51 protein-coding genes (2 of these 51 only partly in view) are annotated in these 57671 nt (G+C 62.4%); 37 read left to right on the top strand and 14 right to left on the bottom strand.

The features are described from left to right. Positions 1–874: the 5' portion of a chromosome segregation protein SMC gene (gene smc, locus NUW13_08575; GenBank protein ID MCR4439081.1), read on the bottom strand. It extends 2705 nt beyond the left edge of the window; only the first 874 of its 3579 coding nucleotides appear in the window; its start codon is at positions 872–874; the stop codon falls past the left edge of the window. Positions 875–1127: 253 nt separating this feature from the next. Here smc and NUW13_08570 point away from each other — a divergent pair, with 253 nt between their 5' ends. The 9 genes from NUW13_08570 to NUW13_08530 all read left to right on the top strand — a co-directional run bounded on the left by NUW13_08570 (position 1128) and on the right by NUW13_08530 (position 9870). Beyond that, positions 1128–3095 carry a protein kinase gene (locus NUW13_08570; GenBank protein ID MCR4439080.1) on the top strand — a complete coding sequence of 656 codons (1968 nt, stop codon included), beginning with the start codon at positions 1128–1130 and terminating at the stop codon, positions 3093–3095. A gap of 13 nt (positions 3096–3108) precedes the next feature. Further along, positions 3109–3789, top strand: a complete 681-nt coding sequence (locus tag NUW13_08565; GenBank protein ID MCR4439079.1) for a PEGA domain-containing protein — start codon at positions 3109–3111, stop codon at positions 3787–3789. Next, positions 3786–4475 (top strand): ribonuclease HII, encoded by a 690-nt coding sequence (locus NUW13_08560; protein MCR4439078.1) that lies wholly within the window; start codon positions 3786–3788, stop codon positions 4473–4475. The genes NUW13_08565 and NUW13_08560 overlap by 4 nt, the downstream gene beginning before the upstream one ends. Continuing rightward, positions 4468–4848 (top strand): YraN family protein, encoded by a 381-nt coding sequence (locus NUW13_08555; protein MCR4439077.1) that lies wholly within the window; start codon positions 4468–4470, stop codon positions 4846–4848. Before NUW13_08560 ends, NUW13_08555 begins: the two co-directional genes overlap by 8 nt. Before the next feature lie 22 nt (positions 4849–4870). Next, complete coding sequence (locus NUW13_08550; protein MCR4439076.1) at positions 4871–5185, top strand: hypothetical protein; 315 nt, start codon at positions 4871–4873, stop codon at positions 5183–5185. Positions 5186–5264: 79 nt separating this feature from the next. Next, entirely contained in the window at positions 5265–6926 is a 1662-nt protein-coding gene (locus NUW13_08545) for a M14 family metallopeptidase (GenBank protein ID MCR4439075.1), read from the top strand. Positions 6927–6942: 16 nt separating this feature from the next. After that, positions 6943–7353, top strand: coding sequence for an amino acid-binding protein (locus NUW13_08540; protein ID MCR4439074.1), 411 nt, complete (start codon positions 6943–6945; stop codon positions 7351–7353). 73 nt (positions 7354–7426) lie between these two features. Then, positions 7427–9010: a glycosyltransferase gene (locus NUW13_08535; protein ID MCR4439073.1), complete on the top strand. Its 1584-nt coding sequence runs from the start codon at positions 7427–7429 to the stop codon at positions 9008–9010. After that, positions 9007–9870, top strand: coding sequence for a polysaccharide deacetylase family protein (locus NUW13_08530; protein ID MCR4439072.1), 864 nt, complete (start codon positions 9007–9009; stop codon positions 9868–9870). Before NUW13_08535 ends, NUW13_08530 begins: the two co-directional genes overlap by 4 nt. Positions 9871–9956: 86 nt before the next feature. Here NUW13_08530 and NUW13_08525 read toward each other — a convergent pair whose 3' ends face one another. Beyond that, positions 9957–10847: a DUF1460 domain-containing protein gene (locus tag NUW13_08525; protein MCR4439071.1), complete on the bottom strand. Its 891-nt coding sequence runs from the start codon at positions 10845–10847 to the stop codon at positions 9957–9959. Positions 10848–10956: 109 nt separating this feature from the next. Then, the gene (locus tag NUW13_08520) at positions 10957–11991 is read right to left on the bottom strand and encodes a DJ-1/PfpI/YhbO family deglycase/protease (GenBank protein MCR4439070.1); all 1035 of its coding nucleotides are present in this window, start codon (positions 11989–11991) and stop codon (positions 10957–10959) included. A gap of 286 nt (positions 11992–12277) precedes the next feature. On the opposite strand from NUW13_08520, the gene NUW13_08515 reads away from it, so the two are divergent. The 6 genes from NUW13_08515 (at position 12278) to NUW13_08490 (ending at position 24474) form a co-directional block, all read left to right on the top strand. Then, positions 12278–13591: a hypothetical protein gene (locus tag NUW13_08515; protein ID MCR4439069.1), complete on the top strand. Its 1314-nt coding sequence runs from the start codon at positions 12278–12280 to the stop codon at positions 13589–13591. A 278-nt stretch (positions 13592–13869) separates the two neighbouring features. Beyond that, positions 13870–16815 carry a TonB-dependent receptor gene (locus tag NUW13_08510; protein MCR4439068.1) on the top strand — a complete coding sequence of 982 codons (2946 nt, stop codon included), beginning with the start codon at positions 13870–13872 and terminating at the stop codon, positions 16813–16815. A gap of 120 nt (positions 16816–16935) precedes the next feature. After that, on the top strand, positions 16936–20016 hold the full coding sequence (locus NUW13_08505; GenBank protein ID MCR4439067.1) for a T9SS type A sorting domain-containing protein: 3081 nt from the start codon (positions 16936–16938) through the stop codon (positions 20014–20016). A gap of 94 nt (positions 20017–20110) precedes the next feature. Next, complete coding sequence (locus tag NUW13_08500; GenBank protein ID MCR4439066.1) at positions 20111–21136, top strand: PorV/PorQ family protein; 1026 nt, start codon at positions 20111–20113, stop codon at positions 21134–21136. Positions 21137–21357: 221 nt separating this feature from the next. Continuing rightward, on the top strand, positions 21358–23514 hold the full coding sequence (locus tag NUW13_08495; protein MCR4439065.1) for a T9SS type A sorting domain-containing protein: 2157 nt from the start codon (positions 21358–21360) through the stop codon (positions 23512–23514). Positions 23515–23676: 162 nt separating this feature from the next. Next, positions 23677–24474 carry a hypothetical protein gene (locus NUW13_08490; protein MCR4439064.1) on the top strand — a complete coding sequence of 266 codons (798 nt, stop codon included), beginning with the start codon at positions 23677–23679 and terminating at the stop codon, positions 24472–24474. A gap of 7 nt (positions 24475–24481) precedes the next feature. Here the strand turns inward: NUW13_08490 and NUW13_08485 are convergent, their stop codons facing one another. The 5 genes from NUW13_08485 to NUW13_08465 all read right to left on the bottom strand — a co-directional run bounded on the left by NUW13_08485 (position 24482) and on the right by NUW13_08465 (position 31598). Next, positions 24482–26863: a glucosamine-6-phosphate deaminase gene (locus tag NUW13_08485; GenBank protein MCR4439063.1), complete on the bottom strand. Its 2382-nt coding sequence runs from the start codon at positions 26861–26863 to the stop codon at positions 24482–24484. A 45-nt stretch (positions 26864–26908) separates the two neighbouring features. Further along, complete coding sequence (locus tag NUW13_08480; protein ID MCR4439062.1) at positions 26909–27913, bottom strand: zinc-dependent alcohol dehydrogenase family protein; 1005 nt, start codon at positions 27911–27913, stop codon at positions 26909–26911. 34 nt (positions 27914–27947) lie between these two features. After that, positions 27948–29498 (bottom strand): L-glutamate gamma-semialdehyde dehydrogenase, encoded by a 1551-nt coding sequence (pruA, locus tag NUW13_08475; GenBank protein MCR4439061.1) that lies wholly within the window; start codon positions 29496–29498, stop codon positions 27948–27950. A 14-nt stretch (positions 29499–29512) separates the two neighbouring features. Further along, the gene (locus tag NUW13_08470; protein ID MCR4439060.1) at positions 29513–30334 is read right to left on the bottom strand and encodes a class A beta-lactamase-related serine hydrolase; all 822 of its coding nucleotides are present in this window, start codon (positions 30332–30334) and stop codon (positions 29513–29515) included. A gap of 145 nt (positions 30335–30479) precedes the next feature. Further along, positions 30480–31598 (bottom strand): aminopeptidase, encoded by a 1119-nt coding sequence (locus NUW13_08465; GenBank protein ID MCR4439059.1) that lies wholly within the window; start codon positions 31596–31598, stop codon positions 30480–30482. 159 nt (positions 31599–31757) lie between these two features. Between NUW13_08465 and NUW13_08460 the strand changes: the two genes are divergently transcribed. The 9 genes from NUW13_08460 to NUW13_08420 all read left to right on the top strand — a co-directional run bounded on the left by NUW13_08460 (position 31758) and on the right by NUW13_08420 (position 37551). Further along, a complete protein-coding gene (locus NUW13_08460; protein MCR4439058.1) occupies positions 31758–32369 on the top strand; it encodes a sigma-70 family RNA polymerase sigma factor in 612 nt (203 codons plus the stop codon). Continuing rightward, entirely contained in the window at positions 32359–32802 is a 444-nt protein-coding gene (locus NUW13_08455) for a zf-HC2 domain-containing protein (protein ID MCR4439057.1), read from the top strand. Before NUW13_08460 ends, NUW13_08455 begins: the two co-directional genes overlap by 11 nt. Before the next feature lie 18 nt (positions 32803–32820). Further along, on the top strand, positions 32821–33135 hold the full coding sequence (locus NUW13_08450) for a YbjQ family protein (protein MCR4439056.1): 315 nt from the start codon (positions 32821–32823) through the stop codon (positions 33133–33135). A 163-nt stretch (positions 33136–33298) separates the two neighbouring features. Next, positions 33299–34735 carry an aldehyde dehydrogenase family protein gene (locus NUW13_08445; protein MCR4439055.1) on the top strand — a complete coding sequence of 479 codons (1437 nt, stop codon included), beginning with the start codon at positions 33299–33301 and terminating at the stop codon, positions 34733–34735. A gap of 80 nt (positions 34736–34815) precedes the next feature. Beyond that, positions 34816–35139, top strand: a complete 324-nt coding sequence (locus tag NUW13_08440) for a thioredoxin family protein (GenBank protein ID MCR4439054.1) — start codon at positions 34816–34818, stop codon at positions 35137–35139. A 241-nt stretch (positions 35140–35380) separates the two neighbouring features. Beyond that, positions 35381–36454 (top strand): mannose-1-phosphate guanylyltransferase, encoded by a 1074-nt coding sequence (locus NUW13_08435; protein ID MCR4439053.1) that lies wholly within the window; start codon positions 35381–35383, stop codon positions 36452–36454. Between the two features lie 4 nt (positions 36455–36458). Then, positions 36459–36755, top strand: coding sequence for a hypothetical protein (locus tag NUW13_08430; protein ID MCR4439052.1), 297 nt, complete (start codon positions 36459–36461; stop codon positions 36753–36755). After that, entirely contained in the window at positions 36752–37216 is a 465-nt protein-coding gene (locus NUW13_08425; GenBank protein ID MCR4439051.1) for a PTS sugar transporter subunit IIA, read from the top strand. Before NUW13_08430 ends, NUW13_08425 begins: the two co-directional genes overlap by 4 nt. Next, positions 37216–37551, top strand: coding sequence for a C4-type zinc ribbon domain-containing protein (locus NUW13_08420; GenBank protein MCR4439050.1), 336 nt, complete (start codon positions 37216–37218; stop codon positions 37549–37551). Before NUW13_08425 ends, NUW13_08420 begins: the two co-directional genes overlap by 1 nt. Before the next feature lie 9 nt (positions 37552–37560). Here NUW13_08420 and NUW13_08415 read toward each other — a convergent pair whose 3' ends face one another. Next, the gene (locus NUW13_08415; protein ID MCR4439049.1) at positions 37561–38688 is read right to left on the bottom strand and encodes an N-acetyltransferase; all 1128 of its coding nucleotides are present in this window, start codon (positions 38686–38688) and stop codon (positions 37561–37563) included. A gap of 12 nt (positions 38689–38700) precedes the next feature. After that, the gene (locus NUW13_08410) at positions 38701–39885 is read right to left on the bottom strand and encodes an aminotransferase class I/II-fold pyridoxal phosphate-dependent enzyme (protein MCR4439048.1); all 1185 of its coding nucleotides are present in this window, start codon (positions 39883–39885) and stop codon (positions 38701–38703) included. A 397-nt stretch (positions 39886–40282) separates the two neighbouring features. On the opposite strand from NUW13_08410, the gene NUW13_08405 reads away from it, so the two are divergent. After that, the gene (locus NUW13_08405; GenBank protein ID MCR4439047.1) at positions 40283–41257 is read left to right on the top strand and encodes an NAD-dependent epimerase/dehydratase family protein; all 975 of its coding nucleotides are present in this window, start codon (positions 40283–40285) and stop codon (positions 41255–41257) included. Between the two features lie 7 nt (positions 41258–41264). Here the strand turns inward: NUW13_08405 and NUW13_08400 are convergent, their stop codons facing one another. After that, on the bottom strand, positions 41265–42239 hold the full coding sequence (locus NUW13_08400) for a hypothetical protein (GenBank protein MCR4439046.1): 975 nt from the start codon (positions 42237–42239) through the stop codon (positions 41265–41267). A gap of 191 nt (positions 42240–42430) precedes the next feature. Here NUW13_08400 and NUW13_08395 point away from each other — a divergent pair, with 191 nt between their 5' ends. The 11 genes from NUW13_08395 (at position 42431) to NUW13_08345 (ending at position 50469) form a co-directional block, all read left to right on the top strand. Continuing rightward, positions 42431–42913: a Mut7-C RNAse domain-containing protein gene (locus NUW13_08395; GenBank protein ID MCR4439045.1), complete on the top strand. Its 483-nt coding sequence runs from the start codon at positions 42431–42433 to the stop codon at positions 42911–42913. Further along, positions 42888–43127 (top strand): hypothetical protein, encoded by a 240-nt coding sequence (locus NUW13_08390; GenBank protein ID MCR4439044.1) that lies wholly within the window; start codon positions 42888–42890, stop codon positions 43125–43127. Before NUW13_08395 ends, NUW13_08390 begins: the two co-directional genes overlap by 26 nt. A 90-nt stretch (positions 43128–43217) precedes the next feature. Next, the gene (locus NUW13_08385; protein ID MCR4439043.1) at positions 43218–43631 is read left to right on the top strand and encodes an SCP2 sterol-binding domain-containing protein; all 414 of its coding nucleotides are present in this window, start codon (positions 43218–43220) and stop codon (positions 43629–43631) included. A gap of 43 nt (positions 43632–43674) precedes the next feature. Beyond that, the gene (locus NUW13_08380; GenBank protein ID MCR4439042.1) at positions 43675–44061 is read left to right on the top strand and encodes a divalent-cation tolerance protein CutA; all 387 of its coding nucleotides are present in this window, start codon (positions 43675–43677) and stop codon (positions 44059–44061) included. Between the two features lie 4 nt (positions 44062–44065). After that, positions 44066–44818: an MBL fold metallo-hydrolase gene (locus NUW13_08375; protein MCR4439041.1), complete on the top strand. Its 753-nt coding sequence runs from the start codon at positions 44066–44068 to the stop codon at positions 44816–44818. Positions 44819–44822: 4 nt separating this feature from the next. After that, positions 44823–45755: an energy transducer TonB gene (locus tag NUW13_08370; protein ID MCR4439040.1), complete on the top strand. Its 933-nt coding sequence runs from the start codon at positions 44823–44825 to the stop codon at positions 45753–45755. Between the two features lie 22 nt (positions 45756–45777). After that, the gene (locus tag NUW13_08365) at positions 45778–46425 is read left to right on the top strand and encodes a MotA/TolQ/ExbB proton channel family protein (GenBank protein ID MCR4439039.1); all 648 of its coding nucleotides are present in this window, start codon (positions 45778–45780) and stop codon (positions 46423–46425) included. Further along, complete coding sequence (locus NUW13_08360; protein MCR4439038.1) at positions 46412–46837, top strand: biopolymer transporter ExbD; 426 nt, start codon at positions 46412–46414, stop codon at positions 46835–46837. The genes NUW13_08365 and NUW13_08360 overlap by 14 nt, the downstream gene beginning before the upstream one ends. Positions 46838–46853: 16 nt before the next feature. Then, positions 46854–47972, top strand: a complete 1119-nt coding sequence (locus NUW13_08355) for a pyridoxal phosphate-dependent aminotransferase (protein ID MCR4439037.1) — start codon at positions 46854–46856, stop codon at positions 47970–47972. Positions 47973–48310: 338 nt separating this feature from the next. Further along, positions 48311–48550 carry a hypothetical protein gene (locus tag NUW13_08350; GenBank protein MCR4439036.1) on the top strand — a complete coding sequence of 80 codons (240 nt, stop codon included), beginning with the start codon at positions 48311–48313 and terminating at the stop codon, positions 48548–48550. A gap of 146 nt (positions 48551–48696) precedes the next feature. Continuing rightward, entirely contained in the window at positions 48697–50469 is a 1773-nt protein-coding gene (locus NUW13_08345) for a DNA topoisomerase I (GenBank protein ID MCR4439035.1), read from the top strand. A gap of 297 nt (positions 50470–50766) precedes the next feature. Here the strand turns inward: NUW13_08345 and NUW13_08340 are convergent, their stop codons facing one another. The 3 genes from NUW13_08340 to NUW13_08330 all read right to left on the bottom strand — a co-directional run bounded on the left by NUW13_08340 (position 50767) and on the right by NUW13_08330 (position 56008). Further along, positions 50767–52062, bottom strand: coding sequence for a hypothetical protein (locus NUW13_08340; protein ID MCR4439034.1), 1296 nt, complete (start codon positions 52060–52062; stop codon positions 50767–50769). Further along, positions 52035–55118, bottom strand: a complete 3084-nt coding sequence (locus tag NUW13_08335; protein MCR4439033.1) for an acyl-CoA dehydratase activase — start codon at positions 55116–55118, stop codon at positions 52035–52037. Before NUW13_08335 ends, NUW13_08340 begins: the two co-directional genes overlap by 28 nt. A gap of 116 nt (positions 55119–55234) precedes the next feature. Further along, a complete protein-coding gene (locus tag NUW13_08330) occupies positions 55235–56008 on the bottom strand; it encodes a sulfide-dependent adenosine diphosphate thiazole synthase (GenBank protein ID MCR4439032.1) in 774 nt (257 codons plus the stop codon). 597 nt (positions 56009–56605) lie between these two features. On the opposite strand from NUW13_08330, the gene NUW13_08325 reads away from it, so the two are divergent. Beyond that, positions 56606–57671 carry the beginning of a tetratricopeptide repeat protein gene (locus tag NUW13_08325; GenBank protein MCR4439031.1) on the top strand. 1970 nt of this gene lie beyond the right edge of the window, so the window shows 1066 of its 3036 coding nt (coding positions 1–1066); the start codon lies at positions 56606–56608; its stop codon lies beyond the right edge, outside the window.

Below are 57671 nucleotides of genomic sequence, written 5' to 3'. Positions count from 1 at the left end.
GGTTGAAGTGCTGCTGCACCTGGCGTAGCTCTTGCTCCTGGGCAATGAGCTGGGTCTTGGCCTCCTCCAAGGCCGCTTCGAGTCGGCCAAGTTGGGCCGAAACGGCCTCGCGTTCTTGCCGCCGGGCGGTCAGTTCCTCCAGCAGGGGGGTCAGCTGCCGGCCATAGTCGGTGAAGCGCTTGGTGGCGAGCTTGATCTCTAATTCGCGCAGATTTTCGGCAATGCGCTCGTAGCGTTGCGCGCGGTGCACCTGCCGCTGTAGAGAGCGGACCGTCTTTTCCACCTCGGAGATGATGTCCTCGAGGCGCTGCAGGTCCTTCTCCGTGGCCTCCAACTTGCGATAGGTGGCCTTGCGCCGCTGCTTGTACTTGGTGATGCCGGCCGCCTCGTCAAAGACCCGGCGCCGCTCCTCCGCCTTGCCGTTGAGCAGAGATTCCACCATGCTCAGCTCGATGACCGAATAGGCGTCTGGCCCCATGCCGGTGTCCATGAACAGGTCATTGATGTCCTTCAAGCGGCAGACCGTGCCGTTGAGCAGGTATTGGCTTTCGCCGGAGCGGAAGAGTCGCCGGGTGACCACGACTTCGCTGTATTCGATGGGCAGGACGTTGCGCGTGTTCTGGATGGTGAGCGACACCTCGGCCATGCCCAGGGGCTTTGCCGCCTTGCTGCCAGCGAAGATAACGTTCTCCATCTTGTCGCTGCGCAGCACGCCGGCCTTCTGCTCACCGAGCACCCAACGGATGGCGTCGACAATGTTGCTCTTGCCCGCGCCGTTGGGTCCGACGATAGCGGTGATGCCCGGGTTGAAGACCAGCGTTGCCTTCTTGGCAAACGACTTGAAGCCTAAGATGTCTACCTGCGAAAGGTACATGCAGTGTTTCCTACTCAGAGTCCTATGGCAGTTGCGGCGCACAGAGTCCAGACCCACGCCCAGGACGGCGATTTTGCGGCGTGTTAATGTACGATGAAAACCAATACAAAATCAAGCGGTTTTTTGTCAGCGCGGCGCGGCCGGGCAGGTCGCTTCTTGCGGTCGTGCAGAAAAAACTGTTGATATTGGCATAGATTCTGATAAATTTGCTGCAAGGCCGAGGCCGAGCTGGAAAAGCAGAGACTTGCGATCGATGAGTTCCAAGCACAGCCAACCAAGAGGCACGCCGGGGGATTGGCGCACGGAGGCGCCGCCGGGCTACCGTATCCTGGACCGTGTGGAGGAAGAGCCCCTCTGGACGTTGGTCACGGCAAAGGACGGAGCCGGGCGGCCTGTTCTCCTCAAACTCTTCAGCCCGCTGGTGCGCAACCAGGAGGAGCTGCGTAGCGAGGTTATCGCTTCGCTGCAGCTGAGTGAGAGACTTGGCCACCCGCAGATCCTCCGTCCCAGTGCCATACTCGCGCAGGGGCAGTCACTGGTTGCCCTGTACCACTGCCGCGCTGGCGAGACGCTGCGGCAGCGGCTGCGCAAAGGCAAGGGGTTGGAGGTGGCTGAGGCCTGTCGCATAGTGTTGCAGGTGGCCCTGGCCATCCAGCAGCTGCACCAGGAAGGACATGTGCAGGGGCTGCTCACGCCCGCCAGCATCTGCGTGGACCAAGAAGGCAACCCCTTGCTGCACGAAGTTGCCTTGGCCCGCCTGGCTGCGCTCATTCAGGAGCGGGGGGCGCCAAACATCCGCTGCCGCTATGCACCCTACCTGTCACCGGAGCAGCTGGCCGAGAGCCCGCAAGCCACTTTCCTCAGCGACGTGCATGGGCTGGGTGTGCTCTTGTACGAGCTGCTGACGGGGCAAGCGCCGTTTACCGGGTCCTCGGTAGCCGAGATCGCCACCCAGCAGGCGGCAACGCCGGCGCCTTCGGCCAAAAGGCTGAACTGGAAAGTCCCGGAGAGCCTGGACGCTCTGGTGGGGCGTTGCCTGGCGAGCGAGCCCCAGCAACGCTTCCCCTCCTGTGCAGCCTTGATGGACGCCCTGGAAGCTGAGCTGCTCCGTCTTCCGGGGAGGAAAGTGCCTCGGGCAACAAAGCGCAAGGGCCAGGTGCAGTTCTACCCGGCCGAAGCTGAGGCGCCGTCGCCGCCGGCGAGAGCGGGTGGAAGAGGAAGGTTGTGGCGGCCAGCTCTGGTGGGCCTGGCCCTAGTAGGCCTTCTTGGCGCTGGGGGACTCTTGCTGCTGAACAGGAAGCACCCCAAGCCACATCCGCCAGTGACTGAGGTGGGGCAAAGGGAAGAGACGGCCGCGGTTACGTCAGGCCAAGCTGCAGAGGGTACGCCTGCTGGGAAAAGGGAGGAGCAAGAGGAGGTGTCGGTGCGCGCGGCTCCAGGGAGCGAGCCGCAGCCTGCGCCCGCCTGGTCTGGCTCCACCACGACGCCGGCCATGGCCCCGGCGGCGGCGCGACCACTTCCTGCGGCGGTGAGCGTAGAAGTGCATGTGGGCGGGTTGCCTGTGGCGGCGGAAGTGTCCGTGGACGGCACGGGCAGAGGCGTGGTCGACGAGCGTGGTGCCTTGATGCTCCAGGTCTCCCCGGAGGAGACGCACACCGTGCGCATCGCCAGGCCAGGGTTCACAGCATGGGACACTACCTTCGCGCTGCGCGCAGGCGAAAGCAGGTCAGTGCGGGTTGAACTCCGGCCGCAGCCAGGCGCGACCGTGGAGGTGACGCTGGCCAAAGTGGACTTTGCCGACTATGTGCGCATTGACGACGCTGGCGAGGCGCGTCAGCTGCCTGCTACGCTCCGCCTGCCGGTGGGTCGCCACGTCGTCGAGTACCTGGACCGGGAGGGGAATCGCATGTGGCGCGGAGAGCAGATCTTCGATCTCCAGGCCCCGCAGCAGTATCTGCCCAAAGCCCTCGTGGAGTTTGCCGAGTTAGCCGTGGTAGTGGAGAACGCTGCCGAGGTCGGGTACGGCTACGTGCTCATCGATGGGCAGGAGTGGAAGAGTGGGGGCACCAGCGCCACGCCCATGCGCACCTTGACCCCGGCCGGGCAGCATCGCATCAGGCTGGTGCGCGACGGGTTCCGCGCGGTGCCCCAGGACACGACCGTCAGCCTGCAGCCAGGTCAAGAGATGCGCGTGAGCTTCAGGCTTTACCCAGCACGATAGCCAGGGGGAGGGCATGCGGATCCGGAAGCTGATGCCGTGCGTCCTCCTGGTGGCACTTTGTGGGCCGGTAGGTGCGCAGGAACGGCCCCTTGCAGTGCAGAAGGGCATTGACCTCTTCTACGAAGCGCGTTTTGCAGAGGCAAGCGACGCGTTGCAGGAGGCCATCGCCAGCGGAAAGCTGGCCAGAGAGGCGCGTTTTGATGCCTATCTCTACTTGGCATTTGCCATCTTGCGCGGCGGCGGTCCTGCAGAGGCCGCGGACGTCGCCTTTGAGGCCTGCGTGCGCACTGATCCGGCGCGCACCCTGGATCCCTCCAAGATTCCGCCTGACCTGGTGGAGCGGTTCGACAGAGTGCGCACAAGCATGGTGGGCAGGCTCTACGTGGTGACCAATCCTCGTGAGGCCGGCGTTTTCGGTATCCAGGCGGAGACCGGACGGCAGATCGTGGGACGTACGCCGGTCCTTTTCGAGAACCTGCTGGCCGGCTCGTATCAGTTGCGCATCACCAAGGAGGGGTACGGCCAGGAGGTGTTGGTGATTGAAGTGGATCCTTCGGCAAGCGACACGCTCTACGTGGACCTGCGCGAAAGCAGCTCCAAGGCCTCAACCAGACGGTGGATCGTGGGAACCGCGGTTGCCGCCTCGCTTTTGGCGGTGGTGATCGTTGTGGCCCAGCGAGCGGCGGCGCCATGAACAGCAGGCACATCCGCCACGCCGCCAGGAGTGCTTCGGCCAAAGGGGTGGTCGGGGACGAAGAGCGGACGCGGGTCTGGCAGCTCTTGGCCCACGAGCGCCGTCTCTGGGCACAGGGTGTCTCAGCAGTGGCCGGAATTGACGAAGCCGGTCGAGGACCGTTAGCGGGCCCGGTGGTGGCGGCTGCCGTGGTGTTTGCCCCCGATGTTTTCATCGCCGGCATCGACGACTCGAAACGGCTTTCGCCTGGCAGGCGGGAGCGCCTGTACCGGGAGATCTTCCGCAACGTCAGTGGTCTGGGCATAGGCGTGGTGCAGCCGGCGGACATCGATCGCCTGAACATCCGCAACGCCACCCACTTGGCCATGTGCAAGGCGCTGTCCAGGCTTCCGGTGGTCTGCCAACACGTGCTGGTGGACGGCAACGAGGTGCCAGAAATCGAGCTGCCGCAAACGGCGCTGGTGGGTGGTGACCGCTCCTGCTTCTCCATAGCTGCGGCGAGCATTGTGGCAAAAGTGGTGCGGGACCGCATCATGATTGCCTACGACCGAATCTTGCCAGAGTACGGGTTCGCCGAGCACAAAGGGTATGGCACTGCCCAGCACTTAGCGGCCATAAAGGTGCACGGGCTGTGTCCCATCCATCGCCGCTCATTCAAGGTGAAGGGGTTACAGGTCGATGAATGAGACCCACCGGCGCAAAGCCGCCACGAAGGCGACGGGCAGCAGGGGCGAGGAGGTGGCTGTAGCCTATCTCGAGCGCAAGGGCTACGGCATTGTCGCTCGCAACTACCGCTGCGCGCACGGCGAGATTGACATCGTCGCCCGCGATGGCGCGACGCTGGTGTTCGTGGAGGTCAAGGCAGGACGTTCGGGTTCGTTCGGGCCGCCAGAGGGGTGGGTGGACAGCCGCAAGCAGGAGCACCTGGGCAAGGCAGCGGCCCTGTACATGGAGGAACACGCAATCGAAGACGTCGACTGCCGCTTTGACGTGATTGCTATTGTGTGGGAGCAGAATGGCGTGCGAGTCCACCACATCGAAGACGCCTTCTGGCTCTGAGAAGGCGGCAAGGCGCTCAGGTGTGTGGCGGGCCATCGTTGGCGTGGCGCAATGGGCCATCGTCCTGTACCTGCTCTGGCCGCTCCGTGGTCGCGTGCAAGGGATGGGCCACTTTGCGCGGGTGGCGCTGGGCATCTTTCTCTTCGTCGTGTTCTCCGGGAAGCTGCTCTACGACCAGGTGATAGCGCGCCGGCAAAGCGCGGACCCCCGGGAGCAGGCAGTGCATCTGGCAGGGATGGCCCTCGGCCTGGTGCTCATTGTCGGCGTGGTGGTGCTGCTCATCGGCATTTTGCTGGCCAACCTTTTGACCAGCAGTCTGCAGCCGCCCGAGCAATAGCGCAGAACGGTGCCCTGGCGGAACCCGCACGCTCGCTTGCCTAGCAGAAAGGAGAGATTCACGAAAAGGGAGGAGATGATTGACCAGTGACCGCTTGGCCGTGTTGGCCCTGGTGCTGGTGAATACGGCTGCCTCTGCCAGCCCACCGGCCGCCTCGTTTCCCCTGACACGGGCGGAGCGCTCTGGCTTCCGCGAGACATCGCGCTACCAGGAGGTGGCCGCCTTTCTCGACACGTTGCAGCAGCTCTCCGGCGACCTGCGCGTGGAGACGATGGCCGTCAGCGCTGAAGGACGACCTGTGCCGCTGGCAGTGTTAGGTCGGCCTGTGCCCTTGTCGCCAGCCCAGGCGAGGCTGCAGGACCTACCAGTGGTTCTCATCATCGCCAATCTTCACGCCGGTGAGGTGGAAGGCAAAGAGGCCACGCTGATGCTGATGCGCGACATGCTCCTTGGTGACTTGGCGGCACTCTTTGAGAATCAGGTGGTGCTCATCGCCCCCATCTACAATCCGGACGGTAACGAGCGCATCAGCCCAAGCAACCGGCGCGGCCAGCATGGGCCGGAGGGCGGCGTAGGCGTGCGCCACAACGGCCAGAACCTCGACCTGAACCGTGATTTCGTCAAGCTGGAGACTGCGGAAAATCAGGGTCTGGTGGCCAACGTCCTGCTGCGCTGGGACCCGGTGCTCATGGTGGACTGCCACACGACCAACGGCTCCCCACACCGGCATCCGGTCACCTACGCGGTGCCGCACAACCCAAACACGCACCCTGAGATCGTCCGCTATCTCCGCGAGGAGATGTTGCCGCAGGTGACCGGGCGGCTCAAGCAGGCGTATGGCTACGACTCCGTGCCGTACGGCAACTTTGTGGACATGGCGGCGCCAGAAAAAGGCTGGGCGAGCTTCGGCAGCGAGGCGCGCTACAGCACCAACTACATCGGCCTGCGCAACCGCTTTGCCATTCTCGACGAGAACTACGCCTACGCGGACTTTGCCACGCGTGTGCGTGCCTGCCGCGCCTTTTTGGAGTGCATCCTCTGGTACACGGCGCAGCGGGGTCGTCAGATGAGTGCCATTGTCCGTGCCGTGGACCGCGCCACCGTCGGACGCGGTGCTGCGGCTGATTCTACCTGGTGTTTGGCGCTGCGCTCAAAGGTGCAGGCGCTGCCCGAGCCCATGGAGGTGCTGAGCTACGAGTTCGCGATGGTCACCGACGAGGGGGGCAGGACGCGCCTCAGGCCTACCGAACGGCCGCGCACCTATCGCGTGCCCTACCTTGGCCGATACGTCCCCACCAGCGCGGTGCCGCTCCCTGCTGCCTATCTTTTCCCGAGCCAGTTGCAGGAGGTGGCAGCAAAGCTGGTGCAGCACGGCGTGGTGGTGGAAAGGTTGGCGCAGAGCTGCACGCTGGCGGTGCAAAGCTTCCATGTGGAAAAGGTGGAGGCGACGCAGCGCTCCTACCAGGGTCACTATCTGGTCACATTGGCCGGCTCGTGGGAGCGCGAGAACAAGGTCTTCGCGGCCGGCGACTTGCTTGTGGATACCGCCCAACCGCTGGCGCCTCTGCTTGCCTATCTGCTGGAGCCGGAGAGCGAGGATGGCTTGGCTACGTGGAACTTCTTTGACCGCCACCTCTATGCCAGCCAATGGAGCGATCGGCCAGCGGACTTTGCGGTGAGCAGAGCCCTGCAGCGACCAAGAGTAGCCCGGCGCGTCTGGCAACCTACTGCCGGCAGGTAGCGCCCAGCGGAGACAAATGAACCAACGAAGAGGTGAAACCATGGCAGAGATGGTCAAACAGCTTTCCGTGTTCGTGCAAAACAAAGTGGGAACCCTCCAGGAGCTGTGCACGCAACTGGGACGCGCGGGCGTCAACGTGCTGGGCACCCTGTTGGTCGACGAGCGCGACTGGGGAGTGGTCAGATTGGTGGTCGACGACGTGGCCAAGGCAAAGACTGCGCTGCAGAACACCGGCTACGTGTTTGGCGAAAGCGAGGTCCTGGCAGTGGAGCTCGACAACACGCCGGGAACTTTGGCGGATATGGCCAGTAGATTGGCCAAAGAGAACATCAGCGTGGAGTTCATCTATGGCTCAGGGGCTGGACCAAGAGCGCTGATGATTCTGTCCACTTCCAACAACAAGAAAGCAGGCAAACTGCTGCGTTGAATGGCAACGGAACGGGAAAGACTGGACTGGCCGAAAGCATCAACCACTGTTCGCAAAGGAGAGGAGTGCGCGGATGAAGAAGGTAAGCGTGATCATGCAGTATCGGGAGGGGCTGAGCTACAGCGATGCCGAGCTCAATGAAAGCATTCAGACGCTCGTCAGCCAGAACTATCCCTACTGGGAGCTGATTCTGGTCGACTACCGGGGGGCGAAGGCGGCGCGGCCGCCGCTGGTGGAGGACGAGCGTATCGTCCACCTACCGGGGACATTCAAGAACCGAGCCCAAGGCCTCAATGCCGCGCTTGCACGCGCCAGCGGTGACGCAGTGCTGCTGGTGGACAACGTCCGCGCACACGTCTCGTTTCGCACCAGCACCCTGGAACTCCTGCTCATGGCCGCGAGCAGGCACAAGGACACCGGCCTGGTGTACGCCGACTATCGCCTGATTGCCGCCGACGGCACCGAGCGCGAAATCCACCTGCTCGGCCACCACGAAGGGCGCCTGCGCGACAATCAGGACTACGGGCCGGTGTGGCTTTTGCCTCGAGCAGTGGTCAAGAAAGTGGGTGGGCTCAACGAGAAATACGCGGCGGCTGACCTCTATGACTTGCGACTGAAGATTGCAACGCGCTACCGCCTGGTCCATGTGGCTGCGGCGCGCAACGGCCACGCCTACGTGGTTAAGGCTCCTGCCGCCAAACACAACGTCTTCGACTACCTCCTCGCCAACAAGGAAGTGCAACTGGAGATGGAGCAGGCCCTCACCGAACACCTGAAGCGCATTGGTGCCTATCTGGCGCCAGGAGCCCACTACCAGAAGGTGACCTACACCCGCGCCGAAGAGCGACAGTTCTCCGACTGCATTGCCAGCGTGGTGATTCCGGTCTTTAACCGCAAGGAGTTCATCGGCACCGCCATCGAAAGCGTGCAGGCGCAGACCGTGCAAAACGTCGAGGTCATCGTCGTCGTCAACGGCGGCAAGGACGACCCCACCATCGAGGGGGTGAAACGGTACTTGCCGGGTGGCCAGAAGTACGACCCGAAGAAGCCCAAGGTCACCTTGCTGGTGGAGGACATCAATAACATCGGCTACTGTCTGAACAAGGGGCTGCAGGTGGCGCGCGGCAAGTACTACGTGCAATTGGATTCCGATGACCGCCTGAAGCCCAACGCGGTGGCCAAGATCTTGGAGGTGTTCAATTCCGACCGGTGCATTGGCATGGTCATCGGTTCCTACGAAGTCTGGCAGAAGGACGAGCACACGGGCGAGCTGTCGCGCATGGAGTCCATCCCGGTGGTGACCCATGACGAGTGGACGGAAAAGAACGGTCGGAACAACCTACTGCGCATCAACGGAGCCGGGGCGCCGCGCGCCGCGCATATCAAGGTGATCAGGGAACTCGGCGGCTTTGGCACCAACGACTCCCCCTATGCGCGCAATTACGGCGAGGACTATGACTTGGTGTTGCGCCTGTCGGAGCGTTACCGCATTGGGCGGGTGTGGGAGCCCATCTACGAGGTCGTGCGCCACGCCGGAGGGACCGACCACGCCATCGACCAGGCGACCATCGACCGCAACGATGAAGCCAAGGACTTTATGCGCCTGGAGGCGGTGCGGCGCCGCAAGGCCGTGAATCGCAAAGCCAAGGCGGCGTGAAGCAATTTCCGGCATTGACAGCCATGCGCGCCCCGATGAGTACCACCCACGGCGGCTGCTTGGCGTTGTGGGCGGTGCTGGTGGCATCCATGTGCATGGCTGGCCTCGGCTGCCGCGATGGCGGCCGGAGCGCCTCTCTCATTCAACATGACCCCCGGTGGCGCCACGACCACGCCGGCATCGTGCGCGGCGACACTTCTGCGCGCGCTCTCGCCCTCATCTTTACCGGAGGAGACTATGGCCAGGGGTGTGAGCACATCCTTTCCACCCTCGAGAGCCACGGCATCAAAGCCTCGTTCTTCCTCACCGGAGCATTCCTTTCCCACCCGGAGCACCGCGCCTGTGTCAGGCGCATGGTTGCGCAAGGGCACTACGTCGGGCCGCACTCGCACGCCCATCTGCTGTACTCCCCCTGGGAGGACAGGTCCAAGACTCTGGTAGGCAGAAGGCTCTTTCGCCAGGACCTCAAGAAGAACATGCGGGAGCTGCGCGCTCTAGGTGCCCTCCGGCACGACAAGGTGGTCTTCTTCATTCCGCCCTATGAGTGGTACAACCAAGATCACGTGCGCTGGGCCAATGAGATGGGCGTGGTGCTGTGCAACTTTACGCCGGGCAGCGGTTCGCAGCGTGACTGGATTCCGGAGGGGGAGAAAGGCTTTGTGCCCGGCACTGCGATTGTTCAGGAGATCCTTGTCCATGAGCAGCAGGACCGAAATGGCCTAAACGGCTTCCTCTTGCTCCTCCATCTCGGCGCGCAGCGCCAGGACAAGGTCTTCTTGCAGCTGGGACCGCTGGTGGAAGAGCTGCTGCGGCGCGGCTACCGGTTCGTCCGGATCGACGAGCTGCTGGCCCTGCCCTGAAGGGAAGGCACCGAATGGAGTCGTTTCGATCTTGCCGCAGCGATTGTCCCCGTCCTGCGCATGAGCGGAGCGGCCTTGGCAACGGCTCATTGGGTGTTCAGCATGAACCTCCCGTGGGTGTACGGCCCGTCGTGCCACCTGACCTCTTCGCGCACGCGCATAAAGCTCATCCCTAAGTAGCGGGGGTTGCGCATGAGGCTGGCCAGATAGTCGACAAAGGGGGTGTCCACTACTTTGCCGGCGCTCATGCTGGCGTGGCGGAAGAAAAGCCCGCGCTCGTTTCTGATGACCAGCAGCATGTGCGCCGAGAAGATGCCCGGCCGGTCCTGGATCAGGGCCACGATGTCACCGCTGCGCAGGCTGTCCTTGTGCGCCGCTAAGCGCGCCAGGGGGATGTATGAGATCGTCACTTCGCGCTCGGGAATGACCACGGGCAAATCCACAAACCCTTTGCCGGCGAAGAAGCGCTGATGGCTGATGGTGCGGGTGAGAGGCACAGCGTCGCTGCCGCCAACACGCTGGGTCACATCCTCCAGACACCAGCTGTTCGCCGGCAGCCAGTCGGCCATGGTGTAGTGGTTGCGACTGGCCATGCCCATGATCCCCTGCCGATAGCGAATGTGCTGCAGGATGTTGAAAAAGTCCTCGTAGTAATCAGCTAATGTGAGGGCCAGAACGATTTCGCAGTAGGTCATGCAATTGAGCTTCTTGAGGTTGAGGAGCGGCCTGGTGTCGTAGCGCGCGTAGGGCCCGTCGCCCTCGCAATAGAGCTCATAGGGGGCGCCCATGAATCGCTCGGAGTAGTAGACCATCTTCTGCTGGTTGCTCCAGCCGGAGCTGGCGACGCGGCGAATTTCACAGTCAAGCGCTTCGGTGGACAGGCGCGGATAGTAGGGGCGCACCAGCGGCCGTGCGCAGCCGACCAAAAGCACCGCCAGCAGCAGGAGAACGGCCTCTCGCCATTTCATCGTCCACATGCCATTGACCTCCAATGTCGCAGAGTGCGCTCCTCGCCACACGCCGATGAGGCACCATGGCGCCGCGCAGCGGGTGGATAGATGCAGTCGCTGATGGCGCAGGGGAGAGCTACCACAGGTCTTCCATCCCCGGCGGGATGTCCCAGAACGTGGCCCACTGGAAGTGGCCTGTGCCGCCGCGGTGGGCGGCCAGGTCCACCGACAGCAAGCGATAGTGCTCCTGTTCCTGTTCGGCCAAGAAGCGAAACATGTCGCGCGCCTTTGCTGACCTGGCACGCCCGGCTGCCGCCAAGTAAAAGTCGTAGGCTGCCCGTTCCGCGTCCATGGCTACGGAGATGGCCTGTTCCACGGTCATGTCCTTGGTGAGCGTGCGCTTGGTCACCTCGACGCGCTTCTTGCCTGGGTCCGGCGGTGGGCCTCCGGTCAGCGTGCGGTACAGCTCGGAGAGCTGTTGGAAGTGCTCCTGTTCCACGGCTGCCAAGTACAGGAACTTGTTGCGAATGGCCGGCTGCGTGAAGCGTTCGCCCGCGGCCTGATAGAACTCTTGCGCGCCTTGCTCGCGGGCCACCGCTAAGGCTAAGGCCTGCAGCGCCTCGGAGGGTGTGGCCTCTGCCGTTGGGCGGCGAGCGGCCAACGCCTCGGCTAAGGCGCGATTGAACTCGGGCAAGTCCTCGGAACGGCGCGAGGTGATGAGCTGTCCGTCGATTAGCACAGGGCTGTCCTCGTAGAGGCCGCCCGCCAAGACCACATCGTCCCGGATGCCAGGGTAGCAGGTAAGCTTTTTCCCCGCCAGGAGCTGTGCCGAAATGAGCACCTGCGGCCCGTGGCAAATTGCGCCGACGATGCCCCCCTGGCTCCAGAACTGCCGCACAAAACTGAGGACTTCTGGCGACAGACGCAGGATCTGCGGTGCCTCACCCCCGGGTATGACGATGCCATCGTACGCGGAGGGGTCCGCCTCCTCGAAGGTGCGCGTCACCTCCACCGTGTGCCGGCCATTCTTGCCGGCCAATCTACTCTTGTAAGTGCCTAGATACTCGACCTTGGCTCCCTTGCGCGCGAGGAAGTCACGGGGCGAGGTGGTTTGTTCGTCATGAAACCTGGGAGCCACCAGGATGGCGACTCTTTTCCCTTTCAGTGGCATAGTGCCCCTCTCATCTTCATTTTGGCCAGAAACTGGGCGGCGTGCCGCCATCTATATGCTGGGGGATACTTCGCCCTTTGCTCAACCAATCGACGCTACAAATTTACAACAACCAGCCTCAAAAACAAAGGGAAAAGTAGCATTGCACCAGTCCCCGGAGCTCTGAATTCTCGTCTTTCCCTTGGCGATTCTTCTTGAAGGTCACGGGCAAATCGTGTATATTTGAACACGAGGCTTTGCTGGCTGTGGTGGACACTGCTGAGGGCCGATGCGGAGTTGGTGGCAAATGCCCGTCGCTGTAACGGCGGTTCTGCTCCTGTGGGATGCTCTGGTGCATGGCCAGAGCGAGCAGTGGACAGTCTACACGCGCGAGAACTCTGGCCTGCCTGACAACAACGTCCTCTCGTTGCTGGCCACTCCAGAAGAGCGCCTTTGGGTGGGCACCAGATTCGAGGGGCTGGCGTTGCTGGACGGCGGCTCCTGGAGCTACTACAAGCCGCCTGCACCGCCTGGGCCACGGGCCACAGGTTCCCATGCCCCGCGAGGACCGCAGGCACAGGCCATCTACGACATTGCCCTGGATAGCACAGGGGCGCTCTGGGTGGGAACGAAAGTGCACGGTCTACTGCGCTTCGACGGCGCGACCTGGACGCGCTACGACACGGTCAACTCGGCCCTGCCCGACAACTACACCTGGTCGGTGGTGATCGATGCCGAGAACCGGGTCTGGGTGGGCACCCGCTACGGCGGTGTGGCGGTATTCGATGGCGGCGCGTGGACCATCTATAACACGCACAATTCCCCTCTCCCCTCTGATGATGTGGGATGCCTTGGTCTTGACCCCAAGCAGCGCCTGTGGATCGGCACGCGGCACGGCTTGGCTATCCTTGAGCGGAGCGAATGGAGGCTTTTCACCTCTGCAAACAGCGGCTTGCCCTATGACCACATCGAGGCGATAGCTTTCGACCCTGTGGGGACTGCCTGGCTTGGTACCTTCGGCGGCGGCTTGGCACGGTTTGATGATCAGCAATGGCAAGTGTACACCCGCGCCAACTCTGGCCTTCCCTGCGACAGCATCTACTCGCTGTGCGTTGACCGCGACGGGACTGTGTGGGTGGGCACCTTCTCGGCCGGCTTGGCTGCCTTCGACGGCTCAAGCTGGCGGGTGTTCGACTCGCACAACTCGCCGCTGCCTCATGACTTTGTCTATGAGACGACCGTGGATCGGCGTGGGGCGCTCTGGGTGGCAACCACGCTGGGACTTGCCTGCTATCGCAAAGGCCCTCTTGCCGTGGGAGGCTCACGCCACCAAGGACCTCCTGGCGCCTTTGTCGTTGCTGCCAACTGGCCCAATCCCTTCGCCGGTGGCACAAGGCTTCTGGTCACGCTGCATGCGCCCAGCGAGGTGGAGCTCAGCGTGTTCGATCTTTCCGGCCGTCGGGTGTGCGTGCTGGTGCACGGGCTGTTGTCGGCCGGGGAGCACGAGGTGTGGTGGGATGGCCGGGACGAGCGCGGCCATGAACTGCCGCCGGGGCTGTACCTTGGCCGTGTGCGTACTCCCCACGAGCAGCGCACGGTGAGGCTACTGCGCCTCCCATGAGGCGAAAAAGGCACGAAATGCTGCACATCTGCAAAAAAAATCTTGACAAATTAGCTTTTTTGGGTTATATTGCACGTTGCCAAAATGTCAGTACCCCAGAAAGGAGGTGGTCACCGCAGGACAGGTTGGCTGTGCGGACAATGGGCTACGAGGAAATCGGCGGGCCCTTTTCTGTCTGGAGAAGAGTGCACAGTGGCCAGGGCGGGACAGAAACGGGAACTAGGGTAGCCCGGGGGGCAGAAGCCAGGGGGTGTCACCAAACCAGAGGAGCTGAGACCATGCGTAAGAAGGCTTTCGCTCTCGCTGTTGTTCTCCTCATGATTCCGGTGCTCATCTACGCAGGCACTACCGGTAAAGTGAGGGGAAGGGTGATTGACAAGGACACCAAGGACCCCATCCCCGGGGTCGCCATCATCCTGGAAGGCACGATGATGGGCGCGGCCACCGACATCAACGGCTACTACATCATCCTCAACGTGCCCGTGGGCACCTACAGCGTGCGCGCGCAGATGATGGGTTACCAGACCGTAGTGGTCAGCAACAAACGCGTCTCTGCCGACCTCACCACCGAGTGCGACTTTGAGCTCTCCCCCACCGTCCTCGAGGGCCAGGTGGTCACCATTGTCGCGGAGCGCCCGATCATCGAAAAGCACGTCACCAACACCGTCAAGACCATCCAGGCCGAGGACCTGCAGAACATTCCCATCCGTGGCGTGACGGTAGCCATGCAGCTCTCTTCGGCGGTGGTCGAAGGCCAGTATGTGCGTGGCAGCCGTGGGGAAGAGACGGTGACCTACATCGACGGTGTGATGACCCAACGCCTGATCGACGGTCGTGCCAACGTCGGCTCGGTGATTAACAACGCCATCGAGGAGGTGACCTTCCAGGCGGGTGGGTTCAATGCCGAGTACGGCTTTGCCAACGCCGGTGTGCTATGGTCTACGACCAAGACTGGCCAGAAAGACTACCACTTCAACATCGAAGCCATCTCCGACGAGGCCTTCAAGGGCAACAACGGCCGCACCTTGGGCACGCAGTCGTGGGGCTACAACACCTACACGGCAACGGCCAGCGGCCCGGTGCCATTTACCAACGACAACCTGCGCTTCTTCGTGGCCGGCGAGCGCACCTACAACGGTGGCTATGCCACGTTCAACGAAGGATTTGTGGTTGACACCGTCATCGTCTGGAGCAAGGGCACAGCCAACGAGCGCAGTTTCCCCTTCAAAGCAGAACTAAAGCCCGGTCCCTATCCCGGCTACAGCTACCGCGCGTGGGACATGAACAGCAACCTTGTCTGGGATGTGCGGCCCGTGCGCGTGAAGGTGGGCGCCAACTACCACTGGGACCGCGAGCAGGGTGGTGCCACCTGGGGCAACATCGTCAACTACAAGAAGAACGGCGTCACCATCTCCAAGAACCAGCGGTACTACGTCAACCTGACGCATCAGGTCAATCCACGGCTGTTCTATACCGCCAACTTCGGTTACTTCAAATGGTTCCAGGAGTGGGGCGACCCAGACTTATGGGATGAGTACTGGAAGTACGCCGACCCGCAGTACAACGTCGGCCCAGATGGCAACACGGTGCTGCGCGGCTGGGGCCTGACCTACACCCTGAGCCTGTACGGTCTTCTCACTCTGCAGCCTACCGGGTTGGTGACCTCCGGGTACGGCAAGAATGAGCAGGTGAACTATGGGCCAAAGTTTGACTTGGTCTGGCAGTTCAACAACTGGAACGAGATGAAGACCGGTTTCGAGTACAACTACTACACCATCCGGCGGTACGTCAACCCAGCCTTTGCCATCTCCAAGGCGCTCCATGACCGGGAGGTTGACCCGAGCAACACGCAAACCGACTATGACATCTACCGCAGCAACATCACCTACTATGGCTACGACATCTGGGGCAACCCGACGACCAAGGACACCTGGTACGATGCGACCAACGACCAGGGGCAGATCGGCAAGGTGAACGGCCATGACGCGCCGAAACACCCGGTGCGGGCGGCATTCTACCTGCAAGACAAGATTGAGCTCAAGGACCTCATCCTCAACGCCGGCGTGCGGGTGGACTATCTGACCACCGGCACGCTCAGCTACAAGGATCCACGTCGGCTTATTTTAAACGCCTGGACCCTGGTGGACGATGCGAGCTTTGGCCCGGAGCGGCAGTATTGGAAGGTGAGCCCGCGCTTGGGGTGGTCGTTCCCGGTCACGGACCGTACGGTCTTCCATGCGCAGTTTGGCAAGTTCGTACAACTGCCGCAGATGTTCGATCTGTACGACAGCCACGGCCTGGTGGGGCGCTTCTTGCAGGGTGGCAACGCGCGCACCATGCCCAACCCGAATCTGAAGCCGGAGCAGACCACGCAGTACGAAGTCGGCCTCAAGCAGCAGATGGGCGACAACGCCAGCTTGATGGCCACGGTGTTCTACAAGGACATTCGCGACTACATTCAGATCCGCGTGACGTTGCCTGAGCCTGGCCTGGGCTACGGTGCGTTCTACGAGTTGCGTAACATCGACTTTGGCACTACCACCGGCGTGACCTTTGCGCTCAACCTGCGGCGCACCAAGCGCATCGCGGCCACTTTGGACTACACCTACTCCAAGGCCATGGGCACCGGCTCCAGCAGCCGCGACCACTTTGACATTGCCTGGCAAGACCAGAACCTGCGCTTCCCGACCATCATCACGCCCTTGGCGCAGAACCAGGACCATGTGGGCAATGCCAACATCGATTTCCGTCTGACCAAGGACGATGGCCCGATGCTTTTCGGGATCCGGCCTCTGGCAAACGTGGGCGCCAATGTGCTGTTCACCATGCACAGCGGCAGCCGCTACACCAAGATCGAGCCGGGTCCGGGCGGGCTGTTCGCGCAGAACGCGCCCCGGCCGTTGGAGGCATTGAACTCCTCGGTGATGCCGTGGTACTACCGGGTTGACCTAAAGGTAGACAAGACGGTAGAGGTGGCACGCTTCAAGATCCGCCCCTACATTTGGGTCTACAACCTGTTCAACCGCAAGAATGTCACCGGCGTCTACCGGCAGACTGGCCAGCCGCACGACAACGGCTGGTTCCTGACCGAGGACGGCAAGTCGTGGGCGCGGATCTATGGCGAAAAGGGCCTCTACTACGCCAAGAAGGCCCTGAGCGGTGCCGGCGCGACGAACTTGGCCACGCCGCGCATCCTCCGCTTCGGCGTGATGATCGACTATTGAGAGCGCTCGGGCTCACCTCCTTTTATGGAGGCGAGCCCCTGGCCAGCCCAGCAGAGTGTGTGACGAGGTGGCTCAAGTGCACAGCAGGTACGCTGTTGGTCTTGTGGAGGAGGAGTCACGATGAAGAGAGCGACGGTCGCCATCCTGGTTGCGGCGCTCGCGGTGTTGCTGTTTGGCCAGAGTGCGGCAGTGGCCAAGAGCACCGCCACCAGTCGGCTGAGCAAGTCCATGATCAAGGACCATTGCAAGTACATTGATGTCAACCAGATCCGGGCATCGGTGATGAACAACGGCACCTTTACCCGCCACCCCATCACCGGCAACTCGGACCTGGAGTGGCCCAAAGGCACCGGCAAGTACGCCTGCTACGCTGCCGGGATCTGGATCGCCGGCAAGGTGGGCGGCGCTACAAGGACCGCCTGCGCGGACTATAACGTGGAGTACCAGCCGGGGTTGATACTGCCGGACGGCACCCCAGACAATCCCGCCGATCCCAAGTACCGCGTGTACAAGGTCCACAAGGACTACCCCAATGGCTATGCGCCATTGGATATCGACCCGTGGAGCGCATGGCCGGTGGATCAGGGCGCCCCGGTGAATCCCGATGGCAGCATCAAGTGGTATGGCGACGAGCAGCTCTATGCCGTGATGAACGACATGGACGTCAATATGCACAACATCGCCTACCACACCCTGCCCATCGGTATTGAGCTGCACCTGTTGGTCTTTGCTTTCGACCGACCGGGCGCGCTGGGTAACGTGGTGTTCTTTCAGTACACCATTGTGAACAAGGGCGCGGACCATTTGCAGCAGGCCTACATAGGCGTGTGGTCGGATGTAGACCTGGGCGATGCCAATGACGACTTGATCGGGTACGACCTCGAACGAGGCATGGCGTACGTCTACAACGGCGATCCTATTGACGCTACCTACGGGGATCGGCCACCCGCGTTGGGCTTCGACTTTTTCCGGGGACCAATGGTGCCTTCCCCGGGCGATACGGTGAAGCTTCCGGACGGGAGCGTGTACCCAAACAAGAAGCTCCTGGATGCTACTGCCTTCGTAAAATACTACAACCCGCATCCAATTTACCGTGACCCTCGTTACTCGGCTGAGGGGGCCGAGGAGTTGTACAACTATCTTGCGGGCCTGAAGTCTGACGGTTCGCCGTGGGTCGACCCGACCACCGGCCAGGTCACCACCTTCCTCAACACTGGCGACCCGGTGCGGGGAACGGGCTGGCTGTCCACCATGGAGGCCCCGCCTCAGGACATCCGCATCCTTATCTCGTCCGGGCCATTCACCTTGGCCAAGGGTGACACTCAGGTGGTGGTGGCCGGTATGATGATTGGCCAAGGCAACAACCGTCTGTCCAGCATCGAGGTGCTGCGTTTCTACGACAAGTTTGCCCAGGCAGCCTACGACAAGGGCTTCGAGGTGCCCAGCCCGCCACGTGCGCCCGAGGTGCTGGTCACGCCGCTGGACCGTAAGGTACTCCTTACCTGGGGCAAAGAGGCCGAGAATTATACGGAATTCGGCTACGACTTTGAAGGTTACAACGTCTACATCGGCGCCTCGGCGGGCGGTCCGTGGACGCGGCTGGCCACCTACGATGTTGCAAATGGCGTCATGTCGGTGCTGGACGAGGAGTACGACCCGAACACGGGATTTGTTCTCCAACTCCCGTCAGCCTATGGTGCCGACCTCGGTTTGAGCTATAGCTACACCTTGGAGAGGGATTACGAAGGATTCCGCCTGGCGAACGGGCGCAACTACTACGTGTGCGTCACCGCCTATGGCTTTGGCGTCAAGGGTGTACCGAAGATTCTGGAGAGCTCCAAGAATGTGTTGACGGTGACGCCGCACCAGCCGCAGCCCGGAACGGTGGTGAGCCACGAGGACTTTGAAGAGGTGCCGGTGACGCACTCGAAGGGGAACGCCGACCCGCTGACCTACGAGTGGTGGGTGCAACTGGTTGACCCGCTGCGGGTCACCACGGCCGACTACAAGGTGACGGTCAACCCCGACTGTACATGGACGCTTTACCGCAACGGGCAGGTCGTGTCGGGTTACGAGCATGTGAAGCCTGTGGAGGCCACCAAGACCATCGACAAGGACATCAGCCACTCGACGCTGGTGGGCGCACCCCTGGACTTTTACATCGCCGGGCGGCTGGACTTTACCCAGCCCAAGGACCGCAAGACCTGGTTGGCTGAGGTGGTGACCCCCACCAGCCATAGCACCATGCTCACCTCGCTCACCGGTCCGTACCAGCAGGGCAAATCGCTGAGCAACAAGGCAATACATGGGCCGTTCAAGAAGGGTACCACCGACCCAAGGTTCATGGGCAACACCATCGAGATCCGTTTCACCGGCAAGGTGGACTCGCTGGGCGAGGTGCTCTCCGGCGGTTCGCTGTCGACCTTGCTGTACGGCTTCGGCGACCCGGCCAACTTTATGCTCATGCACCCCAAGAACCCCAAGCGGGGTGTGTCGCGCGACCCGTTCACGGTGCGCGTGCCTTTCGAGGTCTGGGACGTCACGCGGGGTGTACAGGTGAACTCTGCCTTCTGCGATAACGCCCAGAAGATTGCCGACACGTTGTTCGTGGGCACCGACTCTGGCTTTGTTGCCACGTGGTCGCCACGCGGGAAGTGCACGGTGTTCATTTTCTGGACCGAGTACAACGACTCGGTGCACAACTGCGGTTACACGGGCCAGGACAAGAATGCCACCTGGATGTTCGTGTATAACGCCGATGTCCAATGGCAGACCGGTGACGTGGTGCGGCTGAAGTTCCCGCCGCCGGTGATGCCTGGCGAGGACGAGTGGACCTTCAGCATCAAGGGGGTGGAACGCAACGTCGTCTCCGACGCCAAGAAGCGTCTGGACATCATCAACGTCTACCCCAACCCCTACTTGGCGCACAACATCGAGGAGCGTACGCTCCATCAGGAGCACGTCAGGTTCATCAACCTGCCGGAAAAGTGTACTATTCGCATCTTCAACCTGGCAGGTGACCTCATCCAGACCATCGAGCATGACAGCCCGCAACCGACTCATGATTGGGACCTGCGCAACGAGAACTTTTTGCCGGTGGCCAGCGGGTTGTACATTGCCCATATCGAGGTGCCGGGCGTGGGCTCCAAGGTGCTGAAGTTGGCGGTGGTGTTTGGCCAGCAGCGCCTGCGGAACCTGTAACGGCACGTTTGGTCAGGTAGGTGGCCGCTCCTGCACCGCCACGGCTGCAGGAGCGGCACGACGGTGAACAGGAAACCTTTTGGAGAACTGGACCATGAGAATAGCAAGAATCCTGGTGCTGCTCGTCGTTGTGGCGCTGGGCTACAGCCTGGCAATGGCCGGCAACCCCGACAAGAGGGGTGCGGCTGGCGCGCAGGAGCTGCTCATTCCGGTCGGCTCGCGAGGCATTGCCATGGGCGGGGCCAATGGCGCGCTGGTCAGCGGTAACGAGGCCATCTTCTGGAACCCGGCAGGATTGGCAGCCACCGATGCTGCGGCCGAGGCGACCTTCTCGTATCTGAAGTGGATTTTTGACACCAGCATCAACTACTTCGCCGTGTCGGCACGCTTGGGTAACCTCGGCTCATTCGGGGTGAGCGCCAAGGTGTTGGATTTTGGCGACATCATGGAGACGACCGAGTTTGAGACCGAAGGCACCGGGCGCATTATCACCCCGAACTTTGTCACTGTAGGGCTCACTTTCTCCCGGCAGATGACCGACCGCATCTTCTTCGGCGCCAACGCGAAGGTCATCTCCGAGAGCTTTCTGCGCATGCGCGCCAGTGGCGTGGCTTTTGATTTTGGCGTACAGTACATCAGCACCCCAGGCGTACGACTGGGCCTGACGCTGAACAACTTTGGCCCGATGATGAAATTCGTGGGCGAGGACCTGCAGCGCACCGTGAACCTGCCCCACACCGAGTACGGCACCGAGGCTATGGACCTCCGCCTTGAGGCGCAGAAATTCGAGCTGCCCAGCACCTTCGAAATCAGCCTTGGCTACCCCTACTACCTGAGCGACGAACATGCCGTCACCGTGGTTGCTTCTTACCGCAACTTCAACGCCTCGGTGGACCAGGTGCAGGCGGGTATCGAGTACGCCTTTAACAAGCTGGTCTACCTGCGTGGCGGTTATGGCTCAGCTGTGCAGGCCTCGGAGGACTATATCTTCGGCTTCACCCTTGGGGCCGGCCTGCGCTACAGCCTGGGCGGCAACACCTACGTGCTCTTTGACTACGCCTATCGTGATGTCAAGTACACCGACGCCAACCAGTGGTTCACCATGTCGGTGCAGTTCTAAGTGAGGCTGCTCTGCCGCGCTCACGGCGGCGGCAGTGGTCGGATAGTGAGAGGTGACTCTTCAATGTGGCGGGAAAGTCAGGTCTGACGAGAGGCAGAAAGGAGGTGATGGCCCAGGAGTGGAAGCCGTTGCCAAACCAACAATGAAAGGAGGTGAGGCCACGCATCTGCAGGGGGTAGCATGGTAAGCTGTGGACGACAACTCACTGAGGAGGTTTGCACATGCGAAAAGCCCTCGTAGTTACCACGATTCTCCTGTTGGCGGCCTCGGCGGTGCTGGCCAGCGACAGCCGGATCACCTTGCTGAAGCCGTATCGGGGCGTGGATGAGGATGCGATCATCTACGCTACCAAGAAGGACCTCACCAACAGGGCAGTGGACCGGCTGCTCACGCCGAACGCCCTGAGCAAGTTCGCCGGCATCATCGACACCATCGCGCCACCTCTGGCGGAGACGGTCAACTTTGGTGCTGCCCCCGGCGACACCATGGCGCAGTTCTGGCAGGAACCCACTGCGGCGTTCTACATCAAGTCCATCGGCATTAAGACGAACGAGTGGAGCGGCCAGTTCAACGATGGTTTCAACCTGTTTGTCACCCAGGCGGCTGCCGACATCCGCACCTGGCCTGTGGACAGCGTGGACGGCGCCGGCTGGGTGGGGCGCTGGGCCAGCCATCCGCAGGGCTGCCCCACCGGCAACTGGTGCGGCAGCTCCTGGGGCCAGCCACCTCTGGGCGAGATCATCTGGGGCGACTTTCCGGTGACGGCAGTGCGCAACGAGTGGGTGTGGACCCCAATGATCTGGTTGGGCTTTGAGCCGGACATGGGCCACGATCCCTTCTACGTCTGCTACGCGCCGTTCGGCACCGCCGGCCAGAACTTTGGCACCGCCTCGGGTGACGCCACGGCGCTGCCGGAGTGGCGCGGCCTGAAGTACTACCCGGGTGGCGGCACCTCGGGCAAGGGCGGCTGGCACATCCGCCACTACGGCTGGATCTTCATGCTCGAGGTGGAGTTCTATGAGAACACCCCGCCGACGATTACCTACGACCCGTATGGTTCGGTGCTGAGCGCCGACCCGCGTCCGCTGCGGGCGGACATCAAGGACATCGACGCCTCTGATCCGGCCAACGCGGGCGTGGCCGAGGCAAAGTTGTACTACAACGTCAACGGCGGCCCGTTCACCGAAGTGCCGATGACGCTGGTGGACGGCACTCCTCAGCAGGGTACCTGGGAAGGTGTGGTGCCCGGCGGCCTCATCGCCCCGGGCGACGTGGTGGAGTACTACTTCTGGGCCAAGGACATGGGCGGCCTGGAGACAGAGTCCACCCACGGCACCTACGGGTACTTCCAGAAGAAGCACGACGTGCTGGCCATCTACAACGACGATAGCTTCAGCGCGTCGTTCATCTTGCCCTACTACTTCATAGACCCGCAGGGCACCAAGTACTTGTACGACACCTGGTGGACCGACTTTGACGGCACGCCGGCCAACGAACTGGTGGACCAGTACAACTGGATCGTGCAGTTGGACGGCTTCTCACCGCTGGTGCTGTTCGACGACGTGGTGGAGAACTGGCTGCAGGGCACGAAGAAGGCCAGTGGCACCAAGGGCTACTTCTGGTCCTCGCAGGAGTGGGCTTACCAGCTTGGCGGAGGTGTGGACCTGAACTTTGCGGCTGGCGACATGCACTATGACTACTTCGGCATTGGCACCATCGTCAGTGACATCCAGCCGTACAACCTGAGCCCCCACCCGCTGAATGCCACTGACCACGCCATCGTGAATGACATCGGGGACTTTTGCGCGGACAGCCTGCAGCTCTATTACGACCCGTACTATGAGCTGGGGTTCGCGAACTGGAACGACGCCATCACCGCGACCAACCCTGCGGCGACGGTGCTGTTTGCGGATTCGGCCGATGCCAACAACGTCATGGGTCTGTACAACTACTACAACGGGGCGCACACCGTGTTCTTGACCTTTGACCAGTTGGCATTGAACACGGGCCAGGCGAATTACTACTGGATCCCCTACGAAGTGTCCAACCCGTTGATCGAGGCGTTGAGCTACTTTGGCGCGCCGAGCGCGGTGAGGACCGGCGAGACGGTTCCGGTGGCGTATGAGCTGCACCAGAACTACCCGAACCCGTTCAACCCGACGACCACGGTCAAGTTCGCGGTTGCCAAGCCGGGCAACGTGACGATTGCCGTGTACAACATGCTGGGCCAGAAGGTGGCAACGCTGGCGAACGGCTACTATCAGCCGGGCACCTATGCGGCCACCTGGGATGCGTCCGGCATGGCCAGCGGCGTCTACTTCTACAAGATCACGGCCGGTGAGTTTACCGCCGTCAAGAAGATGACGCTGTTGCGGTAAGTCGTCGCTAGCGGAGGCGGCAAGCGGAGCCGCTGCGGCCGAAAGGTCGCGGCGGCTCTTTTTTTGTGCTGAGGGCGGGCCTGGGCAGCGGATTTTGCTTGCGAAAGTCCGTTATGTTGCTATATTTGCAGCAGAGGAAAGTGATAACACGGAGCGACCACCATGCCGACCAGGATCACCCCTTTGGATATCCAGGCGCTCTCCGACCCGAAGGAGTACGAGCAGGGCATGAAGTACTTCTTAGGGGGGAGGGTGAAGGCGCGTCTGAGGACAGACACAGGGCTGTCGGCCACCGTCAAGGCCGACGGGCTGTGTCGCGTGGAGGTGGTGGTGGAAGGGGAGCAGATCTTCGGCCGCTGCACCTGTTCGCCGGTCAGCGGCAGTCTGTGCCGGCATCAGGTGGCGGCCGCCTTGGCCTTTGTGGATGCGCCGCACAGCTTCCTCTCCCTGCAGGAATTGCGCAAGCTGCTGCGCAAGGAAGAGAAAGCGGCCCTGGTGGAGACCATTGCCAACATCGCCTTAGTGGTGCCGGAGGTGGCGGGCTTTTTCGGAGAAGGCGACGAAGCAGAGAGGTTGGGGCGCTGGACTGCCGACCTCTTTGATCTGCCTGCCGGCGGCGGATGGTCGGTGCAGGAGCTGATGGTGCCGGCGCAGCTCATCCTGCAGCGGGCGCAGATGCTGCGCGCCGCCGGCAAGTGGGAACAGGCGCGCCGCATCTGCTACGCCCTCCTGGATGCCGCCTTGACCCTCAATGACCGCAAGCACGGCGCGGTCGGCTACCCGGAGAGCCTTATGACCGCGCTCATCGACGCCTATGAAGGCGCCGCCCTGAACGACCCTGAGCTGGACGCAAAGCGCGACGTGGTGCGAGAGGAGCTGCAGGCGCTGCTCCGCCACGAATCTGCAGAGGTGGAGGGCGTGTACCTGGAGCAGCTCAGCGAACGGCTGCAGGACAGGTGAGCTCCGCTCAGGGCGCTATCTCCTCCTCGGTGGTGCGCTTGAGCTCGCGCGCCTGGCTGTAGAACTCCTCAAGGGTCATCCGTTTCAAGAAGACAAAGCCGCGCGTGCCGCGGGTCAGCGGGCTGGGATGGTCGTTGAAGAAGCGGCGGCCAAGGCAGATCTTGAGCATCTGGTACTGCTCGACCTGAATCTGCTGCGCCAGGCCGGAGAAGGGGCCGGCGTACTCGTGGCTGGGGAAGGAGGCCGACTTTTGCGACACGAAGGCGTTGCTGAAGGCGCTTTGCAGCAAGGCGAACATGTTCAAGGAAACCGGCACGTAGACGTTCGCCTCCGCCGGGTGGAAACGGTACCAGACGTTGCGATAGCCGATGACCTCGATGTCCGAGCGGCCGGTCTGAGCCTGGTAACGCCGCAAGGCCTCCGCCACCGCCTGGAGGACCTTGTAGTGCGTGTCCGGTCCACTGGCCTCCGGGTCAAGTGCCACGGTCACTACCTGCGGCTTGACCCGATGCAGCAGGCGCAGGATGGGCGGCACGTCGCGCTCTAAGGTCGGTTCTTCGGTGAAAATCTGCCCCTTGTAGAAGCCAAGGCGTAGGTGCACCACCGAGCTGGTGTCGAATCCCAAGTAACCCCACAGGCAGTCTGCTTCCCACTCGCGAATCATCCCCTTGAGTTGCTGAATGTACGGCAGGTCGCGCTTGCCGGCGTACTGCGTGCGGAAATAGTTGGCCAGTTCATCGAGGCGGTGTTCGAGGTTTTCCGGGTCCTCCTCCTCGAAAACCTCGATCATATTGCGCAGAAAGCGGCGCGCTTCACCCTCCTGTTTCATCACCGGGCGGTCAGCGGCCACCCCGTCCAAGTACTGCCATACGTCGCGGTTGCGCGCCTGAATGTCCGTGGGGCGGAAGTAGCCATGCCCAACCAGGGCGCGGAAATCGGGCTTGCGCAGGAAGGCACGGAGGTTTTCCACCGTGCTCAAGGCATAGGAGTTGGTGACTGCAGTGAAGCCGGAGGTCATGTAGGTGAAGGTGTGGGAGTTGGAGGCGTCCCTGATCGCGCGCACCACAAAGGGGAAGTAGCCGAGCATGATGTCGTCGTGGTGCGGCGCCGTGTGCAAGAAGACGGTGTGGCTGCGCGGGGTCAGGCCATTTTCCAACTTGGCCAGCAGCTCCTGCTGGACGCGCTCGGTCACCGCCTCGGCGGTGCTTCCCAAACGACTGAGCAAGGCGGCACCGAAGCGGTCCGCGGCAAAGTCCGCCGGCGTCAGATCGGCCACGCGCTTGCGGCGAGCCAGCGCCAGGTCTATGACCACGCGCGCCACTGTCTCCGGCGATACCTCTGGCGCTTTGACAAAGGCCTGGAAGGTGCGCTCCGGGAGGAGGGAGGCTGCCCCCTGGGTGACGATGAAACGGGCGTTGGGCAGCGTGTGTAGCGCAGTGGCCGGAAAGTGCACGTGCGGCTCCTGGCAGACGGCGTCGCGCACCACGCGCGCCTTGGCTTCGCCTGCGGCCATGATGATGGCAGTGCACTCAGGATTGTGGGTGATGGTGGCCAGCCCAATGGTCAGCGCCAAGCGCTTGCGCGCCACCTCGATACCGCCCAAGTCGGTGGCCGCTGCTGCTTGTGTCTCGTAGTTGGTGGGCGTCAGGCGTGTGGTGCTGTGGTGGTCGGAGCCGCGCACGTTGAAGGCGATGTGGCCATCCGGACCAATGCCGCCCAGGAAGAAGCCGATGCCCCCCAAGGCGCGGATGCGGTCCTCGTACTCGCTGCACCACTGGTCGACGGCGATGAGCACCCGCTGCTGCAGACGCTCCAGGTGTGTCTGCGGGTGGCGATAACGCAGCGACAGGTCAACTTGGCCATCTGGCCACACGTCGTCCAGGTCGACGCCCTGGGGCAGGCCGATGGCGGCGCAATTGATGAGCAGCGCCTTCTGCGAATCGAAGCCGAACTGGCCCATGTAGAACCTGTTGACGTAGTAGAAGAAGCTATTGTGCTGCGTCGGATTGATGGGGTAGAACTCGTCGATTTGCACAAGGTGCAGACTGGCCATTTCCGGCTTCTTGGCGGGGTCGACGCCACCAGCCTCTAACTCCTTCTGCGTCTCCGGCCGGGTCCAGGTGCTCAAGTAGCGCGTCACATGCTTGATGAAGTACTCGGGGGTCTTGCCCGTGGGCAGCGACACGACGCCACCTGGGTTGGCCTGCACCCATTCCAAAAAGCGCAGCGCCACTACCCGTCCCAGGCTCGGAAAGTTCGGCACGACGATGACGCCGATCTTTTCCGTGGGGGGATAGCACAGCTCATAGCCACTCTCGCGGAGGGCGATTTCCTCTACGCGCGATAGCTTCTGTAGGCTCGAGTTCATCGCATGAGTCCTGTCTGTCATTTCGCGTGCTCCCTGTCAAGCCCCGCGCTTGCCGTCCAGGGGCGGTCAAGTTTCGGGCAGAAACATGACCTTGAGCACGTGCTCCGGATTGTCCAAAAGAGTCACCGCCTCGGTGAACTTTTCCAGGGGGAGGCGATGGGTGACGAGTTCCTGGGTGCGAATGCGGCCGGCCTGCAAGAGGCGGAGCGCTGCTATCGAGTTGCGGCGCGAAGTGTAGGAGCCGACCACGTGCAACCCTTTGCGGAAAAGCAGAAAGGGCTCGATGAGCACCGTGCTGCTGGCCGGAGGTACGCCGAACAGGAGCACGCGCCCTCCCTTGCGCGCCAGGCGGAGCGTCTCGCCCACCAGGCCGGGGTCACCGGTTGCCTCGACGACCAGGTCGAATTCGTCCGCAGCAGCTCGTTCGGCCAGTTGCTTGGTGACCGCCGGCAAGGCAGAGGCTCCCAATTGCGCGGCCACCTCGCGCCGTCGCGGTGTGCGCTCGACTACGGTCACCTCGCTCGCGCCCAGGCTGAGCAGCGCCTGAATCAGGAGCAACCCAATGGGTCCGGCACCAAACAGGAGCACGCGGTCGCCCGGCGCGACGCCCACCTGTTCCAGGCCATGCAAGACACAAGAGAGGGGTTCCATGAAGGCAGCCGCCTCATAGCTCAGCTCACCGATGGCGAAGCAGTTCGCCGCAGGAGCCACCACGTACTCGGCCATGGCTCCCGGCCGGGTGACGCCCACCGCCGACCAATGTTGGCAAAAGTTCTGCTGGTTGGTCAGGCAGAAGCGGCAGCTCCCACACGAGATGTTGGGCTCCAACGCCACGCGGTCGCCGAGGGCAAAGCCAGTGACCTCGGCGCCAATGCCTGCCACCTCCCCGCTGGCTTCATGGCCTGGCGTCAGAGGGTAGGAGCCGAGGTACTCGCCCCGGTAGAGGTGGACGTCCGTGCCGCACAAGCCGCACGCCTTGACACGAACGAGCACGTCGTGCGGGCCAGGCGCGGGCAGCGCCACCTGCTCGACGCTTGCCCGTCCTGGCCCGTGGATCACCAGTGCACGCAATGGCCCAGCCTCACTTTCGCTTCCCCAAGGACCTTCAACCGAGCTTTTCGGAGATGGACTTGGCCTGCAAGAAGAGCAGCAGGTAGTCCCGCCCGCCCGCCTTGGAGTCGGTACCGCTCATATTAAAGCCACCGAACGGATGTCCGCCCACCAGCGCGCCGGTGCACTTGCGGTTGATGTACAGGTTGCCCACGTGGAAGCGGCGCTTGGCCTCAGCCATCTTGAAGCGGTCGCGCGTCCAGACAGCGCCGGTCAGGCCGTAGATCGTGCTGTTGGCCAGATCGAGGGCGTGTGTGAAATCCCTGGCCTTGAGCACAGCAAGCACCGGGCCGAAAATCTCCTCCTGATCCAGCCGCGCCCCCGGCTGAATGTCCTTGAAGATCGTCGGCCTGATGAAGTAACCATTGCCTGGCGCCTTGCTGCCGCCGGTGACCAACTTTCCTTCCTTTTTGCCGATCTCGATATATTCGAGGATCTTCTCTTCCGAAGCCTTGTTAATGACCGGCCCGAGGTAGTTGGCCGGATCTTTGGTCGGCCCGATGGTGAGCTTCTCCGCGCGCGTTTTCAGCAACTCCACGAATCGCTCGTAAACGTCGGCCACGACGACGCAGCGCGAGCACGCCGAGCACTTTTGCCCCTGATAGCCAAAGGCGGAGACCGTCACTGCGTCCGCTGCCGCCTCCAGGTCCGTATCGGTGTCCACCACGATAGTGTCCTTGCCGCCCATTTCGGCCACCACCCGCTTGATCCAGATTTGGCCAGGGCTTGGAGTAGACGCCAGCTGGTTGATGCGCAAGCCCACCTCCATGGAGCCGGTGAAGGAGATGAAACGGGTCTTTGGGTGCTGCACCAGGTAATCGCCGATCTCCGCGCCACTGCCGGGGATGAAGTTGAGTACCCCGGGCGGCAGTCCTGCCTGGCGAAAGATGTCCACCACCTGGTAGGCGATGCCCGGTGTGTCGCTGGCCGGTTTGAGGAGCACGCTGTTACCGGTGACGAGGGCGGCGGAGGTCATGCCGGTGAGGATGGCGTTGGGGAAATTCCAAGGCGGAATCACCACTCCGACCCCCAAGGGGATGTACACCAATTGCGGAAATTCGCCCTTGACCGGCGTCACAGGCTGCGTGGCGCCGTAGCGGAGCATCTCCCGGGCGTAGAACTCCAAGAAGTCGATGGCCTCTGCCGTATCGGCATCCGCCTCCACCCAGTTTTTGCCTGCCTCGAGAATCATCCAGGCGTTCAGCTCGAAGCGGCGGCGCTTCATGAGCTCGGCAGCCTTCAGCAGCACGATGGCGCGCTCCTGTGGTTCCACCCACCGCCAGGACTCGAACGCGCGCAACGCTGCTTCCATGGCCATGTCCACCTCTCTGTGGCCCGCCTGGCAAAATGCTCCCACCTGCCGGTCCTTGTCAGATGGGTTGAACGACGGCTTCACCTTGGCGGTAGTTACCTCCTTACCGTCGATGAACAACGGATACTGGCGGCCGGCCATGCGCTCCACCGCCGCGAGTGCCTCTTCCTGCGCCTTGCGATTCTCTGGCAAAGAAAAGTCGGTGTACTGCTGGTTGCGGAACTCCTCCAACATACAGACCTCCACATTTAGATGAACTGCATCGTCTGCAAAATGGCGCGGGATAGAGCGGCGATCCCTTGCGCCGCCTGCTTGTGGTCGGCAATCCCTCTGCTCATAACTACCAGCACGCAGCGCCTGCCGCTGGGCGCGACGACGATGGCGGCGTCATGGTCAATGCGCGCAATCGAGCCGGTCTTGTGCGCCACCTTGAGACTGTCCGGCAACAGGGCAGGTATCTTGGTTCTGAGCTTCTGCTGCAACATGATGTCCATCATCTGTGCGCAGGCCGGTTTGCTTGCAGCCTTGCCGGTAGCGATGGCTTCCAAGAGCAGGAGCATGTCAAAAGCACAGGTCTCGTTGTTGATCCCCCTCCGATGGGCCTTCAGGTCCTCCAGGCCGCGGCGCACGCAAGTGTGAGAGGCACCCAAGGCGCCTGCCGTGGCGGTGACATTGTCCGGCCCCACCAGCTCGAGGAGCAGATTCGCCGCAAGATTGGAGCTGACCGTGATCATGTGGTACACCAAGTCGCGGATGCTCATCTTGCGGCCGAGGTATGCATAGACGGAACTGTCGCTTTCGGCCGCCGCGCGCAAGGAGTAGGTCGAGCCGTCGACGATGCTGCGAAAGCGGTTGCGCACGAGGAGGGAGTCATCGAGCCGGAAACGTCCTTGCTCCGCCTGACGAAAGACCTCGATCATGACCGGCACTTTCATGAGGCTGGCGGCGTGCATCACCACGTGCGCGTTGTGCAGGAAAGTCTCGCCCGCGTCCAGCTCCTTCCAGGCGATGCTGAAGGTGCCGCCCAAGCTTCGCTCGGTCGCTGCGATTTGCTCTCTGAGCTTCTGCACGGCTTGACTGTCCCTCGCCGCAGGACTAGGCAACGAGCAAAGTGTCACAGCAATGATGCCCACCAGAAATGCCTCACCCCTGTGGGGTCCGTGTGGCGTCGCTTGTGTGCGTCGACTCCTCATGGCTTGTCTGCTACGTGTTCGGCTAACGGCGCAAGTGTGGCGGGTTCAAAGGCTGCAGGTCCGCAGGCACGAAGAGCCCATCCTTGCGGATCAACGTGCCGTCGAAGTAGATTTCGCCGCCGCCGCATTCTGGCGTTTGCATCATCACCATGTCCCAATGCACCTGCGAACGGTTGCCGTTGTCTGCCTCTTCGTAGGCTGAGCCTGGGGTGAGGTGGAAGGAGCCGGCGATCGTTTCGTCAAAGAGGGTGTCCAGCATGGGGCGGGTGATGTAAGGATTGAGGCCGAAGGAGAACGCGCCCAGGTAGCGCGCACCCGCGTCGCTATCGAGAATCTGGTTCAGTCGCTCTGGCTTATCGGCCGTAGCCTGGACGATTTTGCCCCTGCGGAAGCGGAGCCTCACGTCCTGAAAAAGGGTGCCCTGGAGCATGGACGGCGTGGTGAAGCGGATGGTGCCCTCCACGGACTCGCGCAGCGGTGCGGTGAATAGTTCGCCGTCAGGGAGGTTGCGCCGGCCGTCGCACTTGACCGCCGGCATCCCCTTTATGCAAAAGCGGAGTGCTGTGCCAGGGCCTTTGATCTCCACCATGTCGGTCTGTTCCATCCGCTCGCGCAGCGGCTCCATGGCGCGCGACAGGCGACGGTAGTCGAGCGTGCATACCCGGAAGAAGAACTCAGTAAATGCCTCTGTGGACACGTGCGCCAGTTGTGCCATTGCCGGATGTGGCCAGCGCAACACCACCCATCTGGTCTTCGGCACGCGGATCTCCAGATGCACGGGCTTCCACCAGTGGGCCTGGTACAGCTGCATTTTCTCCGCCGGCACGTCGGACAGCTCGGCCACATTGTGACTGCCGCGCAGGGCGATGTAGGCGTTCATCTCCCGCATGAGCATCGCCTCCATTTGCCCCATAAGGCGCATGCTCTCCGCGGTGGCCAATGCGTACATCTCGCGCAAAATGGCGTTCTGTTTGGTGGGGATAAATGGTTGGGCGCCTGCTTTGGCCGCGCGACGGGCAATGGCGACCACAGCCACAGCGGGCACGTCTACGGCTTCGATGAGCACCTTATCCCTTCGGCGCAGGCGGGTTGAGTAGGTTACCAGGATCTGTGCCAGCTTCTCGATGCGTGGGTCGGTCATCAACTCTCCGCTTGCTAGCCACAAATGGCGGTGGAAATATAGGAAGAAAAAAGCGCTTTGTCAACAAGAAAGGAAAATCGTTCTTGCGATTTGCCCGCAACTGACGTATATTGCACCGGCTGAATAAATGGCAGGTGCCTGGCGTATATTTGGTGAGCGATGGAAGTGGCCACGGACACAGCTCTATCCGAGTCGCGCCGGCTGGAACATGAGGCGGTGGTGCGCTGTCAACGGGGCGATGCCCGGGCGTTCAAGGTGCTGGTGGAACGCTACCAGCGCCTGGCCTACTCTGTGGCCCTGGGCCTGGTGCGTTGCCATGACGACGCTCTGGACTTGTCGCAAGAGGCCTTCATCAGGGCTTACCAGCACATCGGACTGTTTGACCCAGAGAGGCCGTTTTTGCCCTGGTTCTATCAGCTGTTGCGCAACCTCTGCTTCAACCACCTGCGCGCCCGGCGGGCACAGCGCCTGCAGGCACTGGAGGAAGCGGAGAACGACGCAGTAGACCTGCCCATAGAACAGGACTATGACCCGGAAGTGATCGTAGAGCGCAACGAGACGGCGCAACGCGTGTGGCGAGCAATTGGTCGCCTTCCTGACAAATACCGCGAGATCATCGTCTTGCGCCACTTCCAGCAGCTGTCGTACGCGGAGATGGCGGCGCTCCTTTTCTTGCCGCTGGGCACGGTGATGTCACGGTGTTACCACGCGCGGCGTGCGCTCAGGGCGCTGTTGGAGCGGGAGCAAGGAGGTGATCTGCATGAAGTGTGAGGAGGCCAGGCCGCTGATGATGGCCCTTCTCGACGGGGAGATCGAAGAGGCGCAGAAGAGAGACCTCGAGCGCCACCTGGCAAGGTGCTATGCCTGTGCCAAGGAGCTGGAGGGGTTCAGGCAACTGAAAGAGGTGACAGAAGGAGTGACGCTTATGGAACCGGAGAGCAGGATCTGGCAGGAGTACTGGTCGCGGGTGTACAACCGCATCGAGCGCCGCCTCGGCGCGGTGCTGCTGGCGGTGAGCGCTGCCGCGCTGCTCATCTTCGCGGGATTCAAGGCGGTGGAGAGTCTGATTCGCGACCCATCGCTGGCGATATCCCTGAAGGTGGCTATCCTGGCCGCCATCGCGGGGTTCGTGTTGCTTCTGCTCTCGCTGCTTCGCGAGCGACTGTACTTCTGGAAGCGCGACCGCTACCGCTTTGTACGCTAAGGTGAGGGAGGAAGACATATGTATGTCGCCACAACGGAGAGCATTGCTGGCAAGAAGGTAGTCCGTTACCTGGGATTGGTGCGCGGCAACACCATTCGCGCCCGCCACATCGGCCACGACTTTATGGCGGCGCTGCGCAACGTGGTGGGTGGTGAGGTCGTCGACTACACCAAGTTGTTGTCGGAGGCCCGCGAGCAGGCCGTGGACCGCATGATTGAGCAGGCCAAGGCACTGGGGGCCAACGCGGTGGTAGGTGTTCGGTTCAGCACCTCGTTGGTCATGTCGGCGGCGGCAGAGATTCTCGCGTACGGCACCGCAGTGGTGGTGGAATAGTCGGCGCCACACGCCGCGCAAGGAAAGTGCACCTCGGGAGGCCGCTGCTCAACCGGCGGCCTCTCTCTTTTCAGAGAAAAAAAACAGTTGACAATTACCCTGCGGTGTCGTAAAGTAGCGCGTACCTGCGTCGGCTATGCACCTGGCATGAGGGAGGATGACCATGGCCAAACGCTACCGGATGCTGATCGACGGCGAATGGTGGGAAGGGAAGGACACCTTTGCCGTGACCAACCCGTTTTCTGGCCAGCGGGTAGCGGCGGTGGCGCGCGGTTCACCCGCTGACCTTTCTGCCGCTATTGCTGCGGCGCGACGCGCTTTTGACACCATGCGCCGCATGCCACCCTATGAGCGAGTTGCCCTGCTCCAGGGGATCGTGGCCAACCTGCGCAAGAGAGCCAAGGAGCTTGCCGAAACCATCGTCGCGGAGGCGGGCAAGCCCATACGCTTTGCCCAAGGGGAAGTGGATAGGGCCATCTACACCTTCACCGTGGCTGCCGAGGAAGCAAAGGGCATCGCTGGGGAAGTGATCCCCCTTGATCTTCTGCCAACCGCCAAGGGGCATTTTGGCTACACGCGTCGTTACCCCATCGGCGTAATCGGCGCCATCTCGCCGTTCAACTTCCCGCTGAATCTGGTCTGCCACAAGCTGGCACCATGCTTAGCTTCCGGCAACACCATGGTGCTCAAGCCGTCTTCGTTCACGCCCGTGACTGCCATAAAGTTGGGCGAGATTGTCACCGCCGCTGGCGCGCCGCCCGGGGTGTTCAATGTCGTGCCTTGTCCAGCCCAGGTGGGGGAGATGTTAGCCACCGACCCTGGGGTGGCGATGCTCACCTTCACGGGGAGTGCCGAAGTTGGCTGGCGGCTAAAGAGCTTGGCAGGCAAGAAGAAGGTCACCTTGGAGCTTGGCGGCAACGCCGCCGCCATCGTGCACGAGGAAGCGGATCTGGACTTTGCCGCGGCGCGCCTCGCCCTCGGAGGCTTCGCCTACGCGGGACAAGTGTGCATCGCCGTGCAGCGCATCTTCGTGCAGCGGCGCGTCTTCGACGCCTTCACCGAGCGGCTCTTGGAGGCCACGCGCAAGACCATGGTCGGCGACCCGGCGGACCCTGACACGGTGTGCGGGCCGATGATCACCGAGCAGGCGGCCATCACCGCCCAGCAGTGGATCCGAGAGGCGCTGGCGGCTGGTGCGCAGCTTCTGGCCGGCGGCGAGGGCGACGGGGCGATGCTGGAGCCCACCGTGCTGACCAACACCAGACCCGACATGAAGGTGCGCAGCGAAGAGGTCTTTGCGCCAATTGTCACCGTCGACCCGTATGACACCTTCGACGAAGCGGTGGCCGCAGTGAACGAGTCCCGCTTTGGTCTGCAGGCGGCCATCTTCACCAACGATATCCGGCTCATCCTGCAGGCGCACGACGAGATCGTGGTCGGCGGACTGGTGGTCAACGACTACCCGACGTTCCGCATCGACCACATGCCCTACGGCGGCGTCAAGGACTCCGGCTTTGGCCGCGAGGGGCTGAAGTACGCCATCGAGGAGATGACCGAGCCACGCCTGCTGGTATTGAACCTCCCACAAAAGAGTGGGTGACGGAAAAAAGTGCTTGCTATTTTTGCCTGGGAGTGATATTTTAGCATGCCGCTTTCGTGGGAGAGAGGAGGAGCACGTGCATGGGACAGCCACTGGAGTTGAGCGAGGCGAATTTTGGCGAGCAGGTGACGTCCGCCCCTGGGGTGGTGGTGGTGGACTTTTCTGCGCAATGGTGTGCCCCGTGTCGCACGGTGGCACAGGTCATCGCCGAGGTGGCCAACGAGTATGACGGCAGGGTGAAGGTGGGGAATGTGGACGTCACGAAGAATAACAGGCTGGCCAGCCGCTTTGGCGTGGCGATGATCCCCACCGTGCTCTTCTTCAAGAATGGCAAAGTAGCCGGCCAACTTGCGGGCTCCATTTCCAAGCAGCGGATAGTGGACAGGATCGAACAGCTCCTTTGAGGCCCGCAAGCTTGTGGCGAGCAGTGGTGTCCAGAGTATGCCAATGGCGCGGTACACACGAGTCGTTTGATCCGAGAATGACAGCAGCCGTTGGTAGGCGAGGCGTCCGTCTCACATCGATGAGCTCTAGCGAACCGTGACTGACCACCACGGCGGCCCTGTGTAGGCGCAGGGCGGGCGCCGTGGTTTTTTTGTGCCTGAGCGAAGATGGCTCTCATCTTGCTCCAGGAGGCGTGACTGCATGTTTGCTCTCATCATGGCCGGTGGCGTAGGCACCCGCTTCTGGCCGCGCAGTCGCGTGCGCCGACCCAAACAGGTGTTGAACATCGTCGGGCAGCGCTCGCTGATCCAGGATACCATAGCGCGGCTTTCCGGCCTGGTGCCCTGCGACAAGACCTTCGTCATCTGCCTGGAGGCACAGCGCGAGATCCTGGCGCAGCAACTCCCGGAACTGGCGCCGCAGCAAATCATTGCCGAGCCGCGCGGAAAGGATACCGCCCCGTGCATCGGGTTGGGTGCCCTCTATCTGCGCCGCATAGACCCTGAGGCCGTGATGGTGGCTATGCCTGCCGACCATGTGGTGGTACGCGAGCGGGCGTTCCGCAAGATCCTGAAGGCGGCAGAAATCATCGCCCGCACCCGCGATTGCCTGGTGACCATCGGCATTCAGCCCACCTATCCGGCCACCGGGTACGGGTATATCCAGCACGAGACCACTGAACTGCAGAGGCTGGCCGGGGTGTCGTGCTATGCCGTCAAGACCTTTGCCGAAAAGCCCTCTTTGGAATACGCGCAGCAGTTCCTCGCCAGCGGCGATTTCTTGTGGAACAGCGGCATCTTTGTCTGGAAGGTGAGCCGCATCCTTGCCGAGATCGAGAGCAAGCTGCCGGAGCTTTACGAGGGGCTGTGCGAGATCGATCGCCACATTGGCAACAAGACGGAGCGGAAGGTCATCGAGCGCGTCTACCGGCAGACGCGCAGCATCTCCATCGACTACGGCGTCATGGAAAGGGCTGACAACATCGTGGTGCTCAAGGGCGACTTTGGCTGGAGCGATGTGGGCAGTTGGGAGGAGGTCTACAAGCTGGGGCGGCGTGACAAAGAGGACAACGTCAGCGAAGGGGAATTGGCCAGCTACGAGGCGCGTGGCTGCTACGTGTGGGCGCCTCACAAGCTGGTGGCCCTGCTGGGGGTCAACGACCTTGTCGTAGTTGACACCGAGGATGCGCTGCTCATCTGTCCACGGCAGCGTTCCCAAGAGGTCAAGCAGTTGGTCGACGCCATGCGTCGCCGCAATTTTGACCGGTATCTGTAGAACCGTGAAGGATCAGGACTTGCTGCATTCCCTGGAGGAGGTAGTAGCGCAACTGGGCATCCAGCTGCGCTACGAGAAGGGCGACTTTGACGGCGGTCTGTGCCGGGTTGACGACCAGCGCCTGCTCATCGCCAATGCAGCACTGCCAACCCGCAAGAAGATCCGCATCATCGCCCGCGAGTTGAGCCGCCTTGCGCTCGACCAGGTCTTTATCGTGCCGGCGGTGCGCCGGGTCATCGAGGCGGAGCGTCAGGACGACCAACCCCTGCAGCTGTCCCCATCCGAGGAGGTTAGCGAATGACGCGTGAAGAACTGGCTCGGCTCTTCTCTGGGGAGCGTTTCATAGTGCCGATGCGGGCGAAGAACAAGGAGGAGGTCCTCGAAGAACTGGTGGATACCTTCGTGCGGGAGGGGTTGATCAGGAATCGTGCCATTGTTCTTGAGATGCTGCACAAGCGCGAGAGTTTGGGCAGCACCGGCATCGGCAAGGGGGTGGCCATCCCCCATGGGCGTTCCACCGCCGTGCCCGACGTCAGCATTGCCTTTGGCAGAAGCGCACAGCCCATCGACTTTGACTCCATCGACGGCAAGCCGGCCCAACTGTTCTTCATGGTGCTGGCCCCGCCGCAAGAGTTGAACAGCCGCTACCTGCCGGCCTTGGGCAGACTGGTGGAGCTGGTCAACGAGAGCAAGAATCGCAAACGTCTGCTGGCGGCGGGAAGCTTTGCAGAATTTGTTGCCGTCATCAAGGGAGAAGAGTGATGGTCAAGAAGCAGTTGGAACTCCTGGTCGCCTTGCAGGACCTGGATATGATGATCCGCGAGGTGGAGGACGTCAGGCAACTGGGTTTTGAGACGCCCTCCCTTGACAAGTTGGAAAAAGCCCGCGAGGAGCTCAGGGAGAAAATAGGAAAGCCGCTTTACGCAACCTATGAGCGGCTCAAAGCTCGTTACAAACGCGCTATCGTGCCGGTGAAGGACGATACCTGCCTGGGTTGCTTCATGCGCCTGCCCACTTCGCTGGCGGCTCGCGGGCGGGAGGACGCCGAAGTCATCACCTGCGAGAACTGCGGGCGTATGCTCTACTGGCTCGAATAGGCAGACGACTCACAGCTTGTAGTCGTAGATCCGGTAGGTCTTGTAGATCCTGCCGCCCATCATTTCTGCGGTTCGCCGCATCATGACGTTGTTTTCCAGCACCCAGGAGAACTCTCCCCCTTTGTACCCCTTGGCGACCGCGCGGCGATAGGTCTCCAGGTAGAACAGACCGTCGATGCCGCGTTTCTGGTATTCGCGAATCACGCCCATGGTGATGACCCGCGCCCGGTCGATCTTCTTAGCGTAGTAGAGGAGCTTGAAAAGGCCGAACGGGAACAGCCGCCCGTTGATCTTGTGCAGCGCCTGATTAAAGTCCGGCAGCGTCAGACAAAAGCCCACCGGTTGACCGTGCATCTCGGCAATGAAGGCCAAGTCAGGGTCGACCACGGTCTTCAGGTCCTTGGCCAGGTGGTGGAACTCCTCGGTGGTCATGGGCACAAAGCCCCAGTTGTAGCTCCAGGCCTTGTTGTAAATCTGGTGGATGCGATCCACCTCCGCCCAAAAGTCCTTCATGTCAATGCTGCGGAAGGTTAGCCCTTCCTTCTTCTGCACCTTTTCCGTGACCGTAATCAACTTCTCCGGGAGCGGCTGGCTGGCGTCCATCCAGTAGGCGTACACGTCCATGGCCTTGGTCATCCCGTAGCGGTTCACCAGGTCGACGTAGTAGGGCGGGTTGTAGGTCATCATGATCACCGGCGGCAGGTCATAGGCGTCGAGGAGCAGGCCGATGGTATCGTTGCTGCTGGGGTTCATGGGCCCGCGCATGACCTCCATCCCCTTGCCGCGCAGCCAGGAGGCGGCCGCGCCGAACAGCGCATCGGCCACCTGCTGGTCGTTCACGCACTCAAAAAAGCCAAAAAAGCCGGTCTTTTCGTGGTGGAACTGATTGTGGTTGTCGTTCACGATGGCGGCAATACGCCCCACCGTCTGGCCGTCGCGCTCGGCCAGGTAGTACTCCGCCTGGGAGTGCTGGAAGAATGGGTTCTTCTCACGGTCCAGCATCTTCTTGACGTCGGCAATCAGGGGCGGCACCCAGGAGGGGTTGCCGCGGTAGATCTGCCATGGCAATTTCACGAAACGGTTCAGGTCGCGCCGGGTGCGAACAGGACGGACCACCAGCGATGCCGTTGCAGACATAGTGTCTCCCTTTCAAGTGATGCCCAGAGCCTTGCCGTGCACCTTGAATTTTTCCAGGACAATGTCCAGCTCCTCGTCGGTGTGCGTGGCCATGTAGCTGGTGCGGAGCAAGGACATGCCAGGCGGCACCGCCGGACTGACCACCGGATTGGTGAACACACCGTCTTCAAAGAGGCGTTTCCACAGGAGGAAGGTCTTCATGTCGTCGCCGATGATGATGGGGATGATGGGCGTTTCGCTATTGCCGGTGTTGAAGCCCAGTTCCTGGAATCCCTTCTTCATCTTGCGCACATTGGCCCACAGTTTTTCGCGCCGCTCCGGTTCCTTGATGATGATGTCCAGGCAGGCCAGCACCGTGGCCACCGCCGCGGGGGGAGGGCTTGCCGAGAAGATGAACGAGCGCGCAATGTGTTTGATGTAGTGGATCACCTCCTCGTCTGCGGCGATGAAGCCGCCGATGGAGGCGAAGGACTTGCTGAAGGTGGACATGACGATGTCCACCTTGTCCTCTAGGCCGAAGTGCTCGCCGGTGCCCCTGCCGTTGGCGCCCAGCACGCCGGTGGAGTGGGCGTCATCCACCATGACGCGCGCTCCATAGGCGCGGGCCAGCTCCACCAGCCGGGGCAGATTCACAATGTCGCCGCCCATGCTAAACACGCCGTCGACCACGATGAGCTTGCCGCCGGCATGGTCCTTAGAGCGCTCCAACAGGCGCTGCAGGTGGTTCATGTCGTTGTGGCGAAACTTGATGAGCTTGGCGAAAGAAAGGCGACAGGCGTCCACAATGGAGGCATGGTTATCGCGGTCGCCAAAGATGAGGTCATCCTTGCCGGCGATGGCCGAAATGGTGCCGAGATTTGTCTGCATACCGGTGGAGAACACCAGGGCAGCTTCGCGCTTCATGAACGCCGCCAGACGCTCCTCCAACTCCACGTGGATGTCGAGCGTGCCGTTGAGGTAGCGCGAGCCGGTGCAGCCAGAACCGTACTTTCTCACCGCCTGGATAGCCGCCTCTTTGACGCGCGGGTCCTGGGTCAGGCCCATGTAGTTGTTGGAGCCAATCATGATGACTTTCTTGCCCCTGATGACCACCTCGTTGGCTGCCCCTGACTCGATGGGCTGGAAGTAGGGATAGTAGCCGGCGGCCACGGCCTCCCTGGCGCGGGTGAAGCTCTTACACTTGTCGAACAGGTCCACGTTCAACCTCCTTGCAGTTGAGGACAAAGACGCTCATGAGCGCCCCCAAGATGCTCGGCACATTTCTCTGGTCTAATATACGGAACAATTAGACAAATGTCAAGAAAAAAGCCATTGGCGGCAACCGAGCACGCGGGCCAGCCTTGCCAGCGCTATGATGGCGGCTTCAGAACGGTGCGCGTGCTGCTCCTCGCAGCTCATCCAACAGCGGGGAGCTTGGCGTGCAAACCCCCGCTCCTTCCGGGATACGGCTTCCGGGCCTGTGCTGCCCCGGGAATGCGGAGACGAACAGTGGGGCGAGCTGGGGGGCGAATGCCCACAAAAAAGCAGATTGCATTTCTCCTGTGTTTTCCGTACAATTTCTTGCAACTGCATGCGTGACAAAAGGAGTGGACAGGTGAAGACACTGGTAACAGGCGCAAACGGCTTTATCGGCAGCCACTTGGTAGAGGGGCTGGTGCAGCAGGGCCACCAGGTGCGCTGCCTTGTGCGGGCGAGCAGCAATCTTCGTTGGTTGCACGGTCTGGACATCGAGCTGGTGCAGGGCAGCCTGGCGGACGCTTTTTCGCTTGAACCAGCTCTGGGAGGGATGCAGGTGGTTTTCCATCTGGCCGGGGCGACGAAGGCAGCCTCCCGCGAGGGATTCTTTGCGGCAAACACGCAGGGCACTGCAACCCTTCTCGATGCGTGCCGGGCAGCTGGCTGCCTCCGGGTGGTTTTTGTCTCCAGTCAGGCGGCGGCCGGCCCCAGCGACGGCACCCGCGCCAAGAGCGAGCTGGACCAGCCCACACCGCTCACCGCCTATGGCGAAAGCAAATTGCAGGCAGAGCTCTTGGTGAGGGAGTACGCGGCAGAGGGGGAGGCGGTGATCGTCCGGCCGCCCGTGGTCTACGGGCCGCGCGACCGCGACGTGCTGGTGCTCTTTCGCTATGTGGCACACCGGGTCTGTCCGCTGCTGGGACGAGGTCCCCGCCTGTTGAGCATCGTGCATGTAGATGACCTGGTCAGCGGCCTGCTGCTGGCCGCCACCAGCGCAAAGGCGCCGGGCAACACCTACTTCGTGTGCAACGACCAGCCGGTGGACTGGGAGGGTTTTGCGGACATCATCGCGGCGACCATGGGGCATAAGTGCCTCAAGCTGCATGTGCCCGAGGCGCTACTGGGGCCGGTGGCTGCCATCTCGGAAGCTGTTGCACGGCTGATGGGCAGGCCTGCGCTCATTAGCCGGGAGAAAGCGCGGGAGATGCGCGAGCGATACTGGGTCTGCGATAACTCACGGACCAAAGCCGACCTGGGCTTCGTGCCGAAAGTGAGCATAGAGGAGGGCGTCAAGCAGACCCTGGCCTGGTACAAGGCACAGGGCTGGCTGTGAGCGAGCGTTATTCTTGGACGACCAGGAGGCGCAATTTCTCCGCGAGCCGACGGGCGTGCTCTGAGGAGTCGCTCGCCTCTTCGCGCAAGAGAGCACCCTGCAGGTAGTGCAGGAGCTCCTCGCGGCCGACCGCCGGCCAATATCGATACACTCGATTGCGCAGATTGAGCTGATTCCGCTCCACCTCCATGCTCCCGAAAGGTGTGGTGACGGTGAGCACATCCTGGGGAGACACAAGACGGCGGCGCAGCAGGCCGCGTTCGGTCATCTCATCGAGGAGTTGGTTCAGGCTCTCCGCGCTGGGTGCAATGGCCGGATCGAGCTGGCGGTACAGCTCCGGAGCCATGAGGCTCTTTGCGCTCCACAGTTCTTTGAGGACGTGCAGCTCCTGAAATGTTGGCTCCCTGCTGATGCGCGTCGGGGCTTGGCTTGACGGCGCGCGGCCGACGCCCACCTTGCGCAACAGAGCTCCCAAGTCGGTCAGGCCACCATGGCCAGTGGCGCGCCGGTACAGTTCCTCGCCGGCCCGGTCGCGTGGCGGGAGGAGGCGTGTGTCGCCCACTGGCGGCCCATAGCGGGCAAGCCGCTCCGCCAGGGCCTCGGCGGCCGTAGGGGCAAACAAAGAGTCTGGCAGGGGTCGGTGAAAGAGGGCCCAGCGGCGTGCTGCCTGGAGGCGCAGACTGTCAGTGGCGGCGCGCAATACCTCCGCCGGTCTGGGGCCTACTGCGGAAGCTTGGCGCAGGGTGTCCCGGGCTGCAGGCAAGGCCTCCCGGGCCGTGACTGGGGATGCGGGCAGGCGCAGGGTCACTTGCACCGGGCGTCGCACCGCAGGTGGCTTTCCCTCCTGCAAGGGCGTCGGCAGAAGCGTCACCTCGGGCAGTTCGCCGGGCTTCTCTGAGGGCAGGCGCACGGCCAGCAGAATCAGGGCCGCGAGCAGATGAAGAGCAAGGGCAACAAGCAGAGGGCGTAGCAAGGGCCTCATCGCATTCGTTCCGCGCGGAATTCACACTGCCCTTTGAACGCCCCAAGTTGGCGATGGTTCCGCCCCAGCTCACAGGGGCGGCGCCCGGCCAGCTGCAAGACACAGAGCAGCTGGCCTTTGCCAACAAACAGCTTGACTTTTTGCCGGATGTATGCTATTTTTACGGATGGGTGCTCCCAGCGAGCCAGGAGATGAAATTCGCCGTTGATGTCATGTTGGGGAAGCTGGCCAAGTGGCTGCGCATCATCGGCTACGATACCGAGTACGGCACGGCCTGGACGGACGCCGAGCTGCGGGCAAAGGCCACCCGCGAGCGACGCATGGTGCTCACCCGCGACCGCGCCTTGGCCGAGTCGCTCGGGCCCAACGCCGGGCTGTTTATTGAGAGCCAGAATCCCCGCGAACAATTTCGGCAAGTGGTGGAGACCCTCGGTCTGGACACGGAGCAGAGGCTGTTTACCATCTGCACGTTGTGCAACAGAGAGGTCGAGCCAGTGGACCCCCGCGAGGTGGAGCACGAGCTTGCAGAGTACGTGCGCCAGCAGCAGCGCTCATTCTGGCGCTGTCCGGCGTGCGGCCGGCTCTACTGGGAGGGGTCACATATCGTGAACGCGAAAGGGTGGATCGCCGCTTCCTTGGAGAAGAAGAGTGCCAAGCGAACAGGAGATTCGTGAGGAGAATAGGCGGCTCCGTTGGGTGCGAACAGTCGTCGATCTGGCGATGGCCGTGCTCCAACAGGAGCCCATGTCGCTGACTGAAGCCTTAGCTTTGACAAGGGCCGTCAAGCAGAGCGTGCTGCGCCTCTTCCCGGACAAGGAAGCGACCTACGACCTGATTTACAAGCCGCGCTTCGAGCGCGTCATCAGGGAACGATTGGGGCGGAACTGAGCTGCGCGCGCCGGCGGGGTTCTTCGTGCACGAGAGCTGGCCGGAGGTGCAGGAGCGGCGCGTCGCCGGCAAGTCGAGGAGACATAGGCCATGGGGAAGACCTTTTCTTCTGCTGAAGAGCTCTGTGACATCCTGGGCACTGTTTTCCGTCGCTCTTTGCAGGAGACTGAGCTGGGCAGGAAGCTGGTCGGCCTGAACAAGTCGCTGCGCTTTTTCTTCCGCGACCCAGAGGCACAAATCACCGTGCAGGTAGACGGGGCACACTGGGAGGTGGTGTGTGGACCTTGCGATGCGCCGGCCGATATCAAGTTCTGGATGACGGGCGATGCGGCCCATCGACTCTGGTCAGAGAAGGTGAAGCCCCTGGCCGCCATCATGGCCCGCCAGATCAGGGCAGCCGGCCCTGTGCGTGCCTTGGGGGAGATTGAGGCCGTTTTTTCCCTGTCCAGCGACATTTACAAGCAGGTCCTGCGCGAAAAGGGGAGGCAAGACCTGCTCCGTTGAGCGGGTGCGCCACGTTCTTGATGAAAGAGGCCGGAGCAGGCAGTTGGTAGAAAAGGAGCGCAAAGGGAACCCTCAGCATGAGGGCGATGAAGCGGCCAGCGAGTACCTGGTCGTTTTTGTCACTGCCGCCACGGTCGAAGAGGCGGAGCGCATCGCGCAGGCGTTGGTCGGCGAACGCCTGGCCGCCTGCGTGTCGGTGGTCCCCAATGTCGGCTCGTGCTACCGCTGGCAGGGGGAGCTGTGCACAGACCAGGAGGCCCTGCTCATCATCAAGACGCGGGCAGCCCTGTTTGATGCAGTTGCCGCCAAGGTGCGGCAGCTCCACAGCTATCAGGTGCCAGAGATCCTTGCCCTGCCAGTGAGCCGCGGGGCGGAAAGCTACCTCCGTTGGCTCGCCGAAGAAACCAGGAGGAACGAGGATCGCGGCTGAGGGCATGCAAGTCACCATTCTTGGCTCGGGCACGTGCATCCCGCAGTGGCGGCGCTCGGCGCCCGCCGTCGTGGTCAGGGTGCAGGAGGAGCTCATGCTGGTAGATTGCGGTGCCGGCACCCTGCGGCGCCTGAGCGAGGCCGGCATCGACTACCGTGGGCCGCATCTGCTGTTCCTGACTCATTTCCACCTCGACCACATCGCCGACTTGGCGGCATGGCTCTTTGCTCTGCACAACACCCGTGAATTGCCTCCAGGCTGGGGGCTTGAGGTTCTCGGCCCCAAGGGGACCACGGCTTTGGTCAATCGTTTGCGCGCTGCGCACCAGCCATGGCTGCAGGAGCTCTCCTTTCAGCTCGCCGTGCACGAACTTGGCAACGAAACACGCCACTTCGCCGGCTGGCAATTGAGCACCATGGCCGTGCGCCACGGCAGTGTGGCACTGGGCCTGCGGGTGCAGGTGCAGGGACGGGCAGTGGCTATCTCCGGCGACACGGACTACTGCCCGGCAGTGGTGGAGCTCTGTCGCGACGCGGATTTGGCCATCCTCGAGTGCTCCACGCCCGATGAGCAGAAGGTCGATGGCCATCTGACCCCAACTCTAGCCGGACGCATCGCCCAGGAGGCAGGCTGCAAGAAGTTGGTACTCACGCACCTTTACCCGCCGTGCGACCAGACCGACATCCTGAGCCCATGTCGGAAGCAGTTTGCGGGCGAGATCGTGGTGGCCGAAGATATGATGACGTTTGTGGTCTGAAGCGATGTCCCCGTTGAGCCAGAGAGTGGGCCTGCGCCAGGATTCGTTTGTCCTGGCGGTGGTGGCTTCGCTGATCGCCCACCTTCTCTTTCTTTCCTTGTGGGGCGAGGCACGGCAGCTCCACCTGCCGGCAATCATCCAGCCGCGCCAGGCCGCCGCCGAGGCAAAGGAGCCGGAGAAGCGTCTGGAGTTCGAGCTGGTAGAAACGCCCAGCGATGCGCAGAATGAACTGCCCAGTGCGAAGACCCATCTGCTCTCCGACAAGCGCACACGTGCGCGTGACCTGTACACTGCCGACGACAAGCCGGTGGCAGAGGCGTATTCCGAGGGGCAGTCGCCCTATCGCACCTTCAGCGGCGGTTTCTTGGCGGGGACGGGACCTGAGTTGCGCCCGCAACCGCAGTCTGCAAACGAGTCCTCGCGACCTGCAGCGGCAGAGAGGACTTCAGAGCCAGGTGTTGCTGTGGCCGAAGAGGCATCGGAACGAGTGCGACGAGAGCGTTTTAGCCCGGAAGCCCTTGCCGGGCACCCTGGTGGAAGCAACCCGGCCGGGTTGTTCGGCAGCGACGACGCTACCTACCGCCAGGTCACCTTTAGCGCAGAAGAACTTGGCGGAGTGACGTTGAACACGTACGCCTGGGAGTTCGCCCCGTATGTGCTGGAGATGAAGCGCAAGATTCGGCAAAACATCTATCCGCCTCCCGCCTTCACCCGGCTGGGCATTATCAGCGGCGAGACCGTGTTGCGCTTCCGGGTGTTGCCTGACGGGCAGATGACCAACCTGGAGGTGCTCGGCTACACCGGACACCCTTCATTGAAGGAGACCAGCGTGCTGGCGGTAAGGAATGCCGCGCCCTTCAAACCCCTGCCCGAGGGCTTTCCTGAAGAATACCTGGAATTGACATGGACCTTCATCTACTCGGTGACCCGCCAGTGAGGGCGTGGGGAGGTGAAAGCCGGTGACGGGCGTGTTCCACACCCTGGCCAAGGGTGGGCTCACCATGATCCCCTTGGCGCTGTGCTCGGTGCTGGCCTTGGCCGTGGTCATCCAGAAGAGCTTGGTTCTCAGGCGCAAGCGCGTCCTCGTCCCCGAGATTGTAGGATGGATTGAGAACCTGCGCGGGCCGGAAGAGAGGGCATATGGCTTGGAGCTGTGTCACACTGTCAAAGGGCCCTTCGCCACGCTGGTGGCCGCAGTGCTAGAGAACCGGCACCTGGAGCGGGCGGAGGCGAAAGAGCTGATCGCCGACGTCGGCAGGCAGCAGGCGCGCGTGTTGGAGCGCGGGCTGGTCATCCTGGAGACGGTGGCCGGCGTCGCGCCACTGCTGGGACTGTTCGGCACCGTGATCGGGATGATCAAGGTCTTCGACATCATCTCGCGCATCGGTGTAGGCCAGGCGAGCGCCCTTTCTGGAGGCATCTCCGAGGCGCTCATCACCACTGCGGCTGGGCTGTCCATCGGCATACCATCGCTGGTCTTTTACAACTACTTCGCCTCCAAGGCGGAAGATCTCGTCTTGGACATGGAGAAATACTCAAGCACCCTCCTTCAGAAGGTGACTGTGCCGGGAAGCCACGAGTCCAGGGGGGACAATGCGCTTTCGTGAACGTCCCCGGCGCAGAGTGCTCATCAACATCACCTCCCTCATTGACGTGCTCTTCTTGCTGCTCATCTTTTTCATGGTGTCCTCGACCTTCCTCGAGCAACCGGGAATGAAGTTAGACCTCCCGGCGGCCAAATCTTTCGAGGTGGAGGAGCACAAGGAGCTCGTGGTGCACATTTCCCCGCAGGGCGAGATCTTCTTAGGCGAACAGCAGGTGGCGCTGGACACGCTCAAGGCCCGCCTGGAGCTCCAGGTGGCCGTGGACCGAGAGCGACCGCTGGTACTGCGTGCCGACAAAGACGCGGCTCACGGGCGGGTCGTGGAGGTGATGGATGTGGCCAAGCAGACCGGGGTGCGCAAGATCGTGATTGCCACAAGGGTGCCCGAGCTGAACAGGGAGCGGGAGCGGAGATAGACACGGGAGAGTCGGCGTGAGCAGAGGCGTGCAGCTTGCCAAGCGGGTGGGAAGGGTGCGTCCTTCTGGGATTCGCAAGATTTTCGAAATTGCCTGCCACCAAAAGGAGCTTCTCAATCTCTCCATCGGCGAGCCAGACTTTGACGTGCCGCCGGCAGTGAAGGCCGAGGCAATCAAGTGGATGGAGAGGGGCTACAACAAGTACACACCCACCCGCGGCATCCCTGAGCTGCGCGAGGCTGTATGTGGCTATCTGCGTGCCCGAGGTGTCGAGGTGGAGGAGGTGCTCATCACCACCGGGGCCACCGCCGGCCTGTTGCTGGCCATGATGGCTCTGGTGGATGAGGGTGACGAGGTGCTGATTCCAGATCCCTACTTTGTCGCCTACTGCAACGTGGTGCGCCTGCTGGGGGGCGTTCCCCGGCTCATCGACACCTACCCGGACTTTCGGCTGCGCGAGGAGGCGATTATCGCGCAGCTGTCTGAACGGACGAAGATCCTCCTCCTCAATACGCCGAACAACCCCACCGGCGCAGTCTATTCTCGCCAGGAACTCCAGATGGTCGCCCGTCTTGCCCAGGAGCACGGCCTTGTGGTGATATCGGATGAAGTCTATGATCGCTTTGTCTACGATGGTCGGCAGTTCACCAGCATGGGCGAGGTGTTGCCCCAGGCGCTTGTGGTCAATAGCTTTTCCAAGACGGGGGGGATGACCGGTTGGCGCGTTGGCTACGCCACGGGGCCGGCCCCGGTCATCGAGGCCATGTCCATGCTGCAGCAGTACTCTTACGTGTGCGTTAACTCGCCCGCGCAAAAGGCCGCGCTTGTCGCCTTAGAGGTGGACCTGTCCGAGCACCTGAGGCGCTGCCAGCGCAAGCGGGACCTCGTCTATGCCGAGCTGGGCAAGCACTACTCCGTGCCGCGGCCAGAAGGCGCGTTCTACATCTTTCCCGAGGCGCCAGGGGGCGACGGCGACGCCTTTGTGCGCCGCGCCATCGAACGAGGTGTCCTGGTCGTGCCCGGCAGCGAGTTTTCCGCGCGCCGCAGCCACTTTCGCATCTCCTTTGCCGTGGACGAAGAGGTGCTGCACCGGGCGCTGGCAATCTTCGCCGAAATGGCGCAAGAGGAGCGCTGACCCTCAGAGGGGGTCTCGCACGGGGGACGCTGCGTGATTAGAGCAGCTGATTCTCCCAGGGAGGAGACAAGCCATGAGCATGCGCATGCCGCTCGCATCTTTGGCCTTGGCTGCAATTGTGGCCCTCGCCGCTCCTCATGCTCTCCTCGGTAAGCAAGAGAAAAGCATTCGCTGCTGGCTCGCAGTGGGCGTGGGCCGCAGTAGTCTCGGGTTCAGCGCCGGAAGCGCAGCGCTCAGTTTGCAGGTGAACCACCTCCTTTCTTCTGACCGTCTCACGGCGAATAGCTCGGCAGTCCTCGGCGGCAAGGAATACGAGGACTATGCGCTTGTGGCCGGCTATGGCTACCGGTCTCGCGTGGGTGCGCGGCTCCGAGTTTCAAGGAGATTGGTTGGGCCTCAGCGGGGTGCCTGGGCGATGGGTCTCAAGGGGTCCGACGCTTGGTTTTCCCCTGGAAATCCAGGTCTTCTACCCCTTCAGCCGCTTCGTGGGCGTTGGTGCCTACGCGTTCTATGACCTCAACGCGCCGCAACCCTTCAGCGGCGCTACGGTGACGATCGTCATGGGTAAGCTGCGCTGACTCGTCGCGCTCACAGCGCTTTCCCGCTGCCAATCCGACCAAGGCGCACAAACAGTTTGAAATTTCGCGAAAATCGCGATATATTTACCTCCGATTTTTGTGCCACATGGGACAGATGCTGCTATGTGCTTTGCAGAGGAGGAGAGTTGCAGGAGTTGATGCACAATGGGGTTGTGGTGTCTGAACCACCGCACTATGGGGGACTGAAGCTGAAGGTGCGGGGGCAGGAGGTGGAGCTTTCCCCAAAGCAAGCAGAGATGGCCATTGCCTGGGCGCGCAAGCAGGGCACTCCTTATGTCGAAGACCCGGTATTCGTGCGAAATTTTCTCAGAGACTTCAGCGCCGCGCTTGGCTTCGAGCCTCCATTGCGACCGGACGAGCTGGACTTTACCCCTGCGGTGGAGATCGTCGAGGCGGAGAGGCAAGCAAAGCTGGCCATGTCCAAGGAGGAACGCAAGGCGCAGGCAGCCGAGCGGAAAGCACGACGTGAGCAGCTCAAGGAACGCTTCGGCTATGCCATTGTGGACGGCGAGCGTGTAGAACTCGGCACCTACCTTGTGGAGCCCAGCTGTATTTTTATGGGGAGGGGCAAGCATCCGCTGCGCGGCCGGTGGAAGGAAGGGCCCCAGCAAAGTGACATTACGCTGAACCTGAGCCCGAATGCGCCCCGTCCTGAGGGGAACTGGCAAGGGATCGTCTGGGATCCGGACTCGCTCTGGGTGGCGAGGTGGAAGGACAAGCTTTCCGGGAAGATGAAGTACATCTGGCTCCACGACACGGCGCCGGTCAAGCAGGCCAGGGAGGCGAGCAAGTTCGACAAGGCGCACGAGCTTGGCGCAGTGCTGGAGCACGTGCGGAGCCGCATCGCACAAGACCTCACTAGCCCGGAGCCGCGCACCCGCGAGGTGGCCACTGCCTGCTACCTCATCGACGCGCTGTGCATGCGCGTGGGCGACGAAAAGGACCCGGACGAGGCTGACACCGTGGGCGCGACGACCCTGCGTCCCGAACACGTGAAGCTGCACCCCGACGGCGTGGCGGAGTTTCGCTTCTTAGGCAAGGACTCGGTGCTCTGGCACAAGAAGCTGTCGCTGCCTCCGGCCGTGGTGGCCAATTTGCAGGAGTTGGTGCGCAATGCCCGGCCCTCCAATAACCGCAACCGCAAGAAGCACCCCACCCGAGACAAGCCGCGGCTATTCCCGGGCATTAGTAGCCGACATGTGAACGAGTACCTCTCCGGCATCCTGCCTGGGCTCACTGCAAAGGTGTTCCGTACCCATCACGCCACGTGCGCCGTGCGCGAGAGCTTGGAGAATTCCGGGGTCGTTCCAGAGGACCCAGAGTACAAGAAATGGCAGGCTGCCGCCCAGGCAAATCTGGAAGCGGCAATCCTCTGCAATCACACGAAGAAAGCCCCTGCCAACTGGAGCGAACGTCGAGAAAAGTTCAGAGAGCGCGAGAGGCGCGCCGAGGAACGCGTGAAGAAGTACCGCGCCCAGGTCCAGGCCCTGCAGGCAGCCTTGACCGCCTTGAAAAGGGAGGCCGCGCAGAAGGTGAAGGCGGCGCGGCCTGAAAAGCGCAAGCAAGTTAGGGAGCGGGTCGCAAAATCGGTGGCGCGTGCGGAAGCCCGGCTGGCAGCGGCACGGCAGCGCCTGCAGAAGGCCGAGCACGCCCTGGGTGCCCTGCAGGCGCGCATGGCGATCGCTGCCAAGAACCGCACCTGGAACTTGGGCACCAGCCTAAAGTCCTACATCGAACCCCGCGTCTACTACCATTGGGGCAAGCGCGTTGGCTACGAGGTGCTGGGCAAATACTACCCCAAGACCTTAGCGCGCAAGTTCGCCTGGGTGCGCAACGAGGATGCGGCGCCGGTAGAGGTCACTGAGGACCCCGCGGCAGACGAAGCAGGGCAAAGGTAGGGGCACCGCAGTTTCGCTTGGCTGAAACTACCCACCTTTGCAGACGGTCACTGGCGGCGGCTTCCTCCGCTGTTGCTTGTGGCACAACTCCTTCCGGTTGGCTCTTCTTCCTCATGTCTGTCCCTCTGTGGTCGAGACAAGGGGGATGGTGGTGGGTGACGCAGGCACCAGAGGTGAGACCCAGGTGAAACCGCAGGTTCTCACAGAGGGTCACTGATAGGCCTGACGCCTGAGCCTCTTGGGTCTTTGGTCGCTGGGGAGCAGGGGCAGCCATGGAGCCCGCGCCTGGGTGCACTGCTACTTTGCAAAGGGATGCCAGGGACTCCTGGTCGGCCCTGAGGCTGCGGTACGACGCGCCAGGAAGTTCCGCGCCGCCTCCATGAAGATGTCTAGGTCGCGGTCGAGATTGTCCTGGATGCCGTCGAAGTACAAGGTACGGATGGGGAAGCCCCCCAGGTCGCGGCTCACTCGAGGGTAGACCGCTTCAGAGACGATGCCGTTCATGCAGCTGAACGGGCTGACGTCGATGACCGCCGCTGCGCCCTTCTCGTAGTACCAGATTGCCTTGCCCACGTTGAGCACCATCTCGCCCAGGGCGGCCTCCGCAGGCAAGTACGGTCTGCTGCGCGCCAAAATGGCCTTTGTGTGCGGCGGCTCCTCGTAGCCGCGCAGGTCATCGGCGAAGGGCCGCAGCAAAGCGTGCTCATCGGCGCGCATCACTGCCTGGCGCAGGCGGTTCCCCAGCATGGCGAAGGAGAACCGTCTGCCTTCGCGGAGCAGGCGCACGCGTTCCTCCTTGTTCGTGTACCAGGCCCACTCGGCGACGTCAGAGACCCAGACCTCGCCGCCGAATTCCTCGATGCGCCTAATCACTTGATTGTTGCTAAAGTCGTTGAGCCGACAGAATATCTCGCCCACCACCCCGATGAGCGGCTTGGGGCTATCGCGATGCACCGGCACGGCCCGGAGCATATCGCGCGCCTCCTCCAGTGCGCCCTGCACGCGGCGTCGGTGGGCAGCCATGGAAAGCGCCGGAGCGGCAAGCGCCGCGCACACGCAGTCCAGGGCGCGGCTGAACGTCGCATCGGTGCTGCCGGGATGAACCTCGTAGGGTCTGGTCTTGAGAAGGAGCTTGCGCAGGACATCGGAGGCGACCACCGCCCACCAGGCAGTGCGCACCAATTGCCGCGCCCCGCGGCCGATGCTGCCGTAGCCGTCGGCGCTCGTCGGCGAAAAGAGGTACACTTCCCCCAAGCCGAGCTCGTTGAGCACCTTGGCGATGAGGTGTCGGTACTGGCCGAAGCGACAGGGGCCGTTGGAGGTCGGCATCATGAGCGCGGTTTTCTCCGGGGCAAACCCGGGTTGTTCCGCGATCTTCAGGATGTCGCCCAGGGTGACCAGCTCCGGCAGGCACTCGTCGCCGGTGGTGAAGCGGCGGGCCAGCTCGTAGGTGTGCGCGTCCCCTTCCGGCGTAGGCTCGGCGGCAAAACCTGCGGACTGGAACGCGGCCGCCATGGCGCGCGCCCCCTCGTAGGACATGCGCGGGATGTACAAGGTGCGCCCGACTATTGACTTGCCGTCACGGCTTGCCATGCCCCTCGCCTCGACTCTGGTTTTCCGTGGGCCCGCCAGCGCCGCAGCATACCAACACTATCCAAGAAGGCCTCGCAGCGGGTGAGCATGCCGGCGTCATTGCTGTGCCCGTCGAACTGCAGGAACAGTGCCGGCTTGTTCGCTGCCTTTGCTACAAAGTGCTTGATGTAGGAATCCGGGCCGCACTTGAAATTTGTCACATAGATGACGTGGAGATGGGCATAGCCTGCGGCGAAACGGGCAGCCCGCAGTATCTTTTGCCCATAGTTCCAAAACATGTTCGGGTGGATGTCGGCGATCGTAATCCCGTCCAGGTGCAAAGCATCCATGGGGATCACATCGACGCCGTAGAGGGTGCGCAGCTTGTTCGCCACCGCCAAGTTGAGGGCGGGATCGTGCAGGTTGTAGGGCCGCCCCAAGAGAAGGATCGCACTTCCCCCCTTGTCCAAATGCCGCCTGATCAGGGGCATGGCCGCTTGCAGATAGCGGCGTTGGAAAGCCGCCTGCGCGCGATAGGCAGCCTCCACCGCCTTGTCGCTGCGCTGCTTGGAGCAGCCGAGGCGGCGCGCGGTGGCATGCAAGGCGCGCTTGACCGCCTCCGGCCCATCCTTGAATCTGATCACCGGCCGCAGCATGCGCCCTTCCAGCTCCTCGAACGCCGGGGCATTGGTCACTACCAGGGGCAGGGTCTGACCCCACGGGCAGAGGTAGCACTCGGGCGAGTCGGACGTTGCCTGGACATTGATGACCGTGGGCAGCAGAACCAGGTCGGCCCCTGCGTCGAACAAGGCGGCCACGTGGCCATGTGCCACCAGAATTGGGAAGCAGGGCTCGGCCACGGCAAGCTCTTCGCCCCGCTCAGCCACTGGGCGCGTTGTCGGCGCCGACAGAGTCACATGGGCGCCGAGCATTTGCAAGTAGGTGCGCCAGAAGGGCAGCTGGTCGTAGAAGTACATGGCGAGCGGCACGCCGACGTTTGGGCCGCCGCCGTCGGGTTCGGCTGCCCCTTCAAAGAGCAGCTGCTGGCGCAGCGCGAAAAAGTCGGGCAACTCCGGCTCCCGCTCCGCCCTGCGGGGCTTGCGGTAGCGCTCCGTACACTTGTCGCCCCAATAGCTCTTTTCGCCTGCGACATCATACTCTTGCATCTGGCAGTAGTTGGTGCAACCTTTGCAGGTGAACTGCCGCACGCGCAGCGCGCTTGGGCGAAAGTCGAGACCGCGGAAGCGGCTGGCGATGCCGGTGGCAAGCACCTTATCCCGAGCCAAAAGTGCCGCGCCGATGGCGCCGATCACGCCGTTGAAGGGCGGTACGATGATTGGCTTGCCTACCGCCCGCGCAAGGGCCGCGGCAACCGCGTCGTTGTAGGCCGTCCCGCCTTGGAAGAATATCACCTCGCCGATGAGGCGATGGCGCACCACGCGGTTCAGGTAGTTGTGCGCCACAGCATAGGCAAGGCCAGCGGCAATGTCGGCCTTGGCCACCGCATGGCGGAGGTATGCGGCCACATCCTTTTCCATGAACACGGTGCACCGTTCCCCGAGGCGAAGCGGATGGTGAGCCGCAAAGGCCAACTCGGCAAACTGCCCAACGATGTTGATCCCCAGGCGCTCGCCCTGCTCCTCGAGGAAAGAACCAGTGCCGGCAGCGCAGGCCTCGTTCATGGCAAAGTCCACAACCACGCCGTCGCGGATGGAGATGAACTTGGAGTCCTGGCCGCCGATCTCGAAGATGGTGTCAGGAGCGGGCAGGCCGTGCCGGGTGGCGACAAAGTGAGCGCCCACCGTGTGCGCAGTGATCTCGTCCACGATGGTGTCCGCAGCGAGGAGCTCGCCGATGAGTTCGCGGCCCGAGCCGGTAGTACCGAGCCCGCGGATGCGGACGCGCTGGCCGAGCCGCTTGCTAACCTCGGTCAGACACTCCGCCACCACTTCGATGGGGCGGGCATTGGTCTTGGTGTAAATGTCCATCAAGAGGGCGCTCTGCTCATCGATGAGGGCCAGATTGGTGCTCACCGAGCCGATGTCCAGACCAAGGTAGGCGGCAATCGTTCCGGACTCTTTGGCTGGAGGCATGCCCGCTGCTAAATGACGCATCGTCTGGACGCCCTCTCGCGACAGAGGAGGGTAGGCGCCCTCAGGCGCAGAGGAGCGAGCGGAAGGAAAGCGACGCCCTGGACTCTTGTCGGCGCGCCGCGCGGCGATGGCACAGCCGATGGCGGCATAGTGCGCCGCAAACGGGGGGACGAAAAAGGCTCCATGGTCAATCCCCAGCGCCTGGCGGAGTGCCTCCGCCACCCCTGCGTTGAGGGCTACCCCGCCGACAAAGGCAACCCTCGGCCGCAAAGGCCGCCCGTGGATGATGGTGCCCTTGTAGTTGCGTGCCACTGCCTGACACAGGCCCTTGAGCACTTCCGGTGGCTGGAAGCCGCGCTGTTGGGCGTGGATCATGTCGGACTTGGCAAAGACCGAACAGCGGCCGGCGATGGCGGCAGCGCGCCGGGCCGTAGCCACCAGTTCGCCAATCTGCTCCACGCGGTAAAGGAGGCGCCGCGCCTGTTGGTCGATGAACGAGCCCGTGCCAGCGGCGCACTCACCGTTCTGGGCATAATCGACAATCGAGACCGCGCTTCCCTGAGACTGGCGCTCCACTGCCAGGTAGCGGGAAGAGTCGCCGCCCATTTCCAAAATGGTGCGGACGTCGGGGAAAAGCGCGGTGACCCCCTCGGCAATGGCGCGAAAGTCGTTGAGCACGCTGGCCTGCCAATCCGCCGCCAACAGATGTGCCCCACAACCGGTCAGCGCTACTCCCTTCAATGATCCTGCTGGCAGGAACGATTCTACCTCTTGCCGAACTGTCGTGGCGACCTGGGCGAGCTCCCCAAGAGTCGGGCGGGCAGGAGAGAGGAATAGAAGGAGGCTGCCCTCGCGAAGGCGGCTGAACCCGTGCCGCTCCATCTCCGCCGTCAAGGCGGCGTCTGTCCCTTCCACGAGCGCAGCGAGTTTGACGCTGGCCGTGCCGATGTCAATGCCCAAGTAGACTGTGGGAGACTCTGCCATTACTTTCGCCAAGCAAGACGAACCAAGCTGTACAGCGCAAGCGGGAAGCGAAGGGCCCGACGCCGCAGGCATGATCCGCGGCTGGGCCCTCGAGAAATCGCTGGGGCAGGGGAAACTCAGCTCAGTCGGGCGGCGATCAGCTGGGCAACCCGCTCGCCGCTCAAGAGCATGCCGCCGAAGATGGGGCCCATGCGTGGCCCGCCGAACACCGCCCCGACCGCCATGCCTGCGACGTAGACATTGGGATACACTTCGCCGGCCTGCTCGACGACAAACTGCTCGCCCGCAGCAGCAGCCATGGCCTTTTCCCCTTGGGGTGTACCGCTGGCGGTCCGCAGCGGCCCCACCTTTTTGCCCACAATGTGGGCCACCTCTGCCGCATGGCCGGTGGCATCGACGATGTATGTGCAACTGACGGCGATGGGGTCCACATGGAGCCCTGCCTCCTCGATGGGCGTGCGCGTGATGACCAAGCCGCGAATCTGTCCTTCCTTTGCCATTACATCCTCGACGCTGAAGAGCGTGAGAATTTCAGCGCCGGCATCTTTGGCAGCGGCTCCCAATTTGCACACCGCCTCTATGGAATCGGCCACATAATAGCCCGAAGCATACGGCATGCTTTTTATGCCCAGCTCGTCCAAGATGCGCCTGGCTTGCTCCTGCACGACGATGACGTTGCGCCCGATGCCTCCTCCCCACATCCCTCCGCCCAAACTGAGGCGTCGCTCGAAGAGCGTGGTCTTGATGCCCTTGCTTGCCAGGCGGATGGCTGCCATGAGGCCTGCCGGCCCGCCGCCTACCACGGCCACGGTGCTGTCCAGGGCCGCGAGCAGCCGCTCCTCGTAGGTGCGGATGATTGCTTCGCTCACCAGCGTCTCTCTGATCTCCACGGCAACTCCTCATCGAATGGTGCCAGAAATGTCTGAGTAAAGATATAGAAAGTTGGCGAGTAGGTCAAGAGGAAAAAATGCGAGCGGACGCCTCGCCACCCCAAGTTGCGCACATCCCTCGTGACAGGAGAAATCCGAGGGCGCTCCACTGGTGACGCCGGTCCCCATGGCCACAGACTCGAGTGCGCCCCGCCGGGCGCGAGGTCACGGCCGGCACTACTCACCTCCGCCCTTCGCCGAAGTTGGGGCGGCCGCTGTCGTGGCGATGTCGCAGGACGATGCTTCGCGCGCCTACGCCGCCCCGGAGCGCGCCGAAAGCCTGGCTCAGTGCCACTCATGTTTCGCTCCAGGGAGGAAGGCGACCCCTGTCGCGGCTCGGTGGGGGCCTCGCACTGCGCGGGACCGAAGTGCCCCCGCGACTGCGCGTAAATCCCTTTGTCAGAACCGAGAAAAATTCCTATATTTGGCAACAAAGGAAGAAGGCTGGCCGGCGAGCACACGCAGCATGCGGAATCAAGACGGATGGCGTACGTAAAAGACGCGTAGCGCCGTCGTACAAATGTTGTCTTAGGAGAACCGCCGAAGGCTGGGACAGTCATGAAAAGACCGCAAGACAAATTGTGTCGCCTGATGCTTCTTGTCGTGGCCTTGTCGTGTCTGGCTGCGGCCTCCAAGGGCCAAGGTCAGGTGCCTGCATCTGACGAGCAAAGGTCTTTTGCCACGGCCAAGGGGCTTTTTGGCGACGGCTTGTACGATTTGGCCGCCGGCGAGTTGCAGAAGTTTCTGCGCACTTACCCACAGAGCGATCGCGTGCCTGAGGCACGCTACCTCCTGGCCGAGTCGTACTTCCAGCAGGGCGAATACTCCCGCGCCATCAACGAGTACACGGCTCTTGCTGCTCAGTTCCCCGCCACGCAGTTCCGCTCGCGGAGCATGCTCCGCACAGGGCAGGCCCATTACCACAAAGGCGAGTATAGGCAGGCTGAGCGAAACTTGCGTGCCCTTCTGGAACGCTCCCCGGATGAGAAGCTGGCCGCCGAAGGCCGGTATTGGCTGGGCGAGACGCTCTATAAGCTGCAGCAGCCGGAAAACGCTCTCGAACAGTACGGCCGTGCCTACGCAGCCTATCCCCAGGGAGACCTGGCTCCCTATGCCCTCTATTCAATCGGCTGGGTGCAGGAAGAGCGTGGGCAGTGGAATAGCGCGACGAAGGCCTACCAGAAGCTGGCGCGTGAATATCCCAAGCATGAGTTAGCGGCCGTGGCGCGCTTTCGCTTAGGCTTCGTGGCGTTTGCTAAAGGCGAGTATCAGCAGGCCGTAGACAATTTCTCGGCAGCGCTCGGTGACCACCCCACGCACAAACTTGCCGGTCAGGCGCGTGTAACGGTTGCCGATGCTCTGGCGCGCCTGGGACGACCCCGTGAGGCAGTGGCCGCGTTTTCGGCGCTCCTTGACCCAGCAGTGGGCGGCGATATGGTCGACCGTGCCTACTACGGCCTGGGTTTGGTGCACTATGAGCAAAAGGCCTTTGCCCAGGCTGAGGAAGCATTCCGGCACATTGTCACTCAACTACCGCAAAGCCCGTTGCTCCCGGCTGCTGCTTTTCAGGCTGGAAAATGTGGCCAGGCGGTGGGGGACACAGCCGAGGCGAGGAGGCTCTTCC

It is taken from the genome of candidate division KSB1 bacterium (assembly GCA_024655945.1).
Lineage (GTDB): Bacteria > Zhuqueibacterota > Zhuqueibacteria > JANLFK01 > Oleimicrobiaceae > Oleimicrobium.
The sequence above is the reverse complement of the archived record's forward strand: the minus strand, read 5'-3'. Positions and strand labels throughout refer to the sequence as shown.

Bases quoted from the DNA above. Each gene is read 5' to 3' on its own strand.
- NUW13_08510 (MCR4439068.1), top strand. From the start codon at position 13,870: ATGCGTAAGAAGGCTTTCGCTCTCGCTGTTGTTCTCCTCATGATTCCG.
- NUW13_08385 (MCR4439043.1), top strand. From the start codon at position 43,218: ATGGGGAAGACCTTTTCTTCTGCTGAAGAGCTCTGTGACATCCTGGGC.
- NUW13_08560 (MCR4439078.1), top strand. From the start codon at position 3,786: ATGAACAGCAGGCACATCCGCCACGCCGCCAGGAGTGCTTCGGCCAAA.
- NUW13_08395 (MCR4439045.1), top strand. From the start codon at position 42,431: ATGAAATTCGCCGTTGATGTCATGTTGGGGAAGCTGGCCAAGTGGCTG.
- NUW13_08340 (MCR4439034.1), bottom strand. From the start codon at position 52,062: ATGGCAAGCCGTGACGGCAAGTCAATAGTCGGGCGCACCTTGTACATC.
- NUW13_08495 (MCR4439065.1), top strand. From the start codon at position 21,358: ATGCGAAAAGCCCTCGTAGTTACCACGATTCTCCTGTTGGCGGCCTCG.
- NUW13_08465 (MCR4439059.1), bottom strand. From the start codon at position 31,598: ATGACCGACCCACGCATCGAGAAGCTGGCACAGATCCTGGTAACCTAC.
- NUW13_08420 (MCR4439050.1), top strand. From the start codon at position 37,216: ATGGTCAAGAAGCAGTTGGAACTCCTGGTCGCCTTGCAGGACCTGGAT.
- NUW13_08555 (MCR4439077.1), top strand. From the start codon at position 4,468: ATGAATGAGACCCACCGGCGCAAAGCCGCCACGAAGGCGACGGGCAGC.
- NUW13_08335 (MCR4439033.1), bottom strand. From the start codon at position 55,118: ATGGCAGAGTCTCCCACAGTCTACTTGGGCATTGACATCGGCACGGCC.
- NUW13_08485 (MCR4439063.1), bottom strand. From the start codon at position 26,863: ATGACAGACAGGACTCATGCGATGAACTCGAGCCTACAGAAGCTATCG.
- NUW13_08565 (MCR4439079.1), top strand. From the start codon at position 3,109: ATGCGGATCCGGAAGCTGATGCCGTGCGTCCTCCTGGTGGCACTTTGT.
- NUW13_08375 (MCR4439041.1), top strand. From the start codon at position 44,066: ATGCAAGTCACCATTCTTGGCTCGGGCACGTGCATCCCGCAGTGGCGG.
- NUW13_08540 (MCR4439074.1), top strand. From the start codon at position 6,943: ATGAACCAACGAAGAGGTGAAACCATGGCAGAGATGGTCAAACAGCTT.
- NUW13_08520 (MCR4439070.1), bottom strand. From the start codon at position 11,991: ATGCCACTGAAAGGGAAAAGAGTCGCCATCCTGGTGGCTCCCAGGTTT.
- NUW13_08445 (MCR4439055.1), top strand. From the start codon at position 33,299: ATGGCCAAACGCTACCGGATGCTGATCGACGGCGAATGGTGGGAAGGG.
- NUW13_08425 (MCR4439051.1), top strand. From the start codon at position 36,752: ATGACGCGTGAAGAACTGGCTCGGCTCTTCTCTGGGGAGCGTTTCATA.
- pruA (MCR4439061.1), bottom strand. From the start codon at position 29,498: ATGTTGGAGGAGTTCCGCAACCAGCAGTACACCGACTTTTCTTTGCCA.
- NUW13_08460 (MCR4439058.1), top strand. From the start codon at position 31,758: ATGGAAGTGGCCACGGACACAGCTCTATCCGAGTCGCGCCGGCTGGAA.
- NUW13_08490 (MCR4439064.1), top strand. From the start codon at position 23,677: ATGCCGACCAGGATCACCCCTTTGGATATCCAGGCGCTCTCCGACCCG.
- NUW13_08360 (MCR4439038.1), top strand. From the start codon at position 46,412: ATGCGCTTTCGTGAACGTCCCCGGCGCAGAGTGCTCATCAACATCACC.
- NUW13_08570 (MCR4439080.1), top strand. From the start codon at position 1,128: ATGAGTTCCAAGCACAGCCAACCAAGAGGCACGCCGGGGGATTGGCGC.
- NUW13_08525 (MCR4439071.1), bottom strand. From the start codon at position 10,847: ATGTGGACGATGAAATGGCGAGAGGCCGTTCTCCTGCTGCTGGCGGTG.
- NUW13_08350 (MCR4439036.1), top strand. From the start codon at position 48,311: ATGGCTACCGGTCTCGCGTGGGTGCGCGGCTCCGAGTTTCAAGGAGAT.
- NUW13_08440 (MCR4439054.1), top strand. From the start codon at position 34,816: ATGGGACAGCCACTGGAGTTGAGCGAGGCGAATTTTGGCGAGCAGGTG.
- NUW13_08435 (MCR4439053.1), top strand. From the start codon at position 35,381: ATGTTTGCTCTCATCATGGCCGGTGGCGTAGGCACCCGCTTCTGGCCG.
- NUW13_08370 (MCR4439040.1), top strand. From the start codon at position 44,823: ATGTCCCCGTTGAGCCAGAGAGTGGGCCTGCGCCAGGATTCGTTTGTC.
- NUW13_08415 (MCR4439049.1), bottom strand. From the start codon at position 38,688: ATGTCTGCAACGGCATCGCTGGTGGTCCGTCCTGTTCGCACCCGGCGC.
- NUW13_08455 (MCR4439057.1), top strand. From the start codon at position 32,359: ATGAAGTGTGAGGAGGCCAGGCCGCTGATGATGGCCCTTCTCGACGGG.
- NUW13_08505 (MCR4439067.1), top strand. From the start codon at position 16,936: ATGAAGAGAGCGACGGTCGCCATCCTGGTTGCGGCGCTCGCGGTGTTG.
- NUW13_08515 (MCR4439069.1), top strand. From the start codon at position 12,278: ATGCCCGTCGCTGTAACGGCGGTTCTGCTCCTGTGGGATGCTCTGGTG.
- NUW13_08500 (MCR4439066.1), top strand. From the start codon at position 20,111: ATGAGAATAGCAAGAATCCTGGTGCTGCTCGTCGTTGTGGCGCTGGGC.
- NUW13_08400 (MCR4439046.1), bottom strand. From the start codon at position 42,239: ATGAGGCCCTTGCTACGCCCTCTGCTTGTTGCCCTTGCTCTTCATCTG.
- NUW13_08535 (MCR4439073.1), top strand. From the start codon at position 7,427: ATGAAGAAGGTAAGCGTGATCATGCAGTATCGGGAGGGGCTGAGCTAC.
- NUW13_08450 (MCR4439056.1), top strand. From the start codon at position 32,821: ATGTATGTCGCCACAACGGAGAGCATTGCTGGCAAGAAGGTAGTCCGT.